Source organism: Mycobacterium sp. ACS4054, from assembly GCF_001667275.1.
In the GTDB taxonomy this organism is placed as follows: domain Bacteria; phylum Actinomycetota; class Actinomycetes; order Mycobacteriales; family Mycobacteriaceae; genus Mycobacterium.
On the sequence record NZ_LZHV01000055.1, the window covers coordinates 1 to 57,671 of the forward strand.

The 57,671-nt window shown below is 70.7% G+C and carries 41 protein-coding genes and 2 pseudogenes (1 of these 43 running past the window's edge); 28 read left to right on the forward strand and 15 right to left on the reverse strand.

Annotation, left to right across the window (positions count from 1 at the left end; translation table 11 throughout):
• Nucleotides 1-78: 78 nt before the first annotated feature.
• Together A5730_RS15380 and A5730_RS15385 are read right to left on the reverse strand one after the other, a co-directional pair.
• Entirely contained in the window at nt 79-1,275 is a 1,197-nt protein-coding gene (locus A5730_RS15380; RefSeq protein ID WP_067902162.1) for a lipid-transfer protein, read from the reverse strand.
• Complete coding sequence (locus A5730_RS15385) at nt 1,275-1,715, reverse strand: Zn-ribbon domain-containing OB-fold protein (RefSeq protein WP_067901895.1); 441 nt, start codon at nt 1,713-1,715, stop codon at nt 1,275-1,277. Before A5730_RS15385 ends, A5730_RS15380 begins: the two co-directional genes overlap by 1 nt.
• A gap of 146 nt (nt 1,716-1,861) precedes the next feature.
• Between A5730_RS15385 and polA the strand changes: the two genes are divergently transcribed.
• The 4 genes from polA (at nt 1,862) to A5730_RS15405 (ending at nt 8,327) form a co-directional block, all read left to right on the forward strand.
• A complete protein-coding gene (gene polA / locus A5730_RS15390; RefSeq protein ID WP_082946859.1) occupies nt 1,862-4,522 on the forward strand; it encodes a DNA polymerase I in 2,661 nt (886 codons plus the stop codon).
• Nucleotides 4,523-4,682: 160 nt separating this feature from the next.
• Nucleotides 4,683-6,128 (forward strand): 30S ribosomal protein S1, encoded by a 1,446-nt coding sequence (rpsA, locus tag A5730_RS15395; protein ID WP_067815002.1) that lies wholly within the window; start codon nt 4,683-4,685, stop codon nt 6,126-6,128.
• A gap of 12 nt (nt 6,129-6,140) precedes the next feature.
• Nucleotides 6,141-7,355, forward strand: coding sequence for a dephospho-CoA kinase (gene coaE, locus A5730_RS15400; protein WP_067901900.1), 1,215 nt, complete (start codon nt 6,141-6,143; stop codon nt 7,353-7,355).
• A gap of 6 nt (nt 7,356-7,361) precedes the next feature.
• A complete protein-coding gene (locus A5730_RS15405; protein WP_067901903.1) occupies nt 7,362-8,327 on the forward strand; it encodes a DUF2889 domain-containing protein in 966 nt (321 codons plus the stop codon).
• A 28-nt stretch (nt 8,328-8,355) separates the two neighbouring features.
• On the opposite strand, the gene A5730_RS15410 is transcribed toward A5730_RS15405, so the two are convergent.
• The 3 genes and pseudogenes from A5730_RS15410 to A5730_RS15420 all read right to left on the reverse strand — a co-directional run bounded on the left by A5730_RS15410 (nt 8,356) and on the right by A5730_RS15420 (nt 10,206).
• A complete protein-coding gene (locus A5730_RS15410; protein WP_067901906.1) occupies nt 8,356-8,766 on the reverse strand; it encodes a hypothetical protein in 411 nt (136 codons plus the stop codon).
• A gap of 11 nt (nt 8,767-8,777) precedes the next feature.
• Nucleotides 8,778-9,781, reverse strand: a pseudogene (gene ligD, locus A5730_RS15415) (non-homologous end-joining DNA ligase).
• A complete protein-coding gene (locus tag A5730_RS15420; RefSeq protein ID WP_067901909.1) occupies nt 9,766-10,206 on the reverse strand; it encodes a DUF402 domain-containing protein in 441 nt (146 codons plus the stop codon). The pseudogene ligD and the gene A5730_RS15420 overlap by 16 nt, the downstream one beginning before the upstream one ends.
• 84 nt (nt 10,207-10,290) lie before the next feature.
• Here A5730_RS15420 and A5730_RS15425 point away from each other — a divergent pair, with 84 nt between their 5' ends.
• Nucleotides 10,291-11,037: an SDR family oxidoreductase gene (locus A5730_RS15425; RefSeq protein ID WP_156745822.1), complete on the forward strand. Its 747-nt coding sequence runs from the start codon at nt 10,291-10,293 to the stop codon at nt 11,035-11,037.
• 12 nt (nt 11,038-11,049) lie between these two features.
• Here the strand turns inward: A5730_RS15425 and A5730_RS15430 are convergent, their stop codons facing one another.
• A complete protein-coding gene (locus A5730_RS15430; RefSeq protein WP_197506269.1) occupies nt 11,050-13,641 on the reverse strand; it encodes an FHA domain-containing protein in 2,592 nt (863 codons plus the stop codon).
• 231 nt (nt 13,642-13,872) lie between these two features.
• On the opposite strand from A5730_RS15430, the gene A5730_RS15435 reads away from it, so the two are divergent.
• The 3 genes from A5730_RS15435 to A5730_RS15445 are packed head-to-tail and all read left to right on the forward strand — an operon-like array spanning nt 13,873 to nt 19,599.
• Nucleotides 13,873-15,918 carry a serine/threonine-protein kinase gene (locus A5730_RS15435; RefSeq protein WP_067901918.1) on the forward strand — a complete coding sequence of 682 codons (2,046 nt, stop codon included), beginning with the start codon at nt 13,873-13,875 and terminating at the stop codon, nt 15,916-15,918.
• Nucleotides 15,919-15,975: 57 nt separating this feature from the next.
• Nucleotides 15,976-18,132, forward strand: coding sequence for an excinuclease ABC subunit UvrB (gene uvrB / locus A5730_RS15440; RefSeq protein WP_067901921.1), 2,157 nt, complete (start codon nt 15,976-15,978; stop codon nt 18,130-18,132).
• A 57-nt stretch (nt 18,133-18,189) separates the two neighbouring features.
• Nucleotides 18,190-19,599 (forward strand): MFS transporter, encoded by a 1,410-nt coding sequence (locus tag A5730_RS15445; RefSeq protein WP_067901924.1) that lies wholly within the window; start codon nt 18,190-18,192, stop codon nt 19,597-19,599.
• 8 nt (nt 19,600-19,607) lie between these two features.
• On the opposite strand, the gene A5730_RS15450 is transcribed toward A5730_RS15445, so the two are convergent.
• Complete coding sequence (locus A5730_RS15450) at nt 19,608-20,327, reverse strand: MgtC/SapB family protein (protein ID WP_067901928.1); 720 nt, start codon at nt 20,325-20,327, stop codon at nt 19,608-19,610.
• Between the two features lie 54 nt (nt 20,328-20,381).
• Nucleotides 20,382-21,953, reverse strand: a complete 1,572-nt coding sequence (locus A5730_RS15455; RefSeq protein WP_067902165.1) for a glycosyltransferase family 39 protein — start codon at nt 21,951-21,953, stop codon at nt 20,382-20,384.
• 283 nt (nt 21,954-22,236) lie between these two features.
• Here A5730_RS15455 and A5730_RS15460 point away from each other — a divergent pair, with 283 nt between their 5' ends.
• Nucleotides 22,237-22,680 (forward strand): universal stress protein, encoded by a 444-nt coding sequence (locus A5730_RS15460; protein WP_055402815.1) that lies wholly within the window; start codon nt 22,237-22,239, stop codon nt 22,678-22,680.
• Nucleotides 22,681-22,693: 13 nt separating this feature from the next.
• Here the strand turns inward: A5730_RS15460 and A5730_RS15465 are convergent, their stop codons facing one another.
• Nucleotides 22,694-23,380, reverse strand: a complete 687-nt coding sequence (locus A5730_RS15465) for an MBL fold metallo-hydrolase (RefSeq protein ID WP_067901930.1) — start codon at nt 23,378-23,380, stop codon at nt 22,694-22,696.
• A 110-nt stretch (nt 23,381-23,490) separates the two neighbouring features.
• Between A5730_RS15465 and uvrA the strand changes: the two genes are divergently transcribed.
• Nucleotides 23,491-26,394 carry an excinuclease ABC subunit UvrA gene (gene uvrA / locus A5730_RS15470; protein ID WP_067901933.1) on the forward strand — a complete coding sequence of 968 codons (2,904 nt, stop codon included), beginning with the start codon at nt 23,491-23,493 and terminating at the stop codon, nt 26,392-26,394.
• 7 nt (nt 26,395-26,401) lie between these two features.
• On the opposite strand, the gene A5730_RS15475 is transcribed toward uvrA, so the two are convergent.
• From A5730_RS15475 to lysX, 5 genes are all read right to left on the reverse strand, one after another.
• Nucleotides 26,402-28,099: a serine/threonine-protein kinase PknH/PknJ gene (locus tag A5730_RS15475; protein WP_067901936.1), complete on the reverse strand. Its 1,698-nt coding sequence runs from the start codon at nt 28,097-28,099 to the stop codon at nt 26,402-26,404.
• A gap of 29 nt (nt 28,100-28,128) precedes the next feature.
• Complete coding sequence (locus A5730_RS15480; protein ID WP_067901939.1) at nt 28,129-28,377, reverse strand: hypothetical protein; 249 nt, start codon at nt 28,375-28,377, stop codon at nt 28,129-28,131.
• A gap of 5 nt (nt 28,378-28,382) precedes the next feature.
• Nucleotides 28,383-28,814 (reverse strand): DUF6653 family protein, encoded by a 432-nt coding sequence (locus A5730_RS15485; protein ID WP_197506270.1) that lies wholly within the window; start codon nt 28,812-28,814, stop codon nt 28,383-28,385.
• 6 nt (nt 28,815-28,820) lie between these two features.
• Nucleotides 28,821-30,305, reverse strand: a complete 1,485-nt coding sequence (locus A5730_RS15490; RefSeq protein ID WP_197506271.1) for an alpha/beta hydrolase family protein — start codon at nt 30,303-30,305, stop codon at nt 28,821-28,823.
• A 76-nt stretch (nt 30,306-30,381) separates the two neighbouring features.
• Nucleotides 30,382-33,735 (reverse strand): bifunctional lysylphosphatidylglycerol synthetase/lysine--tRNA ligase LysX, encoded by a 3,354-nt coding sequence (lysX, locus tag A5730_RS15495; RefSeq protein WP_082946860.1) that lies wholly within the window; start codon nt 33,733-33,735, stop codon nt 30,382-30,384.
• Between the two features lie 407 nt (nt 33,736-34,142).
• On the opposite strand from lysX, the gene infC reads away from it, so the two are divergent.
• The 4 genes from infC (at nt 34,143) to A5730_RS15515 (ending at nt 36,233) form a co-directional block, all read left to right on the forward strand.
• Complete coding sequence (gene infC / locus A5730_RS15500; protein ID WP_082459830.1) at nt 34,143-34,748, forward strand: translation initiation factor IF-3; 606 nt, start codon at nt 34,143-34,145, stop codon at nt 34,746-34,748.
• A gap of 32 nt (nt 34,749-34,780) precedes the next feature.
• Nucleotides 34,781-34,975 (forward strand): 50S ribosomal protein L35, encoded by a 195-nt coding sequence (gene rpmI, locus A5730_RS15505; protein WP_055402798.1) that lies wholly within the window; start codon nt 34,781-34,783, stop codon nt 34,973-34,975.
• A 67-nt stretch (nt 34,976-35,042) separates the two neighbouring features.
• Complete coding sequence (rplT, locus tag A5730_RS15510; protein ID WP_046184507.1) at nt 35,043-35,438, forward strand: 50S ribosomal protein L20; 396 nt, start codon at nt 35,043-35,045, stop codon at nt 35,436-35,438.
• A 3-nt stretch (nt 35,439-35,441) separates the two neighbouring features.
• Complete coding sequence (locus A5730_RS15515; protein WP_067901948.1) at nt 35,442-36,233, forward strand: RNA methyltransferase; 792 nt, start codon at nt 35,442-35,444, stop codon at nt 36,231-36,233.
• Here A5730_RS15515 and A5730_RS15520 read toward each other — a convergent pair.
• On the reverse strand, nt 36,220-37,263 hold the full coding sequence (locus A5730_RS15520) for an oxygenase MpaB family protein (protein WP_055402793.1): 1,044 nt from the start codon (nt 37,261-37,263) through the stop codon (nt 36,220-36,222). The two genes, A5730_RS15515 and A5730_RS15520, sit on opposite strands and share 14 nt — an antisense overlap.
• Nucleotides 37,264-37,454: 191 nt before the next feature.
• Between A5730_RS15520 and A5730_RS15525 the strand changes: the two genes are divergently transcribed.
• The 14 genes and pseudogenes from A5730_RS15525 to A5730_RS15590 all read left to right on the forward strand — a co-directional run.
• Nucleotides 37,455-38,345: an adenylate/guanylate cyclase domain-containing protein gene (locus tag A5730_RS15525; protein ID WP_067901950.1), complete on the forward strand. Its 891-nt coding sequence runs from the start codon at nt 37,455-37,457 to the stop codon at nt 38,343-38,345.
• 17 nt (nt 38,346-38,362) lie between these two features.
• Nucleotides 38,363-39,169, forward strand: coding sequence for a rhomboid-like protein (locus A5730_RS15530; RefSeq protein ID WP_067901952.1), 807 nt, complete (start codon nt 38,363-38,365; stop codon nt 39,167-39,169).
• Between the two features lie 120 nt (nt 39,170-39,289).
• Nucleotides 39,290-40,333 carry a phenylalanine--tRNA ligase subunit alpha gene (pheS, locus tag A5730_RS15535; protein ID WP_067901954.1) on the forward strand — a complete coding sequence of 348 codons (1,044 nt, stop codon included), beginning with the start codon at nt 39,290-39,292 and terminating at the stop codon, nt 40,331-40,333.
• The gene (gene pheT, locus A5730_RS15540) at nt 40,333-42,819 is read left to right on the forward strand and encodes a phenylalanine--tRNA ligase subunit beta (protein ID WP_067901956.1); all 2,487 of its coding nucleotides are present in this window, start codon (nt 40,333-40,335) and stop codon (nt 42,817-42,819) included. Before pheS ends, pheT begins: the two co-directional genes overlap by 1 nt.
• A 39-nt stretch (nt 42,820-42,858) precedes the next feature.
• A pseudogene (gene argC, locus A5730_RS15545) lies at nt 42,859-43,918 on the forward strand (N-acetyl-gamma-glutamyl-phosphate reductase).
• Nucleotides 43,915-45,126 (forward strand): bifunctional glutamate N-acetyltransferase/amino-acid acetyltransferase ArgJ, encoded by a 1,212-nt coding sequence (gene argJ / locus A5730_RS15550; protein ID WP_067901960.1) that lies wholly within the window; start codon nt 43,915-43,917, stop codon nt 45,124-45,126. The pseudogene argC and the gene argJ overlap by 4 nt, the downstream one beginning before the upstream one ends.
• Nucleotides 45,123-46,010, forward strand: a complete 888-nt coding sequence (gene argB / locus A5730_RS15555; protein WP_067901961.1) for an acetylglutamate kinase — start codon at nt 45,123-45,125, stop codon at nt 46,008-46,010. The genes argJ and argB overlap by 4 nt, the downstream gene beginning before the upstream one ends.
• Nucleotides 46,007-47,200, forward strand: coding sequence for an acetylornithine transaminase (locus A5730_RS15560; RefSeq protein WP_067901963.1), 1,194 nt, complete (start codon nt 46,007-46,009; stop codon nt 47,198-47,200). The genes argB and A5730_RS15560 overlap by 4 nt, the downstream gene beginning before the upstream one ends.
• Complete coding sequence (gene argF / locus A5730_RS15565; RefSeq protein WP_067901965.1) at nt 47,197-48,126, forward strand: ornithine carbamoyltransferase; 930 nt, start codon at nt 47,197-47,199, stop codon at nt 48,124-48,126. The genes A5730_RS15560 and argF overlap by 4 nt, the downstream gene beginning before the upstream one ends.
• Nucleotides 48,123-48,617: an arginine repressor gene (locus tag A5730_RS15570; protein ID WP_067901968.1), complete on the forward strand. Its 495-nt coding sequence runs from the start codon at nt 48,123-48,125 to the stop codon at nt 48,615-48,617. The genes argF and A5730_RS15570 overlap by 4 nt, the downstream gene beginning before the upstream one ends.
• 18 nt (nt 48,618-48,635) lie before the next feature.
• Nucleotides 48,636-49,856, forward strand: a complete 1,221-nt coding sequence (locus A5730_RS15575; RefSeq protein ID WP_055402771.1) for an argininosuccinate synthase — start codon at nt 48,636-48,638, stop codon at nt 49,854-49,856.
• Nucleotides 49,853-51,271 carry an argininosuccinate lyase gene (gene argH, locus A5730_RS15580; protein WP_067901970.1) on the forward strand — a complete coding sequence of 473 codons (1,419 nt, stop codon included), beginning with the start codon at nt 49,853-49,855 and terminating at the stop codon, nt 51,269-51,271. Before A5730_RS15575 ends, argH begins: the two co-directional genes overlap by 4 nt.
• Nucleotides 51,272-51,380: 109 nt before the next feature.
• Complete coding sequence (locus A5730_RS15585; protein ID WP_067901972.1) at nt 51,381-52,442, forward strand: type III polyketide synthase; 1,062 nt, start codon at nt 51,381-51,383, stop codon at nt 52,440-52,442.
• A gap of 79 nt (nt 52,443-52,521) precedes the next feature.
• Nucleotides 52,522-57,671 carry the 5' portion of a type I polyketide synthase gene (locus A5730_RS15590; protein ID WP_067901974.1) on the forward strand. Its footprint extends 1,210 nt past the window's final position, so only the first 5,150 of its 6,360 coding nucleotides appear in the window; its start codon is at nt 52,522-52,524; its stop codon lies beyond the right edge, outside the window.

The following is a 57,671-nucleotide window of genomic DNA, read 5'->3' on the forward strand; positions in this document are numbered from 1 at the left end:
AGACAAGCCACACCCCACCCGGGGGTTCTCCTCACATCAAGCCGACACGCCTGCTACCAACGTCCTGGCTGAGTACAGCTAGCGCGCCACGATCACCGACGAGCCGTGACCGAACAGGCCCTGGTTGGCGGTGACGCCGACCGTGGCGTTCTCCACCTGCCGGCCCGTCGCCTGTCCGCGCAGCTGCCAGGTGAGCTCGCAGACCTGCGCGATGGCCTGCGCGGGGATGGCCTCCCCGAAGCACGCCAGCCCGCCCGAGGGGTTGACCGGGACCTTGCCGCCGATGGTGGTCGCGCCGCTGCGCAGCAGCGCCTCGGCCTCACCCTTGGGGCACAGCCCAAGGTGCTCGTACCAGTCGAGCTCCAGCGCGGTGGACAGGTCGTACACCTCGGCCAGGCTGACGTCCTCGGGCCCGATGCCCGCCTCGGCGTAGGCCGCGTCCAGGATCTGATCCTTGAACACCCGGTCGGGTGCGGGCACCGCGGCGGTGGAATCCGTTGCGATGTCGGGCAATTCGGGCAGGTGCTGGGGGTAGCGGGGGGTGACCGTGCTGACCGCGCGCACCGAAGGGACGCCGTCGAGCGAGCCGAGGTGCTTGCGGGCGAATTCGGCGCTGGCCACGATCAGGGCCGCGGCGCCGTCGGAGGTGGCGCAGATGTCGAGCTGGCGCAGCGGGTCGGCCACCACCGGGCTGGCGAACACGTCGTCGGCCGAGGCCTCCTTGCGGTAGCGGGCATTCGGGTTCTGCAGCCCGTGCCGGGAGTTCTTCACCTTCACCTGGGCGAAGTCCTCGGGCGTCGCGCCGTAGAGGTCCATCCGCCGGCGCGCCAGCAGCGCGAAGTACACCGGGTTCATCGCGCCGATGAGGTGGAACCGCTGCCAGTCGGGGTCGTTCTTGCGCTCCCCGCCGACGGGGGCGAACGCGCCCTTGGGCGTGGTGTCGGCGCCGATCACCAGCGCGACGTCGCAGAAGCCCGCCAGGATCTGGGCCCGGGCGCTCTGCAGCGCCTGCGAACCGCTGGCGCACGCGGCGTAGCTGGAACTCACGGGCACGCCGTTCCACCCGAGCTTCTGGGCGAACGTGGACCCCGCGATGAAGCCCGGGTAGCCGTTCCGGATGGTGTCGGCGCCGGCGACCAGCTGGATCTGGCGCCAGTCCAGGCCGGCCTCGGCCAGCGCGGCGCGCGCGGCGACGACGCCGTATTCGGTGAAGTCGCGGCCCCACTTGCCCCACGGGTGCATGCCGGCGCCGAGGATGTACAGCGGTTCGGGCATCAGGCGATCCTCCATGCGTGCACGATGCGCTGCACCCCGTCGTCGTCGGTGTAGAGCGGCATCGTGGTCAGCTCCATCTCCATGCCGACCTTCAGGTCGGCGGCCAGGGTGCCCTCGACCACCTTGCCCAGCACGATGAGTCCCTCGTCGGCGAGCTCGACGGCGGCAATCGCGAACGGCTCGAACGGATCCGGGGCGGGATAGGGCGCCGGCGGCGGGTACCGGTTTTCGGTGTAGCTCCACAGCGTCCCGCGGTTCGACAACGCGACGGCCTCCAGTGTGTCGCTGGCGCAGCCCGGGTTGGGGCAGTTGTTCTCCCGCGGCGGGAACACGTAGGTGCCGCACTCGGGGCACTTCCCGCCGATCAGGTGGGGGCGACCGGCGTCATCGGTGGCGAACCATCCGTCGATCGCGGGTTGTTGGCTGGTGACCTCTGGCACTCGGCCAGACTACCCAGCGCCAATCCAAAACTGAAACGTGTTGCAGTTCTGCGGCAGCGGCCGGCGCGTCGGTCGGGGTGCCTAGAGTGATAGCCGTGCCCGCTCCGCCCGCTCAGCAGACCGAGGAAAACACCAAGCCGACACTGATGTTGCTCGACGGCAATTCGCTGGCGTTTCGGGCGTTCTACGCGCTGCCCGCCGAGAACTTCAAGACCCGCGGCGGCCTGACCACCAACGCGGTGTACGGCTTCACCGCGATGCTGATCAACCTGTTGCGCGACGAGGCCCCGACGCACGTCGCCGCGGCGTTCGACGTGTCCCGGCAGACCTTCCGCTCCGAGCGGTACCCCGAGTACAAGGCGAACCGCTCGTCGACGCCGGACGAGTTTCACGGCCAGATCGACATCACCAAGGAAGTCTTGAACGCGCTGGGCATCACGGTGCTCGCCGAGCAGGGCTTCGAGGCCGACGACCTCATCGCGACGCTGGCCACCCAGGCCGAGAATCAGGGTTACCGCGTGCTGGTGGTCACCGGGGACCGGGACTCGCTGCAGCTGGTCAGCGACGACGTGACGGTGCTCTACCCCCGCAAGGGCGTCAGCGAACTCACCCGGTTCACGCCCGAGGCCGTCGTCGAGAAGTACGGGCTGACCCCCACGCAGTACCCCGACTTCGCCGCCCTGCGTGGCGATCCCAGCGACAACCTGCCCGGCATCCCGGGCGTGGGGGAGAAGACCGCGTCCAAGTGGATCGCCGAATACGGCTCGCTGCAGGGGTTGGTGGACAACGTCGACTCGGTGCGCGGCAAGGTCGGCGACGCGCTGCGGGCCAACCTGGCCGGCGTGATTCGCAACCGCGAGCTCACCGACCTCGTCAAGGACGTGCCGCTGGCGCAGACCCCGGACACGCTGCGCATGCTGCCGTGGGACCGCGACCACATCCACCGGCTGTTCGACGACCTGGAATTCCGGGTGCTGCGCGACCGGCTGTTCGACACGCTGGCCGCGGTGGAACCCGAGGTCGACGCGGGCTTCGACGTGCGCGGCAGCGCGCTGCAGCCGGGCGAGCTGGCGGTGTGGTTGGCCGAGCACAGCTCGGGCAAGCGCTTCGGCCTGGCCGTCGTCGGCACCCACCTGGCGTACGACGCCGACGCCACCGCGCTGGCCATCGTCTCCGCCGACGGTGAGGGCCGCTACATCGACACCTCCGCGCTGGATCCCGACGACGAGGCCGCGCTGGCGTCCTGGCTGGCCGACCCGGGCCCGCCCAAGGCGCTGCACGAGGCCAAGCTGGCGATGCACGACCTGGCCGGGCGCGGCTGGACCCTGGCCGGCGTCAGCTCCGACACCGCGCTGGCTGCCTACCTGGTGCGGCCCGGGCAGCGCAGCTTTTCGCTCGAGGACCTGTCGCTGCGCTACCTGCGCCGCGAACTGCGCGCGGAAACCGCTGAGCAACAACAGCTTTCGCTGCTCGACGACACCGAGGGCACCGACGACCAGGCGGTCCAGACCCTGATCCTGCGGGCCGTGGCGGTGCTGGACCTGGCCGACGCGCTCGACGAGGAGCTGGCCCGCATCAACTCCACGTCGCTGTTGGGCGGCATGGAGCTGCCCGTGCAGCGGGTGCTCGCCGGCATGGAACACACAGGCATCGCAGTCGATTTGGATCTGCTCGGCGAACTGCAAAGCGATTTCGCCCACCAGATCCGCGACGCGGCCGAGGCGGCCTACGCGGTGATCGGCAAGCAGATCAACCTGGGCTCGCCCAAGCAGTTGCAGACGGTGCTGTTCGACGAGCTGGAGATGCCGAAGACCAAGCGCACCAAGACCGGCTACACCACCGACGCCGACGCCCTGCAGTCGCTGTACGACAAAACCGGCCACCCGTTCCTGCAACACCTGCTCGCCCACCGCGACGTCACCCGGCTCAAGGTGACCGTCGACGGGCTGCTGAACTCGGTGGCCTCCGACGGGCGCATCCACACCACGTTCAACCAGACCATCGCCGCCACCGGCCGGCTGTCGTCGACGGAGCCGAACCTGCAGAACATCCCGATCCGCACCGAGGCGGGCCGGCGGATCCGCGACGCCTTCGTGGTCGGCGACGGCTATGCCGAGCTGATGACCGCCGACTACAGCCAGATCGAGATGCGGATCATGGCCCACCTGTCCCGCGACGAGGGCCTGATCGAGGCCTTCAACACGGGGGAGGATCTGCATTCGTTCGTCGCCTCGCGGGCGTTCGGCGTGCCGATCGAGGAGGTCACCGCCGAGCTGCGCCGCCGCGTCAAGGCGATGTCGTACGGCCTGGCCTACGGGTTGAGCGCCTACGGGCTCGCGGCCCAGCTGAAGATCTCCACCGAGGAGGCGAAGGTCCAGATGGACGCCTACTTCGCCCGGTTCGGCGGCGTGCGCGACTACCTGATGAACATCGTCGAGCAGGCCCGCAAGGACGGCTACACCTCCACGGTGCTGGGCCGCCGCCGCTACCTGCCCGAGCTGGACAGCAGCAACCGCCAGGTGCGCGAGGCCGCCGAGCGGGCGGCGCTCAACGCCCCCATCCAGGGCAGCGCGGCCGACATCATCAAGGTCGCGATGATCGAGGTCGACAAGGCGATCACCGAGGCCGGGCTGAAATCCCGCATGCTGCTGCAGGTGCACGACGAACTCCTGTTCGAAATCGCGCCCGGCGAGCGGGACCAGCTCGAGGCGCTGGCGCGGGAGAAGATGGGCGGCGCCTACCCGCTCGACGTGCCGCTCGAGGTCTCCGTGGGTTACGGCCGCTCATGGGACGCCGCCGCGCATTAACGAAACTTCGCCCCGGAATTTCGCCGACACGACATGTTCTCGTCAGAAACACACAGGCTGCGGCGGCCGAGTTTGGCCAGCGTGTACGCAGTCGAGTAGCCTCAGTAGGTAAATCCCAATTTTGTCCCTACGACCCAACCTGTCCGGAGCAACCCACCACATGCCGAGTCCCACCGTCACCTCGCCCCAAGTAGCCGTCAACGACATTGGCTCCAGCGAGGACTTTCTTGCCGCAATAGACAAAACGATCAAGTACTTCAACGATGGCGACATCGTGGAGGGGACGATCGTCAAAGTGGACCGGGACGAGGTGCTCCTCGACATCGGCTACAAGACCGAAGGGGTCATCCCCGCCCGCGAGCTCTCCATCAAGCACGATGTCGACCCCAGCGAGGTCGTTTCCGTCGGTGATGAGGTCGAGGCCCTGGTTCTCACCAAGGAGGACAAAGAGGGCCGGCTGATCCTGTCCAAGAAGCGCGCGCAGTACGAGCGCGCCTGGGGCACCATCGAGGCGCTCAAGGAGAAGGACGAGGCCGTCAAGGGCACCGTCATCGAGGTGGTCAAGGGTGGCCTGATCCTCGACATCGGCCTGCGTGGCTTCCTGCCCGCGTCGCTCGTGGAGATGCGGCGCGTCCGCGATCTGCAGCCGTACATCGGCAAGGAGATCGAGGCCAAGATCATCGAGCTGGACAAGAACCGCAACAACGTGGTGCTGTCGCGGCGCGCGTGGCTCGAGCAGACCCAGTCCGAGGTGCGCAGCGAGTTCCTCAACCAGCTGCAGAAGGGCGCCATCCGCAAGGGTGTGGTGTCCTCGATCGTCAACTTCGGCGCGTTCGTCGACCTCGGCGGGGTCGACGGTCTGGTGCACGTCTCCGAGCTGTCCTGGAAGCACATCGACCACCCGTCCGAGGTGGTTCAGGTTGGCGACGAGGTCACCGTCGAGGTGCTAGACGTCGACATGGACCGCGAGCGGGTGTCGTTGTCGCTCAAGGCGACTCAGGAAGATCCGTGGCGGCACTTCGCCCGCACGCACGCCATCGGCCAGATCGTGCCCGGCAAGGTCACCAAGCTGGTGCCGTTCGGCGCGTTCGTCCGCGTCGAGGAGGGCATCGAGGGCCTGGTGCACATCTCCGAGCTCGCCGAGCGCCACGTCGAGGTGCCCGACCAGGTGGTCGCCGTCGGCGACGACGCCATGGTCAAGGTCATCGACATCGACCTGGAGCGCCGCCGGATCTCGTTGTCGCTCAAGCAGGCCAACGAGGACTACACCGAGGAGTTCGACCCGGCGAAGTACGGCATGGCCGACAGCTACGACGAGCAGGGCAACTACATCTTCCCTGAGGGCTTCGACGCCGAGACCAACGAATGGCTCGAGGGTTTCGACGCCCAGCGCGCCGAGTGGGAGGCCCGCTACGCCGAGGCCGAGCGCCGGCACAAGATGCACACCGCGCAGATGGAGAAGTTCGCCGCGGCCGAGGCGGCCGGGCACGGCGCCGAGCAGTCGTCCGCCAACGGCGGTGCGCGCGAGGAGAAGGCGGCCGGCGGATCGCTGGCCAGCGACGCCCAGTTGGCCGCTCTGCGGGAGAAGCTCGCCGGCAACGCGTAATAGCGTTCACCCATGCTGCGTATCGGGTTGACCGGCGGCATCGGCGCCGGCAAGTCGGCCCTGTCGGCCACCTTCGCGAAATGCGGGGCCGTGATCGTCGACGGCGACGTGATCTCGCGCGAGGTGGTCCAGCCGGGCACCGAGGGCCTCCAGGCGCTCGTGGCGGCGTTCGGCGACGACATTCTGCTTCCCGACGGGTCACTGGACCGTCCAGCCTTGGCGGCCAAGGCCTTCCGGGATGACGAGGCGCGGCAGCGGCTGAACGGCATCGTCCACCCGCTGGTCGGCAAGCGCCGCGCCGAGATCATCGCCTCGGTGCCCGAGGACTCGGTTGTCGTCGAGGACATTCCGCTGCTGGTGGAATCCGGGATGGCGCCGCTGTTCCCGCTCGTGGTCATCGTGTACGCCGACGTCGAGGTGCGGCTGCGGCGGCTCATCGAGCAGCGCGGCATGCCCGAATCCGACGCCCGCGCCCGGATCGCCGCGCAGGCCAGCGACGAGCAGCGCCGTGCCGTCGCCGACATCTGGGTGGACAACTCCGGCAGCCCGGACGACCTGGTGCAACGCGCCCACGACGTGTGGGACAACCGCATACTGCCCTTCGCGCACAACCTGAGCCGTCGTCAGATCGCCCGGGCGCCGGTGCGGCTGGTGCCGCCGGATCCGAGCTGGCGCGACGAGGCGCAGCGCATCGTCAACCGGCTCAAGACCGCCTGCGGTCACCGGGCCATCCGGGTGGACCACATCGGTTCGACCGCCGTGCCGGACCTGCCCGCCAAGGACGTCATCGACGTGCAGGTCACGGTCGAGTCATTGGCCGGCGCCGACGAACTCGCCGAGTCGCTGTTGTCGGTGGGTTATCCGCGCCTGGAACACATCACCGCCGACGCCGCCAAGCCCGACGCCCGCAGCACCGTGCAGGATTTCGACCATAGTGACGATACCGAATTGTGGCACAAGCGAATTCACGCCTCGGCCGATCCTGGACGGCCGACCAACGTACACATTCGGGTCGCGGGCTGGCCCAATCAGCAGTTCGCTCTGCTCTTCGTCGACTGGCTCACTGCGAATGCCGATGTGCGCGAGCGGTATTCGCGGATAAAACGGGAAGCCGAGGCAGCCGCCGGCGGCGACATCATGCGCTATATCACCGCCAAAGAACCGTGGTTTCGTGACGCCTACCGGCAAGCCTGGGAATGGGCCGACACCACGGGCTGGAAGCCCTGAGCCGCCATGCCGTTCGTCGACGACATCCTGGGCCCGCGACGGCCCTTCGGGAACGAGGCGCCGCGGCTGGTGGCGGGCCGGCGGCGGCGCACCAGCACCATCGACACCCATCCGGATGGGGCGCGCGGCTCACTGGCGGACCTACGGGCGCGCGACGTGGTGGGTGCCGAGGACGGACGTGTCGAGGTGCTCGGCGAGGTCCGAGTGCGGGCACACCTCACCGATCAGGTCGTCGACGACATCACGTCGACCGCTTGTCTTGACGCGCTGCTGGGCTGTCGGGTCGGCGCCGGATTCCGGGCGACGGTTGGCCGGCTGTTCCCGCAGGAGGCAGAGCAGGCCACCCTGCTGCACCTGCTGCTCGACGACTGGGTCGGTGCGACCTTGGTGTCCGGATACGCCACCCAATACGCGGCGATCATCGAGGGTGTCGAAGAGAAGATGCCGCTGGGCATCGCGGATCGGATGGCTGGGATCTGCGCCGGCTTCGCACCGGACGCGTCACTGATCGCATACACCCGGCGGCACGATGTCATCCCGACGGGCCGCGGCCCGGTGGCGCCGCCGCTGAGCGGACTACACGAGGTGGAGCCGCTGCGAGCGCGTGGGATGCGCAGGTACCGGCGGCTGGATCTGGCGGACGCCGACTCCGCGTCGGCACAGTTCCAGGCCCACTTCCGCGACTCTCACGTGGATGACGACTTGGTGGAGACGATTGTGCATGAGTACACCGTCGCCGGCACGGTCGACACCTCGGCGCGGGTCATCACCGGGGTGAGCGCCGAGGTGCGGGTGTTGCCGTGGCAGGAATGCCCCGGGGCGATCGGTAGTGCGTCCCGCATCCGCGGTATGCCCCTCAGCGATTTGCGCGACCGCGTCCGCGGCGAATTCGTCGGCACCAGCACCTGCACCCACCTCAACGACACGTTGCGCGCCATCGCGGATCTGGACGCCTTGATGGATAGCCGGTGAGCAGAGGTGAGGAGTCGGGCAATCGACCCTAGCCGGGTAGCGGTGCGCCGCAGGCCAGCGCGCCGTTGTTCGGATCGGCGTTGCCCGGTGCGGGCTTGACCAGTTGGTCGGCCTGGGTGAAAACGTTGTCGTCGACGTCGATCTCGCAGTGCACGTTCGCCGAGTACGGGAAATGCAGCACTATCCGCATGCCGGCCTGCGCCGGGTCGGGCAACACGGTGTTGGCCTCGAATGCGTTGCCAGGCATGGACGGAAGGTTGGTGGTGTTCGTCTGGCCGCCGTTGATGATGAACGTGGCCTGGCTGCCGGTGGTCAGCGCGTCGATCCGCGCGCGGTAGGTGATGTTGTGCAGGTCCGCCCGCGCGATCGCCGGACTCAGCTGGGCGCCAACGGCAATGATCGCGACGATCGGCAGCAACCTGCGGCCGGTGCTACTCATAGCTGCTGACATTACCCGCTCTCGCGCACCACGTCGCCGGCGTCCTTGTCGGTGCGGATGCCGAGGTAGCGCGGGTGGCGCAGCTTCCCGTCGCGGGTCCATTCGGTGAAGCCGATCTGGACCACCAATTCGGGGCGGGCCCACCGGGCGCCGGCCTCGCGCACCAGGCCGCGGGTGAAGGGCGGCGTGTCCCGCGCGATGGCCGACAGCCGCTGGTGCAGGCGGCGCAGTGTGGCTTCGTCGAAGCCGGTGCCCACCTTGCCGCGTACACCAGGTCGCGGCCGTCGTAATAGCCCAGCAGCAACGCGCCCAGCTCGACCCGGCTGCCCCTGGGGCTGGTGTAGCCGCCGACCACGAATTCCTGGTCGCGCACGCACTTGAACTTCAGCCAATTCTTCGAGCGGCCGCCGTCATACGTCGACTCGGCCAGCTTCGCGATAACGCCCTCGTCGCCGCGCTCGCAGGCCGCGCGGTAGGCGGCGAGACCGTCCTCGATGCGGTGCGGGGTGTAGCGCAGCGGGCCGCCGAATTGAATCGCGTTGCGCAGCAACCGCTTACGCCACACCAGCGGTGCGTCGACCGTCGACTTGCCGTCCAGGTGCAGCAGGTCGAAGACGTAATAGGAGACGCGGATCGGCGAGGCGCGGGCCACGTCGGGGTCGGTGATGCCCAGGCGGCCCTGCAACCGGGCGAAGCTGGTGCGGCGGCCCTGGAACGCCACCACCTCGCCGTCCAGCACGAAGCGGGTCGCGGGCTGGGCGGCCAGCGCATCGACCAGTTCCGGATAGGTCCCGTTGAGCGGCTGGCGGTTTCGGGACAACAGCCGCACCCGGTCGCCGTCCCGAAACGCCAGGCACCGCATGCCGTCGAACTTGCGCTCGAAGATCCATCGCGGATCGGAGAACCGCTTGTCGGTCAGGGTCGCCAGCGTCGGGGATCGCCAGTCGGGCACCGGCTCGTCGCGCAGCGCCGCGCGCACCGCGTCGGGCAGGCCCGCCGCTACTCCTGGCGCCACGTCAGCTCCATCCCGTAGCCGGCCAGCCAGCGGGAGAGGTCATAGCCGTTGCGGGCCAACCCCGCTACCGCGTTCACGGCGCGCCGCACCGCCCGCTCGGCGGCCTCCGGGGTCAGCAGGCCGTGCCGGACGGCGTCCAGCAACTCGTCGACGTCGGCCAGCTCCGCGCCGTCGCCGGTGCGCACGACGATGTCGAGGTAGTGATCCTCCGAACGCCACACCTCGGGTCCGGGCGTGTACTCGCCGACGTCGAGGTAGTAGTCCTGATCGCGCTCATGGCCGGGGTTGAAGTGAAAGACCGTGGCGCGCAAGCCGAGTGACGGCAGCAGCCACGACTCGAGGTAATGGAACTGGGCGCGGCCGGGGGTGGGCCGGGCCACGTAGAGCCCCCACGGGTGGACCGCGTAGTCGTCCACGTCCCGCACGATGCCCTTGGGATCGGTGTTGGTGCGGGCGATCAGGTCGAACGTCTCGTGCTTCGGCGGATGGATGCCCCTACTCTAGTCACCGTGAGCGACCTCAGCGGAAAGACGGCCCTTGTCACCGGCGGGAATTCGGGCATCGGGTTGGCGGCCGCGCGGCGGCTGGCCGACGCGGGCGCCCACGTCATCCTGACCGGTCGCAATCAGGACACCATCGACGCCGCGGTGGCCTCGATCGGCGAACGCGCGACGGGCATCCGCGCCGACGTGGCCGACCCCGACGACCTGGCGGCGGTCGCCGGCGTAATCGCATCCCGGGGAGCGGGCCTCGACGTGCTCTTCGCCAACGCGGGCGGCGGGGAATTCGCGGCGCTGGGCGAGATTTCGGTCGAACACTTCACCACCACGTTCATGACCAACGTGGGCGGCACGCTGTTCACCGTGCAAGCCGTGTTGCCGCTGCTCAACCGCGGGGCGTCGATCGTGTTGACCGGCTCGACCGCCGCCTACAACGGCACCCCGGCGTTCAGCGTGTACGCGGCCACCAAGGCGGCGATCCGCTCGTTCGGCCGGACGTGGGCCGCCGAACTCGTGGATCGGGGGATTCGGGTCAACACGATCGTCCCCGGACCGGTCGAGACGCCGGGGCTGCTGGGGCTGGCGCCGGCCGGACGCGAGCACGAGATACGCGAGGGCGAGGCGGCCAAGGTCCCGATGGGCCGCCTGGGCCGGCCCGAGGAGGTCGCCGCGGCGGTGCTGTTCCTGGCGTCGGACGACAGCAGCTTCATGACCGGCAGCGAGGTCTTCGTCGACGGTGGTGCCGAGCAGATCTAGGGTCGCCCCGGACTATCGGCGCAGGCGGATCCGCCACCGCACGAAACCGGCGTAGAACACCGATAAGGCGGCGAGCATGCCCATGTCCAGCAGCCACACCTTCGGCGTGTGCCGCCAGAACCGGTCCTGGGACAGCAGCGAATCCGGCACCAGGTGCCGCAGGTCGACCGTCGACGCGGCCGCGGCGTAGCCCCAGCGCGCGGGCATCGCGAACGAAAGCTGGTCCAGCCCGAGCCGGCCGGTCACCGGGACCATGCCACCGCAGAGCACCAGCTGCGCCATCACCGTCACCACGAACAGGGGCATGATCTGCTCGCTGGAGCGGACCAGCGACGAAATCGCCAGGCCCAGAATGGCCGACGCCACACAGGTGGCCGCGACGGTCGCGAACAATTCGGCCGTCGCCCCGGCGGTCGAATGGCCGAGCAGGATGGCGCCCCGCGTCGGCGCGCTCTTGCCGATCACCACGATCGCGGTGATGATCGCCGATTGCAGGACGGCGAACCCGCAGAACACCGCGGTTTTGGCGAGCAGGTAGGCCGTCGTGGACAGCCCCACCGCTTGCTCGCGCTGGAAGATGGCGCGTTCGCCGACCAGGTCGCGGATGGTCAGGGCGGTGCCCATGAACGCGGCGGCGGGCATCAGCAGGGCCAGTATCTGCGCCGCCTCGTCGGGCGTCCCCGCGTTCGCGCCCGGCGGATGGAACCCGTTGGCCCCCGGCACCGTCAGCGAGAGCGAACCCAGGATGAACGGCAACAGCGCCAGGAAGACGAAGTAGGCGCGGTCGGCGACCACCAGGCGGATCTGCCGCCGGGCGACCGTCGAAATCTGGCGCCGCACACTGGTGTGCACCGGCTCGCCCAGCGCGGCCGGCTCGTCGGCCTTGTCCGGCAACAGCTTTGGCGGCCGCTTCGCGGCGTCGCGCTGCTCCACGAACCGCCGGTTGGCCTCCTCGGGGTCCGCACCCACCTGGGTGAAGATCTTCGCCCAGTTGGTGGTGCCCATCGCCGCGCCGATCCGATCGGGCGGACCGCAATAGGCGGTCTTGCCGCCCGGGGCCACCAACAGCAACTGGTCGCAGGTGTCGAGGTAGGACAGCATGTGCGTCACCACGATCACCACCCGGCCGGCGTCGGCCAGCTGCCGCAGCATCATCATCACCTGGTGGTCGAGCGCCGGGTCGAGGCCGGAGGTCGGCTCGTCGAGGATCAACAGCGACGGCCCGGTGAGGAGCTCGAGCGCCACCGAGGCCCGCTTGCGCTGGCCGCCGGACAGCTTGTCCACCCGGGTGTCGGCGTGTTTGGTCAGGTCGAGCTCGTCGAGGACCTGGGCGACGACCTTGGCCCGGTCGGCTTTGCTGGTGTCGGGCGGCAGGCGCAGCTCGGCTGCGTAGCCGAGCGCCTGGTTGATGGTCAGCTGGCGGTGCACGACGTCGTCCTGCGGGACCATGCCGATGCGGCTGCGCAACGACGCGTATTCGGCGTGAATGTCGTGGCCCTCGAAGGTGACCGAGCCCGAGCTGGGGGTGGTGTAGCCGGCGATGAGCCTCGCCAGGGTGCTCTTTCCGGCGCCCGACCCGCCGATGACCGCGGTCAGGGTTCCGGGCCGCGCGATCAGCGAGATGTCGTCCAGCAGTTGTTTGCCGTTGTCGACGACGTATTCGACGTTGCGCACCTCGAGACCGCCGGTGCGGGTTGCGGTTTCGCTGCGCGGGGTCAGGGTGCCGTCGCGGCAGACGAGGTCGACGTTGCCGATGGTGACGACGTCGTCGTCGGACAGGATCGCGGAGCCGACCCGGGTCCCGTTGACGAAGGTTCCGTTGATGCTGTTGTCCCGGATCTCGGTGCCCAGCGGCGTCTGCACCAGCGTCGCGTGCCGGCGCGACGCCAGCACGTCGGAGACGACGATGTCGTTCTCCGCGGCGCGGCCGATCGTCAGGGCGCCCGGGCTGCCCGCGGCCGCCGACGAGCGCGGTGAGAGCAACTTCACAAAGCGCGTGGCGAGGTTCGACACGTCGGCCGTCTTGGCGTCGACCACGGTGAGTTCGGCGGGCGGCGTCGGCGCGTGGACGACGGTCCGCTCGGCGGGCGCGACGCCACGCAGCGGGACGGCGGGGGCCGGCGCCTGACGGGGCCGCGAAATCGACTGCCGGGGCAGTGGATTCGGTGGCGCTCCGGGCGGCCGGGGTGCCCGGGTGGGGTTGGTTTGCTCGGGAAGCGCGGACCAGGCCAGCGTCGGCGGCCCGGCCGCCGGATTCGGCTGGGCCCGGCCCGGCCGGTCGGCGTAGCCCTGGCGCGGTCCGATCGCGAAGGTCAGCAGCGGTCCGCGCGGATTGCCGACGTGAATGCTCTGGCCGTCGTGGATGTCGATGACCGGCATCCGGTAGCCGTTGAGATAGGTCCCGTTCAGCGAACCGTTGTCGATTGCCAGCCACCGGCCTTGGTCGAACCGCAGGATCAGGTGGGCGCGCGAAATCCGGGGATCGGCGATGCGCACGTCGGCCTCGGTGTCGCGGCCGACGACCACCTCGTGGCCGGCCGCGAAGGATCGTAGGGACCCGTCGTGCCGAATCGTCAGGACGGGCGGGGCGGGGCGGGTCACCACACAAGTATCTGTGCGCCCGCCGGGGGTTCTATTGGGAGCGGCTGTGATTTCGCTATGTGTCGGTCCGCTCACTCATAACGGTTTCATAGCTTGCCGAGGCGGACTCCCCAGCGGAATCCGGCATCATCTGAACGTAAGGGGTTGCGCTGAGGCCTTTTCCGGGCGCGCCGCGCACATCGTCGTGCCGGCCGGGGCGCCGAGGGGGATCGGAACGAGGGGGTGAGGCAACAGATGGACGAAGGCAGGGGCACCACCCGGCGCATCGGCGCCGGGCGGCGGCTGTTGGGTAATCGCGCGGCGCTGCGCGCGGGTTTTCAGTCGCTGCCGGCGGTGACCATCGCCCATCTGTTCCGCCGCGTCCCGCCGGTCACTTCCACCCCGGCCGGGGCCGCCCCGGCGCCAGGGAAGGCCGACGGGTCGCACCCGTCGATCACCGGCGGCGCGCCGTTCGCGGGCTACACGATCCTGCGGCAGCTGGGTGCCGGGGGCATGGCCGAGGTGTATTTGGCGCTGCATCCCCGGCTGCCACGCCGCGACGTGATCAAGGTGCTGGCGGAGGCGGTCACGGCCGATCCCGAGTTCCGGGAAAGGTTCAACCGCGAGGCCGACCTCGCCGCGACGCTGTGGCATCCCCACATCGTCGGCGTCCACGACCGCGGCGAATTCAACGGCCACCTCTGGATTTCCATGGACTACGTCGAGGGCACCGACGCCGCCCGGCTGGTCAAGGAGCTCCACCCGGAGGGCATGCCGGTCGGTGAGGTGTGCGACATCGTCCGGGCCGTCGCGGGGGCGCTGGACTACGCCCACGACCGCGGGCTGCTGCACCGCGACGTCAAGCCGGCCAACATCCTGCTCACCCATCCCGAAGCCGGCGAGCGCCGAATCCTGTTGGCGGACTTCGGGGTCGCGCGGCACCTGGGTGACATCAGCGGGATCACCGAGACCAACGTCGCGGTGGGAACGGTGGCCTACGCGGCGCCGGAACAGTTGACGGGATCCAACATCGACGGGCGCGCGGACCAATATGCCCTGGCCGCAACGGCTTTCCACTTGCTCACCGGCGCACCCCCGTTTCAGCACTCGAACCCGATCGCGGTGATCAGCCAGCACCTGCACGAACAGCCGCCCCGGCTCAGCGACTTCCGCCCGGAGCTGGCGCATCTCGACGACGTGTTCCGCACGGCGCTGGCCAAACGCCCCGAGGACCGGTTCGAGCGGTGCCGCGCGTTCGCCGAGGCGGTCGGCGAGCGGTGCGACGAGGCCGCCGCGCCCGTCCCGCGTCCCGGGCCCCGCGCCGTCACGACGACGCCGGCGCGGCGCGGACCGCGCGCCGTCGTGGCGGCGATGAACCATCGCTTCTCGGCGCGGACCCGGTGGGCGGTCGGGTTGGTGTGCGCGATGCTCGTCGCCGTCGCGGCCACCGGGTCGACCCTGTACTCGTTCGAGCCGGACACCCCGCCGGCGAACCCGGCGCTCGCGTCGAAACCGTCCGTCCCGGCGCCGAGTGCCGCGCCGGCCCGGTCCGGTGGACCGGCGCTCAACGGGGCCTACAAGCTGGACTACGACGAGAGCAAGCGGACCACCAACGGCGTCGCGATCCGCCACGACGGCCCCGCCACCGGCTGGTGGGCGTTCCGTTCGGTGTGCACCACCAACGGCTGCGCGGCCACCGGGGCCCGGCTGGACAACGCCACCCACCAAACGGCCGACGGCGGCAAGACGGACACGCTGCACTTCGTCGCCGGCTATTGGCAGGGCGCCCCGCAGCAGGACCGGATGGCGTGCACCCCGCCCGACGGCCAGGGCGCGGCCACCCAGCAGGAGACGCTCGCGTGGTCGCTGGCGCCCCAGGCCGACGGCACGCTGCGCGGCACCGTGACCGAGACCGTGCTCAGCAACGAGTGCGGCGCGCAGGGCGCGGTGGTGCGGGTGCCGGTGGTCGCCACCCGCGTCGGTGACGTGCCGGCCGGCGTCGACCTGGGTGACCCCGCCCAGGCCGTCAGCACGTCGACCGCCGCGGCGGCCCCTTCGCCGCCCGTGCTCGGCGGGGTCTGCGCCGACGTCGGCAAGCTGGCCTACGACCCGACCAACAGCGAGCAGATCGTCTGCGAGGGCAACAGCTGGGCCAAGGCCCCGATCACGATGGGCGTGCACGCCGCGGGCAGCTCGTGTGACCGGCCCGGGACCTCGGTGTTCGCCATGACCACGTCGAACGACGGGCACCTGTTGCAGTGCGATCCCGTCACCCGAACCTGGAGCCGGCCCGGGGGATAGCGGGGCGGCCAGACCGGCTCGGCGACACTTGTCGGTGCGCGGTTCTACCCTGGTGGCATGGCTTTCGCCACGGAACATCCGGTAGTCGCACATTCGGAATACCGCGCGGTCGACGAGGTCGTGCGCGTCGGCGGCCACTTCGAGGTGGTCAGCCCGCACGCGCCCGCCGGCGACCAGCCCGCCGCCATCGACGAGCTCGAACGCCGGATCAGGTCGGGGGAGCGCGACGTGGTGCTGCTGGGCGCCACCGGCACGGGGAAGTCGGCCACCACCGCCTGGCTCATCGAGCGGCTGCAGCGGCCCACTCTCGTCATGGCGCCGAACAAGACGCTGGCCGCCCAGCTGGCCAACGAACTGCGAGAGATGTTGCCGCACAACGCGGTTGAGTACTTCGTGTCGTACTACGACTATTACCAGCCGGAGGCGTACATCGCGCAGACCGACACCTACATCGAGAAGGACAGCTCGATCAACGACGATGTGGAGCGGCTGCGGCACTCCGCCACGTCTTCCCTGCTCTCGCGGCGCGACGTGGTCGTGGTGGCGTCGGTGTCCTGCATCTACGGCCTGGGCACGCCGCAGTCGTACCTGGACCGCTCGGTGGAACTCGGCGTCGGCACCGAGGTGCCCCGCGACGCGCTGCTGCGGCTGCTGGTCGACGTGCAGTACACCCGCAACGACCTGTCCTTCACCCGCGGTTCGTTCCGGGTGCGGGGCGACACCGTGGAGATCATCCCGTCCTACGAAGAGCTGGCGGTGCGCATCGAGTTCTTCGGGGACGAGATCGAGGCGCTGTACTACCTGCACCCGCTGACCGGCGACGTGATCCGCCAGGTCGACTCGCTGCGGATCTTCCCGGCCACCCACTACGTCGCCGGCCCGGAGCGGATGGCGCACGCCATCTCGACGATCGAGCAGGAGCTGGCCGAGCGGCTGGCCGAGCTGGAAGGCCAGGGCAAGCTCTTGGAGGCCCAGCGGCTGCGCATGCGCACCAACTACGACATCGAGATGATGCGCCAGGTCGGCTTCTGCTCGGGCATCGAGAACTACTCCCGCCACATCGACGGCCGCGGCCCGGGCTCGCCGCCGGCGACGCTGCTCGACTACTTCCCCGAGGACTTCCTGCTCGTCATCGACGAGTCGCACGTCACCGTGCCGCAGATCGGCGGCATGTACGAGGGCGACATGTCCCGCAAACGCAACCTGGTCGAATACGGGTTCCGGCTGCCGTCGGCGTGCGACAACCGCCCGCTGACCTGGGAGGAGTTCGCCGACCGGATCGGCCAGACGGTGTACCTGTCGGCCACCCCGGGCCCCTACGAGCTCAGCCAGGCGGGCGGGGAGTTCGTCGAGCAGGTGATCCGGCCGACCGGCCTGGTGGACCCGAAGGTCGTGGTCAAGCCCACCAAGGGGCAGATCGACGACCTGATCGGCGAGATTCGCAAGCGCACCGAGGCCGACGAGCGGGTGCTGGTGACGACGCTGACCAAGAAGATGGCCGAGGACCTCACCGATTACCTGCTGGAGATGGGCATCCGGGTGCGCTACCTGCACTCCGAGGTCGACACGCTGCGCCGGGTGGAACTGCTGCGCCAGCTGCGGCTGGGCGACTACGACGTGCTGGTGGGCATCAACCTGCTCCGGGAGGGTCTCGACCTGCCCGAGGTGTCGCTGGTGGCGATCCTGGACGCGGATAAGGAGGGTTTCCTGCGGTCCTCGCGCAGCCTGATCCAGACCATCGGCCGCGCCGCCCGCAACGTCTCCGGCGAAGTGCACATGTACGCGGACTCGATCACCGACTCGATGAAGGAGGCGATCGACGAGACCGAACGGCGGCGGGCCAAGCAGGTCGCCTACAACGAGGCCCACGGCATCGATCCGCAGCCGCTGCGCAAGAAGATCGCCGACATCCTGGACCAGGTCTATCGCGAGGCCGACGACAGCGAGACAGTCGAAATCGGGTCCGGGCGCAGCATGTCCCGCGGCCGGCGCGCCCAGGGCGAGCCGGGCCGCGCCGTCAGCGCCGGCGTCTTCGAGGGACGGGACACGACCAGCATGCCGCGCGCCGAGCTGGCCGACCTGATCAAGGACCTCACCGAGCAGATGATGGCCGCCGCGCGCGACTTGCAGTTCGAGCTGGCCGCGCGGTTCCGGGACGAGATCGCCGACCTGAAGAAGGAACTGCGGGGGATGGACGCCGCCGGCCTGAAATGAGTTTGCTGGCACCGGAATTCAGTTTTCCCACTCCGGACCGCCCCATACGGTAGAAGGGTGACCGACACCGCGACCGGTACCGGCGGCTGGCGCCAGCTGCTGGGGGCCAGGTACCTGAGGACGTCCGTCCTGCTGGCCGGCGGGGTGGCGCTCTACGCCACGAACGAGTTCCTGACCACCAGCTTGTTGCCCAACACCATCGCCGAAATCGGTGGCAGCCGGCTCTACGCCTGGGTGACGACCCTGTACCTGGTCGGCTCCGTGGTGGCCGCGGCGATGGTCAATCCGATGCTGCTGCGCGCCGGGCCGCGCTCGTCCTACCTGACCGGGCTCGCCGTGTTCGGTGTGTCCAGCCTCATTTGCGCGGCGGCGCCCAACATGCAGGTTTTGATAGCTGGGCGCGCCCTGCAGGGCGTGGCCGGCGGGCTGCTCGCGGGCCTGGGATACGCGGTGATCAACACGGCCTTGCCGCGCGAGCTGTGGACGCGCAGCTCGGCGCTGGTGTCGGCGATGTGGGGCGTGGCGACGGTGGTCGGCCCCACCACGGGCGGCCTGTTCGCCCAGCTGGGTTTGTGGCGGTGGGCCTTCGTCGTGATGGCGGTGCTGACCGGCCTGATGGCCATGTTGGTGCCGGTCGCGTTGGCCCGCGTGGGGGGCGGCGCCGCCGTGGCGCCGATGAACGTGCCGGTGCGGTCGCTGCTGCTGATCGGCGCCGCCGCAATGGCGGTCAGCGTCGCCCAGATCCCGCACAACGCGTGGGCGACGTTCGCGCTGCTCGGCGCCGGCGTCGCGCTGGTGGGCCTGTTCGTGCTCGTCGACTGGCGGACGCACGCGGCGATCCTGCCGCCCAGCGTGTTCGGGCCCGGCCCGCTGAAGTGGATCTACCTGACCATGGGCGTGCTGATGGGCACCGCGATGGTCAACACCTACGTGCCGCTGTTCGGTCAGCGGTTGGCGCACCTGACGCCGATAGCGGCGGGGTTCCTGGGGGCGGCGCTGGCGCTCGGCTGGACGGTCAGCGAGATCCTCAGCGCGTCGCTGGATCACCCCCGCACGGTCGCGCAGGTAATCGTTGCGGCGCCGATCGTGGCCGCGTCCGGGATGGCCCTGGCCGCGGTCGCCCGCCGCGGCGACGGGTCCCCCGGGACCGCCGCGCTGTGGGCGGTGGCGCTCCTGGTGGCGGGCATCGGGATCGGGATGGCCTGGCCGCACCTGTCGGCGCGCGCGATGGCCTCGGTCGACGACCCGGCCGAAGGCGGCGCCGCATCGGCCGCGATCAACACCGTCCAGCTAGTCTCCGCGGCGATCGCCGCCGGCCTGGCCGGGGTGGTGGTCAACACCGCCAAGGGCGGCGACGGGATGGCGGCGCACTGGCTGTTCACGGTGTTCACCGCGTTGAGCGCCGCCGGCGTCGCGGTGGCCTACGGCGCGACGCGCGGGGCCCGCCGGCCGCAGCCGGTCGGCTAGCCACTGGCTCAGTCGGGGTCGTCCTCGGTTTTCAGCACCGCCACCACCCCGTCGACCTCGCCGAACACCTGCTGGGCGTTCGCGATCTTGGCGCCCGACAGGGTCATCGTCACCCGCACCTCGCCGTCGTCGATGTCGTGCGCGTCCGCGTCCAGCTCGGTGAGCTGCCAGTTCTGCTGCCCGCAGATCCGCAGCACCTCCCGCAGCATGCCGCGGCCGTTCTCGTAGATGATCTGCACCCGGACGGTGCCCCGCAGCTGCGCCGTCAGGCGACCCTCGATGGCCTTGAAGACGAGCGCGCTGACGAAGTGCAGCGCCACGACGGCGATGGCCAGCAACAGCAACCCGGCGCCCACCGCCATGCCGACGGCGGCCGATTCCCACACCGCGGCCGCCGTGGTGAGCCCGTGCACCGCCCCGCGCCGGGTGATGATGATGCCGGCGCCCAAAAAGCCGATGCCGGAAACGATTTGGGCCGCGATGCGGGACGGGTCAAGCGCGACCGTGCCGTTCGACAGCACGTCGGCGAAGCCGTACTTGCTGACCAGCATGATCAGCGCCGCGGAGGTCCCCACGATCGTCTGGGTGCGCAGCCCGGCGCTCTTGCCCTGAACGGTGCGCTCCAGGCCGATGAGGGTGGTCAACCCGAACGCGGCGAAGAGCTCGATGAGGTGCCGAAGCCCCTGGACGTTGCCGCCCAGCAACGGCGCGGCCGGCCAACTGTGCATGGCTAGTCAACTACCCAACAAATAGCGGTTCACGCCGCCCGGAAAGCGCCGAAATCAGCGCGTCGACTTGACCACCTGCGAGTAATGGAATTGCCATCGTTCGACAATGCGGAACCCGAGGTAACTCGGGAATCGATACGCCGGCGCGCGGCCGAATGCGGGCCCCGGCGGCAATGCCGGTCCGGATTGATGGTCGGGCAGCGAAGGTTCCTTATTGGTAATGGTCCAGATCGCCGGGCATTTGTCGATTTTGGCCGTCGTCAGCCACACGGCGACGTGGCCGTCCCACAGCGTGCCCACCTTCGGCCCGTAAGCGCCCCGTTCGACGTCGATCAGCGACCGGAAGGCGGCCGGCCGGGTGGCCAGCAGCGCGCGGATCGGCCCGGGCCGCCACGGCACGGTGTTGTCCACCATCAGGCAGTCGCCCGGCGCGGCGTGCGAGCCGATCAAGTCGGCGACCTGGCTGTAGTCCCAGCCCTCCTTGGCGTACGGCCAGCGCTGGACGAACAGGTAGTTCGGCACCGCGGCGACGGCGCAGACCAGCAGCACACCGGCGATGGGCCAGGGTCTGCGGGCGATCGTGACGACGCAGACCGCCAACACGGCGGCCATCGCGGGCGCGGTGAAGATCAGGTAGCGCGGGTAGTAGATCGGTTCGTTGACGGCCGAATAGACGACCACCAGCGCGGTGGGGATGACCAGCCACGCCGAGCACACGATCAGCAGCCGGCGGATGTCCCCGGCCGGCGGCCGCACCCCCGCCAGCCGGGCCGCGACCGCCGCCAGGATGAGGACGGCGGACACAATGGCGAACGCGACGCTGTGGTCGAAATACTGACGCAGGATGATGTCGAACGCGTAATGCCAACTGACCGGGTAAATCCAGTTGACCTGCCAAACCTGCGCGTGGGCGAACAGCATGAACGGCGTCATCGCCGCGACCGCGACCGCCGAGCTGATCGCCCACCGAATGACCGTGGATTTGCGCGCTTTTTCGGGCGCCAACAGCGGCACCATTACGGCATAAACGGCCACCAGCAGAACCATGTTCAGATTGAGCAGAATCGAAAGCATCAACGCCAGCCCATAGCCGACCCACCAGCGCGGCCCGTTGCGCCGGACGGCGGCGACGAGCAAGACCGTGAGCCAGACCCCGGCGGCCGCGACGAAGGCGTAGGGCCGCGCCTCCATCCCCGCCCAGGTGGTGCGCGGCAGGATGGCGAAGATCACGCCCGCGCACACGGCGGTCGGCCGCGTCGCGAACTGGCGGGTGAACACCGTGACCCCGGCGGTGGCGGCGCCGACCGCCAGGGCGCTGGGCGCCCGCGAGAAGAATTCGGTCGGTCCGAACAGCGCGAACCAGCCGTGCATCAGCAGGTAGTACAGCCCGTGAACGGCGTCGATGTGGCCCAGCAGCCGCCACAGCTCCGCCAGGGTGCGGCTCGCGGCGGCCGAGATGGTCGCCCCCTCGTCGAACCACAGCGAGGGCCGGCAGGCCCACGCGCCGCTGACGACGGCCGCCAACACGGCGATCGCCCACGGATCGAGCAACCTGCCGGCCGGACGCGCGGGCGCGGGCTCCTCGACTTCGTCCGCGGCGCGCCGCTCGACGGTGGGCATGGACATGATGCTTGTCACCCTAAAGGGGAATCGTCAGGACGGCTCACAAATCGGCCCCCCGCCAATTTCGCGGCACCGGCATTGGGCGAAAAGCGGCGTTATGCAACGCTTTACGCTCCGGGCCTGAGCATTTGATTGATTCGCCATCGCCGATATTGTCGGATGACGCGGCGCGAGGCCGCAAATTGCCGACACGCCGTGGCATGCGGTGTCGCTAATCTGTTCCCTGTCCAACGGGCAAACGCGATACTGTCTTGGGTTGGCTGACCAACCGAAACTGGGAGGGTAAATGGGCGCCTATCGGACTGTAGTGGTGGGAACCGACGGCTCGGACTCGTCAATGCGTGCGGTAGACAAGGCAGCGCAGATCGCCGGGCCGGACGCCAAGCTGATCGTCGCGTCGGCGTACCTGCCCCAGCATGAGGACGGCCGGGCCGCCGACGCCCTGCGCAACGAGAGCTACAAGGTGTCCGGCACCGCGCCGATTTACGCGATCCTGCAGGACGCCAAGGAGCGGGCGCACAAGGCCGGCGCCAAGAACGTCGAGGAGCGCCCGATCGAGGGCGCCCCGGTGGACGCGCTGGTCAAGCTGGCCGAAGACGAGAAGGCCGACCTGCTGGTCGTCGGAAACGTCGGCCTGAGCACGATCGCGGGCCGGCTGCTCGGCTCGGTGCCGGCCAACGTGTCGCGGCGCGCCAAGGTCGACGTGCTGATCGTGCACACCACGAACTAGCGCAGGGCCCGCCTCACCAGCCCCGCTCGCGCCATTCGGCCAGGTTGGGGCGCTCGGCGCCGAGTGTCGTGTCGTCCCCGTGGCCGGGGTAGACGACGGTGGAGTCGTCGTACACGTCGAACACCCGGGCGGTGACGTCGTCGAGCAGCTGGGTGAAGTCGCCCGGCTGCCAGGTCTTGCCGACGCCGCCGGGGAACAGGCAGTCGCCGGTGAACAGCTGAGTGACCCCGCCCGTCGCGGGCCCGTCGAGGGCGAGCGCGATCGAGCCGGGCGTGTGCCCGCGCAGGTGGATGACGTCGAAGCGCAGCTCGCCGATCGCCACGGTGTCGCCGCCCGCCAGCAAACGGTCCGGTTTGACGGGCAGCGGCTCGGCGTCGATCTCGTTGGCGGCGGTGGGTGCCCCGGTGGCCGCGGCGACGGCCTGCAGGGCCTGCCAGTGGTCGAAGTGCTGGTGGCTGGTCACGATCAGCGAGACCTTGGGTGCGTGCTCCCGGATCAGGCCGATCAGCGCGTCCGCGTCGTTGGCGGCGTCGATCAACAGGGTTTCGCCGGTAGCGGAACAGGTCACCAGATACGCGTTGTTGTCCATGGGGCCCACCGAGGCCTTTAGGATCGTGGCGCCGGGTAGGGTCCGGCGGGCCGCGGTACCGGGGTCGACGTGTCCGGTGTAGTCGTCGCTAGGCACAACCGAGGCAGTCATAGCGGCCACGTTACTGGTCAAACGTTGCTTGTCGGTATGGGCACATAGCATGGAATGCGCCGTGCGCATACCCGCCGCAGTACGTAGAGGATTCACCGAGAGAGGGCAGCGTGGCTGACCGCCTGATCATCAAGGGCGCCCGCGAACACAACCTGCGTGGCGTCGACCTCGACCTGCCCCGCGACGCGCTGATCGTCTTCACCGGGCTGTCGGGTTCGGGCAAATCGTCGCTGGCGTTCGACACCATCTTCGCCGAGGGCCAGCGCCGGTACGTGGAGTCGCTGTCGGCCTATGCGCGGCAGTTCCTGGGGCAGATGGACAAGCCGGACGTCGATTTCATCGAGGGCCTGTCCCCGGCGGTGTCGATCGACCAGAAGTCGACCAACCGCAACCCGAGGTCGACCGTCGGGACCATCACCGAGGTGTATGACTACCTGCGGCTGCTCTACGCGCGCGCCGGCACCCCGCACTGCCCGGTCTGCGGTGAGCGGATCGCCCGCCAGACGCCCCAGCAAATCGTGGACCAGGTGCTGGCGATGCCGGAGGGCACCCGTTTCCTGGTGCTCGCCCCGGTGGTGCGCACCCGCAAGGGCGAGTTCGCCGACCTGTTCGAGAAGCTGAACGCGCAGGGCTACAGCCGGGTGCGGGTCGACGGCGTGGTGCATCCGCTGACCGATCCGCCCAAGCTCAAGAAGCAGGAGAAGCACGACATCGAGGTGGTGGTGGACCGCCTCACCGTCAAGCCCAGCGCCAAGCAGCGGCTCACCGACTCGGTGGAGACCGCGCTCAACCTGGCCGACGGCATCGTGGTGCTGGAGTTCGTCGACCACGAGCACGACGCGCACAACCGCGAGCAGCGGTTCTCCGAGAAGCTGGCCTGCCCCAACGGCCACGCGCTGGCGGTCGACGACCTGGAGCCGCGGTCGTTCTCGTTCAACTCGCCCTACGGCGCCTGCCCCGAGTGCACCGGCCTGGGCATCCGCAAGGAGGTCGACCCCGACCTGGTGGTGCCCGACCCCGAGCGCACGCTGGCCGAGGGCGCGGTGGCGCCGTGGTCCACCGGCCACACCGCCGAGTACTTCACCCGGATGATGGCCGGCCTCGGCGAGGAGATGGGCTTCGACGTCGACACGCCGTGGCGCAAGCTGCCGCCCAAGGCGCGCAAGGCGATTCTCGAGGGCTGCGACCACCAGGTACACGTGCGCTACCGCAACCGGTATGGCCGAACCCGTTCCTACTACGCCGATTTCGAGGGTGTGCTGGCGTTCCTGCAACGCAAGATGGCCCAGACCGAATCCGAGCAGATGAAGGAACGCTACGAGGGCTTCATGCGTGACGTGCCCTGCCCGGAGTGCGAGGGGACCCGGCTCAAGCCGGAGATCCTGGCGGTGACGCTGGCCGCGGGCGGCCGGGGCAAGAAGTCCATCGCCGAGGTGTCCGAGCTGTCGATCTCGGACTGCTCGGACTTCCTGAACGCGCTCACCCTGGGCCCCCGCGAACAGGCGATCGCGGGCCAGGTGCTCAAGGAGATCCAGTCGCGGCTGGGCTTTCTGCTCGACGTCGGGCTGGACTACCTGTCGCTGTCGCGCGCCGCGGCCACGCTCTCCGGCGGTGAGGCGCAACGCATCCGGCTGGCCACCCAGATCGGGTCCGGCCTGGTGGGCGTGCTCTACGTGCTCGACGAGCCGTCCATCGGCCTGCACCAGCGCGACAACCGTCGCCTCATCGAAACCCTCACGCGGCTAAGGGATTTGGGCAATACCCTGATCGTCGTCGAGCACGACGAGGACACCATCGCGCACGCGGACTGGATCGTCGACATCGGCCCCCGCGCCGGCGAGCACGGCGGCCAGATCGTGCACAGCGGCACCTACGCCGAGCTGCTGGCCAACAAGGACTCGATCACCGGCGCCTTCCTGTCGGGCAAGGAGGCCATCGAGATGCCGGCGATCCGGCGTCCGATAGACCGCAAGCGCCAGCTCACCGTCGTCGGCGCCCGCGAGCACAACCTGCGCGGCATCGACGTCTCGTTCCCGCTCGGCATGCTCACCTCGGTGACGGGCGTGTCCGGCTCCGGCAAGTCCACGCTGGTGAACGACATTCTGGCCACGGTGCTGGCCAACCGGCTCAACGGCGCCCGGCTGGTGCCGGGGCGGCACACCCGGGTGACGGGCCTGGACCACCTGGACAAGCTGGTGCGGGTGGACCAGTCGCCGATCGGGCGCACGCCGCGGTCCAACCCGGCTACCTATACCGGGGTGTTCGACAAGATCCGCACCCTGTTCGCGGCCACCACCGAGGCGAAAGTCCGCGGCTACCAACCGGGCCGGTTCTCGTTCAACGTCAAGGGCGGCCGCTGCGAGGCGTGCACGGGCGACGGCACCATCAAGATCGAGATGAACTTCCTGCCCGACGTCTACGTGCCGTGCGAGGTGTGCCACGGCGCACGCTACAACCGCGAAACGCTCGAGGTGCACTACAAGGGCAAGACCATCTCCGAGGTGCTGGACATGTCGATCGAGGAGGCGGCGGAGTTCTTCGAGCCGATCACCGGCATCCACCGCTACCTGCGCACGCTGGTCGACGTCGGCCTGGGCTACGTCCGGCTGGGCCAGCCCGCGCCGACGCTGTCCGGGGGTGAGGCTCAGCGCGTCAAGCTGGCCGCCGAACTGCAGAAGCGCTCGACCGGGCGGACCATCTACATCCTCGACGAGCCCACCACCGGGCTGCATTTCGACGACATCCGCAAGCTGCTCAGCGTCATCAACGGCCTGGTGGACAAGGGCAACACCGTGATCGTGATCGAGCACAACCTGGACGTCATCAAGACGTCGGACTGGATAGTCGACATGGGGCCCGAGGGCGGCGCCGAGGGCGGAACCGTGGTGGCCGAGGGCACCCCGGAGGACATCGCCGCCGTGCCGGAGAGCTACACCGGCAAGTTCCTCGCCGAGGTCATCGGCCGCGCCGCGCCGCCGCGGCGGTCGAGCCGGCGACGCAAGGTGACCGCCTGATCGGCCCTCAGCCCGGGATTTTCGCCGCCATCTGGTTGGCGATCTGCCTGCCCTGGTTGATGATTCCGGGCGCGCAGGCGTTGACATCGAGTACGACGTTCGACACCGCCGACAGTACGTGCTGGCACACCACCGGGCTGTTGGCCAACGTGTGCTGCAGGGCGATGTTGGGCGGATTGCCGCTGATCTGACCGAAGGTCCATTCGAGCGGGGCCTTGTCGGCGGGCTGAGTCACCGTCTTGCCCCCGCAGTCCCGCCATTGGGGCCACTGGTCGGTCACGAATTTGCGGGCCTGGTCGGCGGTTGCGAAGATCACCGCGCCCTGGACCACGACGTAGGCCGGTTTGCTCTGCGGCTTCTTCATCAGCTGGGCCAGCGTCGCGGTGTAGCCGCTGCTCTTGTACGTCCGGGTCTGGAACCCCATCAGCGCGCCGAGGCACTTCTCGTCCGACAGGGTGTTGTCGGGGCCGGGGTCGGTCATCTCCGTCACGCTGTGGTCGACGACGATGCCGGTGGTGCCGATCAGGACGTTGACCTGGTCGACCGGCAGCAGCAGCGAATCCAGTTGTGCGGGACCAACTGTGGGCGTGGTGCTGGTGGTCACCGCGCTCGCGGTCGAGGTCGCCTCGGTCGGGCTCGTCGTGGTGGGGTTGTCGGGTTGCGTGGCTGAGGACCTGTCGACCGCCAACCACACCCCGGTGCCCGCGATGACCGCGACGACGAGCGCGAGGGCACCGATGACCAGGCCCAGCCTGCGCCTGGGTGGCGCGGGTGGCGCCCAGGGTGGCGGGGTGGGGAACCACGTCGGGGGCGGCGGCGCGAAATGCCGGCTGTGCTGGATCAATTCGGTCGCCTCGCGTTGATCCGGCGTGCTGAGCGCGTGCAGGGCCGCCTTCGCCAGATCGCCCGCGGTGAGGTAGCGGGCGCCCGGGTCTTTGGCCATCCCGCGGGCGATCACCTCGTCGAACGCCGCGGGGACGGCGGGGTTTCGCTCGCTCGGGCGGGGGACCGGCTGCGCCAGGTGTGCGGCCATCAGGCTGCTGAGGCTGGCCGTCTGGAACGGCCTTGTGCCCGTGAGGCATTCGAAAAGCAGGCAGGCGAGGGCGTAGATGTCGACGCGGTAGGTGGGGTCGTCGCTGCCGAATCGCTCGGGCGCCATGTAGTTCCAGCTGCCGATGGCGGCGCCGGTCTTGGTCACCCGTTCGTCGGTGGCCGCCGCGGCGATGCCGAAGTCGACCAGGTAGGCGAAGTCACCCTCGGCGAGCAGGATGTTCTCGGGTTTGATGTCGCGGTGAATGACCCCGGCGCGGTGCGCGGCATCCAGGGCGGCGGCGACCTGTTCGACGATCGCGACGGCGCGCGGTGGCGGCAGCGGCCCCGTGCGGCTCAGCACCGTGCCCAGGTCACGCCCCTCGATGAGGCGCATGTCGATGAACACCTGGCCGTTGACCTCGCCGAAATCGTGGATCGGCACGATGTGCGGTTCCTGCAACCGGCCCGCGGTCCGGGCCTCGCGCTGCATGCGCCGGCGGAAGGAGTCGTCCGAGCTCACCTGCTCGGACATCAGCTTGAGCGCCACCACCCGGTCCTTAACCGTGTCGTAGGCCTCGTAGACCTCGCCCATCCCGCCGCGGCCCAGCAGCCGCCGCAACTGGTAGGGCCCGAACCGGCTCCCGATCCGCGAACTCGGCCGCGCTTCACTCATCGACGTCCCCCCGACGCCAAGCCGACTTCCTAGCCCTCGTCCGCGTGCATCGACTCGCGGATCTGGGCCAACCGTTCCGCGGCGGCGCGCTCCCGCTCGTCGTATTGCTCGGCGACGGAACGGCCCTCGGGGGATTCGGCGTCCAATTCCGCGTCGCCCACCGACGTCGCGTAGCGGTTCTCGATCTTCTCGCGCACGGACTCGAAGGTCGGTACGCCCGCACTGTCGTACCCGGGATCGGGTGGGGTGGCGCCGGGCGTTGCTGGTTCGTCGGGCATGGTCGCTACGCTACTGAAGCCCGTCGCTCGCGCTGCAGATACCGCACCATTTGCTGCCAGTACACCAGCGTCAGTGCCATCTGGATCGCGATGGCCGTCGCCGCCGGCAGTGCCCGCCGGCGCCAAGCGGCGAGGACGGCGCCCAGCGCGGCCACCGACGTCAGCGCGCTGACCGCCATGGCCGCGTCGCGGGGGCGGCGGCTGATCCATAGCTCCTCGCCCAGCATCGCCCGCGTCGACCACGCCCGCCGGTGCGCCGGCTTGCCGAACACGAACGGATTCACGGCCAGCCACAAGGCAATCCACGCCGCGTCGCGCCGGCGCCGCGTCCACACCGGCACCACGATCAACGGGGTGCTCGCCCAACGGGTCCAGGCGCTCCACGGGTTGCAGTGCCGCGCGAAGACGGCACGCCGAACGCGCGCGACGACAGGCACCGGCGGCTACCGCCGGGCGGGGTTGGACCGGTCGGCCGGGACGACGACCGGGGTGGTGAGTGCGGGCGGGGCGGTGCCGGACAACGCGGTCCGCCCAATGCCCGGCGTGCCCAGCCGGCCGGCCAGCCACGGCAGCGCGGCGGCGAAGGCCCGGTCCGCGAAGGGCCAGTCGTGCTTGCCGGGCTGCGCCAGCACCGCGCAGTCGATGCCGTTGGCGCGCCCGAGCGCACACAGCGAGTAGGCGGCCGCCGTCTGGTTGCCGGGGTCGGCGGGGGCCTCCCGGCCGGCCAGCCGGATCGCGCCGCTGTCGGTCATCATCGGGTCGTGGCGCGCCGCCGGCGGCCCGTCCGCGGAGATCGCGAACCAGCCCGCCACGTCGCTGTACGGCCCGTGCCGGCTGATCACCGTGGTCGGGTCGAAAGCCGCCCAGGCGTCGGCGTTTCCGCCGAACAGCCGGGCGATGGTCTGCGCCTTGTTGCCGGCGTTGGGGAAGAAATCGCCGGCGACGTCGACGAACGCGCTGAACATGTCGGGGTGCATGACCGTCAGGTCGACGGCGCAGGTCCCGCCCATCGACCAGCCGGCGACGCCCCAGTTGGATCGGTCGCGGCTGACGCCGAACTTGGAAACCATATACGGCACAACGTCTTTGGTCAGGTGGTCGGCGGCATTGCCGCGGGCGCCATTGACGCATTCGGTGTCGTTGTTGAACGCGCCGCCGGAGTCGACGAACACCAGCACCGGCGCCTTGCCGTCGTGGGCGGCCGCGAAGTCGTCGATCGTCTTGACCGCGTTGCCCGCGCGGGTCCAGTCCGCGGGGGTGTTGAACTGGCCCCCGATCATCATGACCGTCGGCAGGGCCGGCGGCGGGCTGCTGGTGAACCATTCGGGCGGCAGGTAAACCAGCTCACCGCGATGCTTGAAATGCGATGCGTCCGAGGGGATCACCACCGGCACCACGCTGCCGTGCGGCGGACGCGCCCGCTTGGCGGCCATCGCGATCACGGTCGCCGGGTCGGTCTGGTCGGGCAGGGGACCGGAGGTGAGCTGGTTCCACGCCGCCTGCACGGTCGGGAAGTAGCCGACCCACAGGTTGAGCACCAGTGCGGCGCACAGCGCGCACAACGGCACGGCCACCAGCCCGGCCCCGCGCCGCCAGCGGCGGGCGCCGCGCCAGCCCAGCACCAGCACCGCCCCCGCCGTCCCGGTCAACGCGATCCAGACCCACAGCGCGGCCGGCGCGGGGTCGTCGGACAGCCCACGGTCGACGATGTACCAGTGCGTCAGGTAGGCCGCGGCGGCACCGGTCAGCGCAGCTCCCGGCAACCACACCGTCCGCCACCGACGCGACCGCCAGCCGACGGCGAGCGCGAGCACCAGCGCGGTGACCACCTGGATCGTGGTGGGCAGCCAGCCGTGCATCAGCGACGTGTGACTACTTGCCAGCAACTGCGTCGTGGCGTTGGTCGTCGACGCGGTCACGGCATTCATTGTGATCTATTGTTAACCGCCCTGGAACATATTCACCGAATGTTCGCCCTGCGACTCCCCGCGCGTCGGGGGCCGATCAGTGCGGCTTGGCCAGCGGAAATGGCAGCGTCTCGCGGATGCTGCGGCCGGTTATGAGCATGACGAGCCGATCGATTCCCATGCCGAGCCCGCCGGTGGGCGGCATCGCGTACTCCATGGCCTGCAGGAAGTCCTCGTCGAGCTCCATCGCCTCCGGGTCGCCGCCGGCGGCCAGCAGCGACTGCTCCTGCAGGCGGCGCCGCTGTTCCACCGGATCGGTGAGCTCGCTGTAGGCGGTCCCCAGCTCGACCCCCCACGCCACCAGGTCCCACCGCTCGGCGACGCCGCGCCGGCTGCGGTGCGGGCGGGTCAGGGGCGAGACGGACGTGGGGAAGTCGATGTAGAACGTCGGCCCTTCGGTGCGGTCCTCGACCAGGTGCTCGTAGAGCTCCAGCACCACGGCGCCGGCGTCCCAGTGCGCCCGGTACGGAATGTGGGCGGCGTCGGAGAGCTTGCGCAACATGGACAACGGGGTGTCGGGATCGATGCGTTCCCCGAGCGCCTCGGACACCGCGTCGTGCACGGTTTTGACCGGCCAGGTTCCGGAGATGTCGACCGGCTGCAGGCGGCCGTCGGCGCCGTCGGTGCGCAGCACGGTCTGCTCCCCGTTGGCGGCCTGCGCCGCGTTCTGGATCAGCTCGCGGCAGCCGTCGATCCAGACCAGGTAGTCGGCGTGCGCCTGGTAGGCCTCGAGCAGGGTGAACTCCGGGTTGTGGCTGAAGTCGACCCCCTCGTTGCGGAAGGCCCGGCCCAGCTCGAACACCCGCTCCACCCCGCCGACGCACAGCCGCTTGAGGTAGAGCTCCGGCGCGATGCGCAGGAACAGGTTCATGTCGTAGGTGTTGATGTGGGTGACGAACGGCCGGGCGGTGGCCCCGCCGTGGATCTGCTGCAGGATCGGCGTCTCGACCTCGATGAACCCCTTGGCGAACAACGTCTCCCGGACCGAGCGCAGGACGCTGCCGCGCGCCGTGATCAGCTCGCGCGACTCGGGATTGACCGCCAGGTCCACATAGCGGGTGCGCACCCGCGCCTCGGGATCGGTCAGCCCGTTCCACTTGTTCGGCAGCGGCCGCAGGCACTTGCCGATCATCCGCCAGTCGCGCACGATCAACGAGCGGGTGCCGTTCTTGGAAAACCCCATGTGCCCGGTCACCTCGACCAGGTCGCCGAGATCGATGGCCGCGGTGAAATCCGCGTTGCGGCCGCGCTCCAGGCGTGAATTGTCCAGCAGCACTTGCAATTCGCCCGACCAGTCCCGCAGCTGGGCGAACAGCACCCCGCCGTAGTCGCGGATCCGCAGTATCCGGCCCGACACCGACACGGGCTCCTGGTCGTCCGCGTCCAGCGCCCTGGCGACGGTGTGGCTGGGCGGCGAGCCCACCGGGTAGGCGTCAATGCCGTTGCGCCGCAATATCTTCAGCTTGGCCAGCCGCACCCGCACCTGCTCGGGCAGCCGGGCCCAGGACTCCTCTTGCTCCGCGTCGTCGCGGCGTTGCTGCAACTCGCTGACGTCGGGGGCGGAGCCGTCGTGGTGCAGCAGGCCCGACTCCGCCAGTCGTTGGGGCACGGCGGGGTGGTGCCCGGTGTGCACCCGCTCACGCCGGGTGAACGGCAGCACCAGGAAGCCCTCGGCGATCACCGACGCGACGCCGACCCGGGGGATCAGCCGGGCGTCCTCGTAGCAGGCGTAGCGCGGAACCCAATCGGGTTGGTACTTCATGTTCGAGCGGTACAGCGTCTCCAGCTGCCACCACCGCGAGAAGAACAGCAGCAGCCCCCGCCACAACCGGGCGACCGGGCCCGCGCCGAGCTGGGCGCCCTGCTCGAACGCCGAGCGGAACATCGCGAAGTTCAGCGAAATGCGGCTGATGCCAAGGTTTTCGGCGGTCAGGGCGAGCTCGCTGACCATCAGCTCGATGGTGCCGTTGGGCGACTGCGGGGAGCGGCGCATGAGGTCCAGGGAGACACCGGTGGTGCCCCATGGCACCAGCGACAGCATCGCCACCACGGCGCCGTCGCGGTCCATCGCCTCGACCAGCAGGCAGTCCCCGTCGGCGGGGTCGCCGAGCCGGCCCAGCGCCATGGAGAAGCCGCGCTCGGTCTGGGTGTCGCGCCAGGCGTCGGCGCGGGTGATGGTCTGCGTCATCTCCTCGGCGGAGATGTCGCGGTGCCGCCGGATCCGCACCGTCAGCCCGGCGCGGCGGGCCCGGGTGACGGCCTGGCGCACCCCGCGCATGTCGGGGCCGGACAGCTTGAAGTCGGCGGTCCGCAGGATCGCCTCGTCGCCCAGCTCGAGCGCGTTCAGCCCGGCTTCCCGATAGACCCGCGCCCCCTGCGTGCTGGCGCCCATGACCCCCGGCGCCCAGCCGTACGTCTGGCACAGCCCCAGCCACGCGTCGATGGCCTGCGGCCAGGCCCGCGGGTCGCCGATCGGGTCGCCGCTGGCCAGGCACACGCCCACCTCGACGCGGTAGGTGATGGCGGCGCGGCCGCTCTGGGCGAACACCACCGACTTGTCCCGGCGGGTCGCGAAGTAGCCGAGCGAGTCGTTCTTGCCCCACAGCTCGAGCAGGCCGCGGATGGCGGACTCGTCCTCGCCCGTCAGCGCGTTCTCGGCGCGCTGGGACTGGAAGAGCACGATGGTCGCCATGATCAGCGCCAGCGCGCCGGTCAGGCCGAAGATCGCGTTGAGGAACACGTGCGGCTTGCCGGTGAACAGGTCCGGGTCGGCCAGCGCGAAGCCGACCACCCGGTTGGCGACGTAGGGCAGGCGGTCCTGGCGCGCCAGCGTTCCCGGCCACAGCTCCACCAGCCCCCAGGACACCAGGATCCCGATCACGTCGCCGGCCACCAGCACCGCGGCGGCTTTGACCAGCGCGCCCTTGCGGACCTTGGCCCAGAACTCCCGGTAGGCCAGCACCAGCAGCACGATCGCGATGATGTGCACCGCGAACCCGAGGTTCTCGCCGAAGGTCTCGGCCGCGGTGTTGTCGCCCGCGGCGATGTCGGCGGCGTTCAGCCCCGCGGCCAGGATCATCTGGCCGAGCAGCACCAGCCAGGCGATCCGTTTGCGCGCGGTCAGGGCCGCGGCGAGCAGGGCGAGGACGAACGACCACGCGATGCTGGTGTCGGGAAAGTTGAACAGGTAGTCGTTGATGAACTCGCGAGGGACCTTGATGACCCACCGGATCAACGGGGACACGCTGGCCAGCAGCGACACGGTGGCGATGACGCCCACGATCCACCCGGCCGCCGCCGGTACCCAGCGATACCGGGAATGCGACCGGCCGCGGGGCCCCGAACGGGAGCCCGAACGAGATGAAGCGAGAGTCACAGACCGCGAGGATATGCCCTCAAACCGTGAAAAGCTTGGCGAAGCGCTAAGACTGGCCAGCAATAGTTCGCCCGGTTGCCCGAGCGGCGGGCGGGGTCGAGGGCGAAGTGCGGAAAGTGGCCCCGTGGCTGCTAAACTGGCGTTCGCGACCATCCCGGCGAAGGCCAGGAACAGTTAAGTGGAGTCCCACTCCCACCGCGGGCCACGAGAATTTCAAGGCCTGGCGGTCCGGTCACAGACATCGCGCATGTCTGTTCCGCGAGCAACGCGGGCGGCTTGACTTCAGGCCGCGATCGGTCGGCATTGGGCCCTGCGATTGCAGGGCTTTTCTGCTGGTGGTGTGGTGTTTCCGCCGCTGAATCCCCCGGAGCCGGGCCCGGCCGCGATGCTAGGACACGTATCGGCCCAACAAGGGAGGCCCCATCAGCACTGAGACCCGCGTCAACGAGCGCATCCGCGTACCTGAAGTCAGATTGATCGGCCCCGGGGGAGAGCAGGTAGGCATAGTGCGCATCGAAGACGCACTGCGCGTCGCTGCGGACGCCGATCTCGACCTTGTCGAAGTCGCCCCGAACGCCAGACCCCCGGTCTGCAAGATCATGGACTACGGCAAGTTCAAATACGAGGCGGCGCAAAAGGCGCGCGAATCCCGCCGGAACCAGCAGCAGACCGTCGTCAAAGAGCAGAAGCTGCGACCCAAGATCGACGATCACGATTACGAGACCAAAAAGGGCCACGTGATCCGCTTTCTGGAGGCGGGTTCGAAGGTGAAGGTCACCATCATGTTCCGCGGACGCGAGCAGTCCCGGCCCGAGCTGGGCTACCGCCTGCTGCAGCGGCTGGGCGCGGACGTGGCCGAATACGGCTTCGTCGAGACGTCCGCCAAGCAGGACGGCCGGAACATGACGATGGTGCTGGCCCCGCACCGGGGCGCGAAGACTCGCGCCAGGGCGCGGCACCCCGAGGGACCCGGGGACGTCGCGGCGCCGGACGGCGATGCGGCCACCGACGCCCCTTCGCCCAACTGATCAGAGACGAATAGCGAGAACGAAGAGGAAACATGCCAAAAGCCAAAACCCACAGCGGGGCTTCGAAGCGGTTCCGGCGCACCGGAACCGGCAAGATCCTTCGCGAGAAAGCCAACCGCCGGCACCTGTTCGAGCACAAGCCGTCCACCCGGACCCGCCGCCTGGAGGGCCGCACCACCGTGGCGGCCAACGACACCAAGCGCGTCAAGAAGCTGCTGAACGGCTGACAGTTCGACAAGCCGAGCGCCGGCGCCGCTGCCGGCCCCGACCATTACTTAGAGAGTAGGAACACCCATGGCACGCGTGAAGCGGGCGGTCAACGCCCACAAGAAGAGGCGCAGCATTCTCAAAGCCTCGAAGGGCTATCGCGGCCAGCGTTCGCGGCTGTACCGCAAAGCCAAAGAGCAGCAGCTGCATTCGCTCAACTACGCCTACCGCGACCGCCGCGCGCGCAAGGGCGAGTTCCGCAAGTTGTGGATCTCGCGGATCAACGCCGCCGCCCGCGCCAATGACATCACCTACAACCGCCTGATCCAGGGCCTCAAGGCCGCGGGCGTCGAGGTGGACCGCAAGAACCTCGCCGACATCGCGATCACCGATCCCGCGGCGTTCACCGCGCTGGTCGACGTCGCCCGGGCCGCGCTGCCCGAGGACGTCAACGCGCCCTCGGACTCCGGAGAGGCCGCCTAGCCCCTGCTGACCGAACGTTCGGCCCGGGTCGCCGCGGCGGTCAAACTGCATCGCCACGTCGGGCGCCGGCGGGCGGGGCGATTCCTGGCCGAGGGCCCCAACCTGGTCGAGGCCGCGGCCGCCCGCGGCCTGGTCCGCGACGTCTTCGTCGTCGAGGCCGCCGCGCAGCGGTATGCGTCTTTGCTTGGCGCGCAGCGGTTTCCGGTTCATCCGGTCACCGAGCGGGCCGCCAAGGCGCTGTCCGACACGGTCACCCCCACCGGGTTGGTGGCCGTCTGCGAGATGCCGGCGACCCAACCGGCGGACGTGCTGGCCGGTTCGCCGCGGCTGATCGCGGTCGCCGTCGAAATCGGCGAGCCGGGCAACGCCGGCACGCTCATTCGCATCGCCGACGCCATGGGCGCCGACGGCGTGCTCCTCGGTGGGCACGGCGTCGACCCGTACAACGGCAAGTGCCTGCGCGCCTCGACGGGCAGCATCTTCTCGATTCCGGTCGCCTCGGCGCCCGACGTCCCGGCCGCGCTGGGCGGCCTGCGCGACGCGGGGCTGCAGGTGCTGGCGACGACGGTGGACGGCGAGAGGCGCCTCGACGAGGCCGCCGAGCTGCTCGGCCGGCCGACGGCGTGGCTGTTCGGCCCCGAATCACAGGGCCTGCCAACCGAAGTCGCGCAGGCGGCCGATCATCGCATGCGCATCCCGATGTCCGGGGGAGCCGAGAGCCTGAACGTGGCCTCGGCGGCGGCCATCTGTCTCTACCAGAGCGCGCAGGCGCTGGGCACCCTCAAGCGGCCCTGACGCGTCCCCGGGCCGGCCGCAGGCCCGCCAGCGACAGCGTCCCGTGCACCAGCGAGCCGGCGCGTTCCATCAGCGCCTTGGCGGGGTCCAGCGCGGAGCGGGGCCGCGGGGGAAAGTAGTGCATGGGCAGCCCGCGGCGGTCGCGGGGCGGGGCCATGAACGGCGGTGCCTCCACCAACGGCGCGTCGCTGGGCAGCCGCCCCTCGGCGCGGCGGTAGGCGGCCAGCGCGCGCGGGTGCAGCCGGATCTCGTCGGGCACCGCCAAGAAGGCCAGTTCGACCAGCTTGCCGAACAGGCGCAGCAGCACCTCGTCGCCCGGTGTCCAGCGCATGCCCGCCTTCTCGCGGACCGCGGGCTCGAACAGGCCCGCCGCGATCCAGCGCTGGCCGGCGACCAGCGGCTTGAACATCTGGTCCCAGATCGGCGTGGGCATCAGGACGAACTTCGGCTTGGGGATCCGGATCTGGAAGATGTCCAGCGTCGCCTGGTTGACCTCGAGCTCCTCGCGGCACACCCGGTCCCAGTACTCGCAGAACGCCTCCCACGACGTGGGCACCGGGCGCATGCTCATCCCGTACATCCGGTACCACCGCACGTGCTCGTCGAACAGCTGCCGCTTCTCGGCCTCCGTCAGGCCCCCGCAGAAGTACTCGGCCACCTTGATCACCAACATGAAGAACGTGGCGTGCGCCCAGTAGAACGTCTCCGGATTCAGGGCGTGATAACGGCGGCCCGAGGCGTCAACGCCCTTGATGGTGTGGTGGTAGCTCTTGATCTGCCGCCCGGTCGCCGCGGCGCGTTCACCGTCGTAGACGACGCCCATGATCGGGTACACCGAGCGCGCCACCCGCTGCAGCGGCTCGCGCAACAGGATCGAATGCTCCTCGACGCCGGCCCCCAGCTCCGGGTACATGTTCTGGATCGCCCCGATCCAGACGCCCATCATTCCCGTCCGCAGATCGCCAAAGTACTTCCAGGTCAGGGAGTCTGGCCCGAGCGGATCGTCGGATTTCCTTGGAATGGCAGTCATCTCGGCCTCCTGCGCTCACGATAACTTTGACAACGCACGTTGTCTACGATTTCGCCTCCGCGCGCCCGCAGGTGTTATCGACCTTCGACAGCGGTGTGGCGCCGCCGTGATCAGCCGATACGTTGCGAGCTGTGACACAACGGGCGTGGCCTTCGTTGCCCGCCCGCGGCGCGAGGAAATAACCTGGCCCAGTGGAACTCGCGCATCGCGATTCGGACTCGGGCGAGTCCGAAGATGTGACGGCTTCCGATCCTTCGGTGCGCGGCGCCGTGCGGTGGTGGCAGAGCCGAAACCACAGCCCCGGCGCGGTGGCCTTCATCCGCCGGGCCCGACGGCTGCTGCCGGGCGATCCCGAGTTCGGCGATCCGCTGTCGACGGCCGGCGAGGGCGGGCCGCGCGCCGCCGCCCGGGCCGCGGATCGGCTGCTGGGGGACCGCGAGGCGGTGTCGCGCGAAGTGGGCTTGGGGCTGCTGCAGGTGTGGCAGGCGCTGACCGAGTCGGTGTCTCGGCGGCCGGCCAATCCCGAGGTGACGTTGGTGTTCACCGACCTGGTCGGCTTCTCGTCGTGGTCCTTGCAGGCCGGCGACGAGGCGGCGCTGGCCCTGCTGCGTCAGGTGGCGCGGGCCATCGAGCCGCCGCTGCTGGACGCCGGCGGCCACATCGTCAAGCGGATGGGCGACGGCCTGATGGCCGTCTTCGGCGACCCCACCGTCGCGGTGCGGGCCGTGCTGGCCGCCAAGGAGGCGTTGAAGTCGGTCGAGGTGGCCGGTCACACGCCGCGGATGCGGGTCGGGATCCACACCGGGCGGCCGCAGCGGCTGGCCTCGGACTGGCTCGGTGTCGACGTCAACATCGCCGCGCGGGTGATGGAACGGGCCACCAAGGGCGGGGTGATGGTGTCAGGTTCGACACTCGATCTGATCCCGCAGAGCGAACTGGACGCGATGGGCGTCGTCGCCAAACGCGCACGTAAATCGGTTTTTGCGGGCAAAACCACCGGCGTTCCGAACGACTTGGCGATATATCGTTTGAGGACTCATAGGGAGTTGACAGCGCCCGATCACACTTCCGAAACAAATTAGCCGACATAATGGATGCAATGTTTGGGGGCATCTTCGCCCGGCTCGCCCGGGTCCAGTTCACGGTGGGATACGTGGCGGTGCTGCTCGCCATCAGTTGCGCCATCCTGGCGCTCGGGCCGCACGCGCATGACGTGCTGGTCGAGCGGGCCAGCACCAACCTGCACAACCTGGCCCACGGCCACGTGGGCACGCTGCTGGGCAGCGCGCTCGTCGTCGACGCCGGTCCGCTGTACTTCTGGTTGCCCTTCCTGACCTGCCTGCTCGCGCTCGGCGAGCTGCACCTGCGCACCATCAGGCTGGTGGTGGCGTTCCTCGTCGGGCACATCGGCGCGACGCTGCTGGTGGCCGCCGCCCTGGCCGCGGCCGTCGAGTTCGGCTGGATGCCGGTGTCGATCACCCGGGCCAGCGACGTCGGGATGAGCTACGGCGCCCTGGCGGTGCTCGGCGCGATGACCGCGGTCATTCCCCAGCGCTGGCGCGCCGCCTGGGTCGGCTGGTGGGTGTCGGCCGGGCTCGCCTCGGCGATCATCGGCGGCGATTTCACCGACGCCGGCCACACCGCCGCCGTCGTCCTCGGCGTGCTGGTGTCCGCCCGATTCCGCCAGCCCATCCATTGGACGCCGCTGCGGCTCGGGATGCTGGTGGCCTCGTCGGGCTTCGGCTTCCTGATCCTGGCCCATCACTGGGGCACGATGGCCGCCGCGCCCGCGTTCGGCGTCCTCGGCGCGCTGGCCGCGCACAAACTGGTTCAGATCGTCACCGGCCGCGCCGCCGTGGTGGGTGACCCCGCGCTGAGGGGCCCGCAGCCCGTCACGACCGGCTAGGCGACCCGCCGCCCTTAGGGCGAAGCGCCCGCCGGGCCGCACGCACCGCATCACTATGATCGGCACTTGCCGCTGGGCAACTTCGAGCCCGCCCCTCATCAGCAAGGAGAGTGTCGCCGCGTGGGTGCTCAGCCCGTCGACCTGTCACCGGACGCCTTGGCCGAGGCGGTCGGCGCCGCCCGGGAGGCGATCGCGCTCGCCGGCGACCTGGACGCCCTGGGGCGGGTGAAGACCGAGCACCTCGGTGACCGTTCCCCGCTGGCGCTGGCGCGCCAGGCGCTGGGCGGCGTCCCCAAGGAGGAGCGCGCCGACGCCGGGAAGCGCGTCAACTCCGCGCGAACCGAGGTGCAGCGCGACTACGACGCGCGGCTGGCGGCCCTGCGCGAAGAACGCGACGCGGCGGTGCTGGCCGCCGAGGGCATCGACGTCACACTGCCGTCGAGCCGGCAACCGGTCGGCGCCCGGCACCCGATCACCATCCTGGCCGAGCACATCGCCGACACCTTCATCGCGATGGGGTGGGAGCTGGCGGAGGGCCCCGAGGTGGAAACCGAGCAGTTCAACTTCGACGCCCTGAACTTCCCCGCGGACCACCCCGCGCGCAGCGAGCAGGACACCTTCTACATCGCGCCGGAGGATTCCCGGCAGCTGCTGCGCACCCACACGTCGCCGGTGCAGGTGCGCACGCTGCTGGCCCACGAGCTGCCGGTCTACATCATCTCGATCGGGCGCACCTTCCGCACCGACGAGCTGGACGCCACCCACACGCCGGTCTTCCATCAGGTCGAGGGGCTGGCGGTGGACCGGGGCCTGTCCATGGCGCACCTGCGCGGCACCCTGGACGCGTTCGCCCGCGCCGAGTTCGGTCCCGAGGCGCGCACCCGGATCCGGCCGCACTTCTTCCCGTTCACCGAACCCTCCGCCGAGGTCGACGTGTGGTTCGTCGGCAAGAAGGGCGGGCCCGGCTGGGTGGAGTGGGGCGGCTGCGGCATGGTGCATCCGAACGTGTTGCGGGCCGCGGGGATCGACCCGGAGGTGTACTCCGGGTTCGCCTTCGGGATGGGCCTCGAGCGCACGCTGCAGTTCCGCAACGGGATCCCGGACATGCGCGACATGGTCGAGGGCGACGTCCGGTTCTCGCTGCCGTTCGGGGTGGGGGCCTGATGCGCATCCCCTACAGCTGGTTGCGCGACGTCGTGGCCGCGGGCGCGTCCGGCTGGGACGTCGCCCCGGCGGAGCTCGAGCAGGCGTTGGTGCGGATCGGCCACGAGGTCGAGGAGGTGGTCACCCTCGGCCCGGTCGAGGGCCCGCTGACCGTGGGCCGGGTCGCCGGCATCGAGGAGCTCACCGGGTTCAAGAAGCCGATCCGCGCCTGCCGGGTCGATGTCGGTGAGCCCGAGCCCCGCGACATTGTTTGCGGCGCAACCAATTTCGTCGTCGGCGACCTGGTGGTGTTGGCGCTGCCCGGCACCACGTTGCCCGGCGGCTTCGCGATCACCGCGCGCAAGACCTACGGCCGCGACTCCGACGGCATGATCTGCTCGGCGGCCGAACTCGGCTTGGGCGCGGACCATTCCGGGATCCTGGTGCTGCCGCCCGGCACCGCCGAGCCGGGCGCCGACGGCGCCGCGGTGCTGGGGTTGGACGACGTGGTCTTCCACCTGGCGATCACCCCCGATCGCGGCTACGGCATGTCGGTGCGCGGGCTGGCCCGCGAGATCGCCTGCGCCTACGACCTCGACTTCGTCGACCCGGCGGACGTCAAGCCGCTGCCGGTCGAGGGGGAGGCGTGGCCGCTGACGGTGGACGCCGAGACGGGGGTGCGCCGGTTCGCCCTGCGGCCGGTGACCGGTATCGACCCGGCCGCCGTGTCGCCGTGGTGGCTGCAACGGCGGCTGCTGCTGGCCGGCATCCGCGCGACCTCGCCGGCGGTGGACGTCACCAACTACGTGATGCTCGAACTCGGCCACCCCATGCACGCCCACGACCGCGACCGCATCTCCGGGGGCTTGGCCGTGCGGTTCGCCCGGCCCGGCGAGACCGTGGTCACCCTCGACGACATCGAGCGCCGGCTCGACCCGACCGATGTCCTCATCGTCGACGACCGCGCGACCGCGGCGATCGGCGGCGTGATGGGCGCGGCCAGCACCGAGGTGCGCGCCGAATCCACCGACGTGCTGCTGGAGGCCGCGGTCTGGGACCCCGCCGCCGTTTCGCGCACCCAGCGCCGACTGCACCTGCCCAGCGAGGCCGCCCGGCGTTACGAGCGCGGGGTGGACCCGGCGATCTCGGTGGCCGCGCTGGACCGGTGCGCCACCCTGCTCGTCGAGATCGCCGGGGGAGCGGTGTCGGAGACGCTGACCGATTGGCGCGGCGAGCCGCCGACCGACGACTGGTCGCTTCCGCCGATCCACCTTCCCGCCGACCTGCCCGACCGCGTCGCCGGGGTGGCCTACCCCGCCGGGACCACCGCGCGGCGCCTGGCGCAGATCGGCGCGCTGGTGGTCGATTCCGGCGCGGCGCTCACGGTGACGCCGCCGAGCTGGCGGCCCGACCTGTTGCAGCCCGCCGACCTCGTCGAGGAGGTGCTGCGCCTCGAGGGCCTGGAGGTCATCCCGTCGGTGCTGCCCGCGGCCCCCGCGGGCCGTGGCCTCACCGCGGGGCAGAAGAGGCGCCGCGCGATCGGCAAATCGCTGGCCCAACACGGTTACGTCGAAATCCTGCCCACGCCGTTCTTGCCCGCGGGCGTGTTCGACCTGTGGGGGCTGCCGGCCGACGATCCGCGCCGCGCCACCACGCAGGTGCTCAACCCGCTGGAGGCCGACCGCCCGCATCTGGCCACCACGCTGCTGCCCGCGCTGCTGGAGGGGTTGGTGCGCAACGTGTCCCGCGGTCTGGTGGACGTCGCGCTGTACGCGCTGGCGCAGGTGGTGCAGCCGACCGACGAGACGCGCGGCGTGCAGCCCATCCCCGTGCACCGGCGACCGACGGACACCGAGATCGCCCTGCTGGACGCCTCGTTGCCCCGCCAGCCCCAGCACGTCGCCGCGGTGCTGGCCGGGCTGCGCGAACGCCGCGGCCCGTGGGGTCCCGGCCGCCGGGCCGAGGCCGCCGACGCGTTCGAGGCGGTGCGCATCGTCGCCCGCGCCAGCGGGGTCGAGGTGCGCCTGCGGGCGGCGCAGCAGCTGCCCTGGCATCCGGGCCGGTGCGCCGAGGTGCTGGTCGGGGAGACCATCGTCGGTCACGCCGGGCAGTTGCACCCGGCGGTGATCGAACGCTCCGGGCTGCCGAAGGGCACCTGCGCCGTCGAGCTCAACCTCGACGCCATTCCCATCGCCGAGGCGTTGCCGGCGCCGAGGGTGTCGCCGTTCCCGGCGGTCTTCCAGGACGTCAGCCTGGTGGTGCCCGCGCACGTGCCGGCGCAGGCGGTGGCCGACGCCGTGCGGGAGGGCGCCGGCGAGCTGCTGGAAGACCTGCAACTGTTCGACGTGTTCACCGGCCCGCAGGTCGGGCAGGACCGCAAATCGCTGACCTTCGCCCTACGTTTCCGCGCCCCGGACCGCACGCTGACCGAGGACGACGCCAGCGCGGCGCGCGACGCCGCGGTGCGCGCCGCCGCCGAGGCGGTCGGCGCCGAACTGCGGGCCTGAGCGCCGCTCTGGCATGGATTTGCAAAGCATTGCATAACCATGCAGAATCGGCGGAATGGCCGACGTATTGAGGGTGGCGGTTGCCGGGGCCAGCGGCTATGCGGGCGGTGAGATCCTGCGCCTGTTGCTCGGGCATCCCGCCTACGCCGACGGCCGGCTGGCCATCGGGTCGCTGACCGCCGCGACGAGCGCCGGCAGCACACTCGGCGAACACCACCCGCACCTGACGCCGCTGGCCTCCCGCGTGGTCGAGCCCACCGAACTCGCCGTGCTGGCCGGCCACGACGTGGTGTTTCTGGGCCTGCCGCACGGGCATTCGGCCGCGCTGGCCGACCAGCTGGGTCCCGACACCCTGATCATCGACTGCGGCGCCGACTTCCGGCTCACCGACGCCGCGGCGTGGGAGCGGTTCTACGGCTCCCCGCACGCCGGGAGCTGGCCCTACGGGCTGCCGGAACTGCCCGGCGCGCGGGAGCGGCTGCGCGGCGCGCGCCGCATCGCCGTGCCGGGCTGCTACCCGACCGCGGCGCTGCTGGCGTTAATGCCCGCGATGGCCGAGGACCTGATCGAGCCCGCCGTCACCGTGGTCGCCGTCAGCGGCACCTCCGGGGCCGGCCGCGCGGCCAAAACCGACCTGCTCGGCTCCGAGGTGATCGGGTCCGCCCGGGCCTACAACATCGCCGGGGCGCATCGCCACACGCCCGAGATCGCCCAGGGGCTGCGGGCGGTCACCGACCGCGACGTCACGGTGTCGTTCACCCCGGTGCTTATCCCGACCTCGCGGGGCATCCTGGCCACCTGCACGGCGCGCACCCGCGCGCCGCTCTCGCAACTGCGGGCCGCCTACGAAAAGGCTTACGACGCGGAACCTTTCGTGTACCTGCTGCCCGAGGGCCAACTGCCCCGCACCGGATCGGTGATCGGCAGCAACGCGGCACACGTCGCCGTCGCGGTGGACGAGGCCGCGGAGACTTTCGTGGCCATCGCCGCCATCGACAACCTGGTCAAGGGCACCGGCGGCGCGGCGGTGCAGGCGATGAACCTGGCGCTGGGTTGGCCTGAAGCGGAAGGTCTTTCGGTGGTCGGGGTTGCCCCGTGACCCATCTTGCCGAGGCGCGCCTGGTGCGCGAACAGGGCGTCACCGCGCCCGCCGGATTCCGGGCCGCCGGGATCGCCGCCGGCATCAAGGCGTCGGGCAACCCCGACCTGGCCCTGGTGTTCAACGAGGGACCCGACTACGCGGCGGCGGGCGTCTTCACCCGCAACAAGGTCAAGGCCGCGCCCGTGCTGTGGAGCCAGCAGGTCCTGACCACCGGCGCGCTGCGCGCGGTGATCCTCAACTCCGGCGGCGCCAACGCCTGCACCGGGCCCGGCGGTTTCCAGGACACCCACGCGACCGCGGAGGCCGTCGCCGCCGCGCTGTCGGACTGGGGGACGCAAACCGGGGCCATCGAGGTCGCGGTGTGCTCCACCGGGCTGATCGGCGACCGGCTGCCGATGGACAAGGTGCTCGCCGGGGTGCGCGCGATCGTGCAGGACATGGCCGGCGGCCTGGGCGGCGGTGACGAGGCCGCGCGCGCGATCATGACCACCGACACGGTGCCGAAACAGGTTGCGCTGCACCACCGGAGCAACTGGACGGTCGGCGGGATGGCCAAGGGCGCGGGCATGCTGGCGCCGTCGCTGGCCACCATGCTGTGCGTGCTGACCACCGACGCGAACGTCGAGGCCGCGGCGCTCGACACCGCGCTGCGGCGCGCCACCGCCCGCACCTTCGACCGGCTCGACATCGACGGCGCCTGTTCGACCAACGACACCGTGCTGCTGCTGGCGTCCGGGGCCAGCGGGATCACGCCCGCGCAGGCCGATCTCGACGACGCCGTGCTGCGGGTGTGCGACGACCTGTGCGCGCAGCTGCAGGCCGACGCCGAGGGCGTCACCAAGCGCGTCACCGTGACGGTGACCGGGGCAGCTTCCGAGGACGACGCGCTGACCGCCGCGCGGGTGATCGCCCGCGACAGCCTGGTCAAGACCGCGGTGTTCGGGTCGGACCCCAACTGGGGCCGGGTGCTGGCCGCCGTCGGAATGGCGCCGGTGACTCTGGATCCGGACCGAATCACGGTGTCGTTCAACGGCTTCGCCGTGTGCGTCGACGGCGTCGGGGCGCCGGGCGCGCGCGAGGTGGACCTGTCCGGCGCCGATATCGACATCACCGTCGACCTGCGGGTGGGTGACCGCACCGCGGCCGTCCGCACCACCGACCTGTCGCATGGCTACGTCGAAGAGAACTCGGCCTACAGCTCATGACGGTCAACACTCAAGAACTCTCCACCGCGGTCAAGGCGCAGGTGCTCGCCGAAGCCCTGCCCTGGCTCAAGCAGCTGTACGGCAAGGTCGTCGTCATCAAGTACGGCGGCAACGCCATGACCGACGACACGCTGCGGCACGCCTTCGCCGCCGACATGGCCTTTCTGCGCAACTGCGGCATCCTGCCCGTCGTCGTGCACGGGGGCGGCCCGCAGATCACCGCCATGCTGCGCCGGCTGGGCATCGAGGGCGACTTCAAGGGTGGCTTCCGGGTCACCACGCCCGAAGTGCTCGACGTGGCGCGGATGGTGTTGTTCGGTCAGGTGGGCCGCGAACTGGTCAACCTGATCAACGCGCACGGGCCCTACGCCGTCGGCATCACCGGCGAGGACGCGCAGCTGTTCACCGCCGTGCGGCGCAGCGTGAACGTGGACGGCGTGGCCACCGACATCGGCCTGGTGGGTGACGTCGAACGGGTCAACACCGCCGCGGTGCTGGATCTGATTGCGGCGGGCCGCATTCCGGTGGTGTCCACGCTGGCACCGGACGCCGAGGGCGTGGTGCACAACATCAACGCCGACACCGCCGCCGCGGCCCTCGCCGAGGCGCTGCGGGCCGAAAAGCTGTTGATGCTGACCGACGTCGAGGGCCTCTACACCAGCTGGCCCGACCGCGGCTCGCTGGTGAGCGAGATCGACACCGGCACACTCGCGCAACTACTACCCACGCTGGAGGCGGGCATGATCCCCAAGGTCGAGGCGTGCCTGCGGGCGGTCACCGCCGGCGTGCCGAGCGCGCACGTCATCGACGGGCGGGTCGAACACTGCGTGCTGGTCGAGCTTTTCACCGATGCGGGGACCGGCACCAAGGTGGTGCCCACATGAGCCAAGGGGACACCGTGAAGCAGCGCTGGGAAGCCGTGATGATGAACAACTACGGCACCCCGCCGCTGGGCCTGGCCCGCGGCGACGGCGCCGTGGTCACCGACGTGGACGGCAACAGCTACGTGGACCTGCTCGGCGGCATCGCGGTCAACGTTCTCGGGCATCGCCACCCCGCGGTCATCGAGGCCGTCACCCACCAGATGGCCACGCTCGGCCACACCTCCAACCTGTACGCCAGCGAACCGGGCATCGCGCTGGCCGAGGAGCTGGTGGCGCTGCTGGGCGCGGACGCGCCCGCGCGGGTGTTCTTCTGCAACTCGGGAACCGAGGCCAACGAGGTCGCGTTCAAGCTGTCGCGGCTCACCGGGCGCACGAAACTGGTTGCGGCGCAGGGCGGTTTCCACGGCCGCACGATGGGCTCGCTGGCGTTGACCGGCCAGCCCAGCAAGCAGGCGCCGTTCGAGCCGCTGCCCGGATACGTCACGCACGTGCCCTACGGGGACGCCGACGCGCTGGCCGCGGCCGTCGACGACGCCACCGCGGCGGTGTTCCTGGAACCGATCATGGGGGAGGGCGGCGTCGTCGTCCCGCCGGAGGGTTATCTGCGCGCCGCGCGCGACATCACCTCGCGGCACGGCACGCTGCTGGTGCTCGACGAGGTGCAGACCGGGATGGGCCGCACCGGAGCGTTTTTCGCCCACCAGCACGACGGCATCACCCCGGACGTCGTGACCATGGCCAAGGGGCTGGGCGGCGGGCTGCCCATCGGCGCGTGCCTGGCCGTCGGGCGGGCCGCCGAGCTGCTGACCCCCGGCCTGCACGGCAGCACCTTCGGCGGCAACCCGATCTGCGCCGCGGCCGCGCGGGCGGTGCTGCGGGTGATCACCGACGAGGACCTGATCCGGCACGCGGAGGTGCTGGGCAAGTCGGTGCGGCACGGCATCGAGTTTCTGAACCACCCGCTGATCGACCACGTGCGCGGGCGGGGGCTGCTGCAGGGCCTGGTGCTGACCGCGCCGCGGGCCAAGGAAGCCGAAAGTGCCGCGCGCGCAGCCGGATTCCTGGTCAACGCCGCCGCGCCCGAGGTCGTCCGGCTGGCCCCGCCGCTGATCATCACCGAGGCCCAGCTGGACACCTTCGTCGGCGCGCTGCCGGGCATCCTGGACACGGCAATGGGAGCCGCGGCATGACCCCCCGCCATTTCCTGCGCGACGACGACCTGTCGCCCTCCGAGCAGGCCGAGGTGCTGCAGCTGGCCGCCGAACTGAAGAAGGATCCGTTCTGCTGCCGGCCGCTGGACGGCCCGCGCGGCGTCGCGGTGCTCTTCGACAAGAACTCCACCCGCACCCGGTTCTCCTTCGAGGTGGGCATCGCGCAGCTCGGCGGGCACGCCGTCGTCGTCGACGCCCGCAGCACGCAGCTCGGTCGCGACGAGACGCTGGCCGACACCGCGCGGGTGCTGTCCCGCTACGTCGAGGCCATCGTGTGGCGCACCTTCGGGCAGGACCGGCTCGAGGCCATGGCCGAGGCGGCGACGGTGCCGGTGGTCAACGCGCTCTCCGACGAGTTCCACCCCTGCCAGGTGCTCGCCGACCTGCAGACCATCGCCGAACGCAAGGGATCGCTTGCGGGGCTGCGGATGTCCTACTTCGGCGACGGCGCCAACAACATGGCCCACTCGCTGCTGCTCGGCGGGGTGACCGCCGGCATCCACGTCACGATCGCCGCGCCCGACGGCTTCGCCCCCGCCCCGGCCTTCGTCGCGGCGGCCAGGGAACGCGCGGAGACGACCGGCGGCTCGGTCACCCTCAGCGCCGAGCCCGACGCGGCCGCGCACGGCGCCGGCGTGCTGGTGACCGACACCTGGACGTCGATGGGCCAGGAGGCCGACGGGCTCGACCGCCGCACCCCGTTCCGTCCGTTCCAGGTCAACGAGCGCCTGCTGGGCCTCGCCGACCCGGAAGCGATTGTGCTGCACTGCCTTCCGGCCCACCGCGGCGACGAGATCACCGACGCGGTGATGGACGGGCCGGCCAGCGTGGTGTGGGACGAGGCCGAGAACCGGCTGCACGCCCAGAAGGCGCTGCTGGTGTGGCTGCTGGAGCGACGCTCATGACCCGCTCGAAGACTTCCGCCGAAATCACCCGCGCCGGCCGGCAGGACCGCATCGTGGCCATCCTGTCGTCGGCGCCGATCAGCAGCCAAAGCGAACTGGCGGCCCGGCTGGCCGACGAGGGCATCGAGGTCACGCAGGCCACCCTGTCGCGCGACCTCGAGGAGCTCGGCGCGGTGAAGCTGCGCGGCGCCGACGGCGGCGTCGGCGTCTACATCGTTCCCGAGGACGGCAGCCCGGTGCGCGGGGTGTCCGGCGGCACCGCGCGGCTGTCCCGGCTGCTGGGCGAGCTGCTGGTGTCGGCCGACGCCAGCGCCAACCTCGCGGTGCTGCGCACCCCGCCCGGCGGCGCCAACTATTTGGCCAGCGCCATCGACCGGGCGGCGCTACCGTACGTCGTCGGCACCATCGCCGGCGATGACACCGTCTTCGTGGCCGCCCGGGAGCCGATGACCGGCGCCGAGCTGGCCCGCACCCTAGAAGAGCTCACCTAAAACTAAGGAGATTGGTTCATGTCGGATCGCGTCATCCTGGCGTATTCGGGCGGTCTGGACACCTCGGTCGCGATCAGCTGGATCGGCAAGGAAACCGGCCGCGAGGTCGTCGCGGTGGCCATCGACCTCGGCCAGGGCGGCGAGGACATGGAGGTCGTCCGCCAGCGGGCCCTGGACTGCGGGGCGGTGGAGGCCGTCGTCGTCGACGCCCGCGACGAGTTCGCCGAGGGCTACTGCCTGCCCACCATTCTCAACAACGCCCTCTACATGGACCGCTACCCGCTGGTGTCGGCCATCAGCCGGCCGCTGATCGCCAAGCATCTGGTGGCGGCCGCCCGCGAGCACGGCGGCACCACCGTCGCGCACGGCTGCACCGGCAAGGGCAACGACCAGGTGCGGTTCGAGGTCGGATTCGCTTCGCTGGCACCGGATTTGGAGGTTTTGGCGCCCGTCCGCGACTACGCCTGGACGCGGGAGAAGGCGATCGCGTTCGCCGAGGAGAACGCCATCCCGATCAACGTGACCAAGCGCTCGCCGTTCTCCATCGACCAGAACGTGTGGGGCCGCGCGGTGGAAACCGGCTTCCTGGAACACCTTTGGAACGCGCCCACCAAGGACATCTACTCCTACACCGAAGACCCCACCATCAACTGGAACACGCCCGACGAGGTGATCGTCGGGTTCGAGCGCGGGGTCCCGGTGTCCATCGACGGCAAACCGGTGTCCGTGCTACAGGCCATCGAGGAGCTCAACCGCCGCGCCGGCTGCCAGGGCGTGGGCCGCCTCGACGTGGTCGAGGACCGGTTGGTGGGCATCAAGAGCCGCGAGATCTACGAGGCCCCCGGCGCGATGGTGCTGATCACCGCCCACACCGAGCTCGAACACGTCACGCTCGAGCGCGAACTGGGCCGCTTCAAGCGGCACACCGACCAGCGCTGGGCGGAGCTGGTCTACGACGGGCTCTGGTACTCGCCGCTGAAGACCGCGCTGGAAGCCTTCGTCGCGAAAACCCAGGAGCACGTCACGGGCGAGATCCGGATGGTGTTGCACGGCGGGCACATCGCCGTCAACGGCCGGCGCAGCGCGGAGTCGCTCTACGACTTCAACCTGGCCACCTACGACGAGGGCGACAGCTTCGACCAGTCGGCCGCCAAGGGCTTCGTCTACGTGCACGGGCTGTCGTCGAAGATCGCGTCCCGCCGCGACCTGGCGGCCGACGAAGGTCCGACCGCGACGTGAGCACGCGCGAGGGCTCGCTGTGGGGCGGGCGGTTCGCCGACGGCCCGTCGGACGCGCTGGCCGCCCTGAGCAAGTCCACCCACTTCGACTGGGTGCTGGCCCCCTACGACATCGTCGCCTCGCGCGCCCACACCGTGATCCTGTTCCACGCCGGGCTGCTCACCTCCGAGCAGCGCGACGGGCTGCTGGCCGGGCTGGACAGCCTGGCGCAGGACGTGGCCGACGGCAGCTTCACGCCCCTGGTGACCGACGAGGACGTGCACGCCGCGCTGGAGCGGGGGCTGATCGACCGGGTCGGCCCCGACCTGGGCGGCCGGCTGCGGGCCGGGCGGTCGCGCAACGACCAGGTCGCCACGTTGTTCCGGATGTGGCTGCGTGACGCGGTGCGCCGGGTCGCCGACGCGGCCCTGGAGGTGGTGGCCGCGCTGGCCGCCCAGGCCGCCGCGCATCCGAGCGCCATCATGCCGGGCAAGACGCACCTGCAGTCCGCCCAGCCGGTGCTGCTGGCCCACCACCTGCTCGCCCACGCGCACCCGCTGCTGCGCGACGTCGACCGCATCGTCGACTTCGACAAGCGGGCGGCGGTGTCCCCGTACGGCTCGGGGGCGCTGGCCGGATCGTCGCTGGGCCTGGATCCGGACGCGATCGCCGCGGAGCTCGGCTTCGAGGCCGCCGCGGCCAACTCCATCGACGCGACCGCCGCCCGCGACTTCGCCGCCGAGGCGGCGTTCGTGTTCGCGATGATCGCCGTGGACCTCTCGCGGCTGGCCGAGGACCTCATCCTGTGGAGTTCGACGGAGTTCGGCTACGTCAGGTTGCACGATTCGTGGTCCACCGGCAGCTCGATCATGCCGCAGAAGAAGAACCCCGACATCGCCGAGCTGGCCCGCGGCAAGTCCGGGCGGCTGATCGGCAACCTGACCGGCCTGCTGGCGACGCTCAAGGCCCAGCCGCTGGCCTACAACCGCGACCTGCAGGAGGACAAGGAGCCGGTGTTCGACTCGGTGGCCCAGCTGGAGCTGGTGCTGCCGGCGATGGCCGGCCTGGTGGCCAGCCTGACGTTCGACGTCGAGCGGATGGCGGCCCTGGCGCCGGCCGGATACACGCTGGCCACCGACATCGCCGAATGGCTGGTGCGCCGGGGGGTACCGTTCCGGTCCGCGCACGAGGCGGCCGGGGCCGCCGTGCGCACGGCCGAGGGGCGCGCGGTCGGGCTCGACGAGCTGACCGACGACGAGCTGGCCGCCATCAGCGGTGAGCTGACGCCCGAGGTGCGGGACGTGTTGACCATCGAGGGCTCGGTGTCGTCGCGCGACGGGCGGGGCGGAACCGCGCCGGCCAGGGTCGCCGAGCAGCTCGAAGGCGTCCTGGCCGAGTGCGAACGGCTCAAAACACGGCTGGGCGGTGGCCGATGAGAGGACCTTGGTTTCTGTGCCGGGCGCTGCCGGGCCGATTAAACTTCCCGCAGGAAGCGATCCGGGTGAACAATTCGGCCCTGATCTTCGTCGTCAGGGGGTGGGAGCAATGAGCGTCGTCGCCGGCGTGTTCGGTGCCTTGCCGCCGTACCGCTACTCCCAGCGCGAGCTCACCGACTTCTTCGTCGGCATCCCGGACTTCGAAGGCTACGAGGACATCGTCCGGCAGCTGCACGTCAGCGCCAAGGTCAACAGCCGCCACCTGGTGCTTCCCCTGGAGCGGTACCCCACCCTGACCGACTTCGGCGTGGCCAACCGGATCTTCATCGACAACGCCGTCGACCTCGGCTGCGAGGCGCTGTCGGGCGCCCTGGACGAGGCCGGCCTGCGGCCCCAGGACCTCGACGTGCTGATCACCACGACGGTCACCGGCCTGGCGGTGCCCTCCCTGGACGCGCGGATCGCGGGCCGGCTGGGCCTGCGCGACGACGTGCGCCGGGTGCCGCTGTTCGGGCTGGGCTGCGTGGCCGGGGCCGCGGGCGTGGCCCGGCTGAACGACTACCTGCGGGGGGCGCGGGCCGCCGCCGCGGCCCTGATCTCGGTCGAGCTCTGCTCGCTGACCTACCCGGGATACAAGCCGTCGCTGCCGGGCCTGGTCGGCAGCGCGCTGTTCGCCGACGGGGCGGGCGCGGTGGTGGCGGTCGGCGAGCGCCGCGCCGAGAAGGTCGCCGCCCGCGGGCCCGCCATCCTGGACTCGCGTAGCACCCTGTACCCCGATTCGCTGCGGACCATGGGCTACGACGTCGGCGCCGCCGGGTTCGAACTCGTCCTGGCCAAGGACCTGGCCGAGGTGGTCGAGGAGCACATCGAGCGCGACGTCACCGGGTTCCTCGGCGCACACGGGCTGACGACGACCGACATCGGCGCCTGGGTCAGCCACCCCGGCGGCCCGAAGATCATCGACGCGATCAACGCGAGCCTGAGCCTGTCGCCGGATGCGCTCGAACTGACCTGGCGCTCGCTCGGCGAGATCGGCAACCTGTCCTCGGCCTCGGTGTTGCACGTGCTGCGGGACACCCTGGCCAAGCCGCCGCCCAGCGACAGCCCCGGCCTGATGATCGCGATGGGTCCCGGATTCTGCTCCGAGCTCGTATTGTTGCGCTGGCACTGACAGGGGCGTATCTGCTTGTGCCTGCCCAAGATTCACCGATGGAACCGATGACCCCGCTTTCTCGCCCAGGCCGCGTCTCATGACCGGCGACTCCGACGAGCTCGTCAGGGCCCTGCGCGCATCGCTGAAGGAAAACGAGCGGCTCAGGCGCGAGGCCCGCGAATACCTCGCCGCCGCAACGGAACCCGTCGCGGTGGTCGGGATGGGCTGCCGGTACCCCGGCGGGGTGGATTCCCCGGAGGCGCTGTGGCAGATGGTCGTCGAGGGCCGCGACGTGGTCTCGGAGTTCCCGACCGACCGGGGCTGGAACCTGGCGGGCCTGTTCGATCCGGACCCCGACGCGGTCGGAAAGTCCTACGCCCGGTGCGGCGGGTTCCTGGCCGACGCGGCCGACTTCGACGCCGCGTTCTTCTCCATCGGCCCCAGCGAGGCGCTGGCGATGGACCCGCAGCAACGCCTGTTGCTGGAGGTGTCCTGGGAGGCGTTGGAGCGGGCCGGGATTGACCCCGCCGCGCTGCGCGGCTCGCCGACGGGGGTGTTCGCCGGGATCTTCCACGGGTCCTATGGCGGGCAGGGGCGGGTGCCCGGACACCTGGAGCGCTACGGGCTGCGCGGTTCGACGCTGAGCGTGGCCTCGGGCCGGGTGGCCTACGCGCTGGGCCTGGAGGGCCCGGCCGTGTCGGTGGACACCGCCTGCTCGTCGTCGTTGGTGGCCCTGCACCTGGCGGCCCGGTCGCTGCGCGCCGGCGAGTGTGACCTGGCGCTGGCCGGCGGGGTGACGGTGATGGCGACGCCGGCGATGTTCATCGAGTTCAGCCGGCAGCGCGCGCTGGCCTCCGACGGCCGGTGCAAGGCGTACGCGGCGGCCGCCGATGGGACCGGTTTTTCCGAGGGCGTCGGGGTGCTGGTGCTGGAAAGGCTGTCCGACGCACGGCGGTTGGGGCACCCGGTGCTGGCGCTGCTGCGCGGGTCGGCGGTGAATCAGGACGGCGCCTCGAACGGATTGGCCACGCCCAACGGGCCGTCGCAGCAGCGGGTGATCCGCGCCGCGCTGGCCAACGCGCGCCTGGCCGCGGCGGACGTGGACCTGGTCGAGGGGCACGGGACGGGCACCACGCTCGGGGATCCGATCGAGGCGCAGGCGGTCCTGGCGACCTACGGCCAGGACCGGCCGGCCGACCGGCCGCTGTGGCTCGGATCGATCAAGTCGAACATGGGCCACACCTCGGCGGCGGCCGGCGCCGGCGGGGTGATCAAGATGGTGCAGGCCATCCGGCACGGGGTGATGCCCAAGACGTTGCACGTGGATGTGCCCACGCCGCACGTGGATTGGTCGGCGGGGGCGGTGTCGCTGCTGACCGAGGCGCGGGAATGGCCGGCGCCTGACGACGCGCCGCGTCGGGCTGGGGTGTCGTCCTTCGGCATCAGCGGCACCAACGCGCACGTCATCGTCGAGCAGGCGCCGCAAGAGGTTTCCGCGCCCCCGGCCGGCGACGACGCGGCCGCGCCGTGGGTGCTGTCGGCCCGCTCGCCCGACGCGCTGGCCAACCAGGCGGCGCGGCTGTTGGCGCGGGTGACCGACGACCCGGGGTTGCGGGTGGTCGACGTGGCCTGGTCGTTGGTCTGTACGCGGTCGCTGTTCGAGCACCGCGCGGTGCTGGTGGGCGCCGACCGCGCGCGCCTGGTCGCGGAGCTGGCCGACGTGGCCGCCGGCACCCCGGGCGCGGGCGCGGTGGTGGGTCGGGCTCGGCCGGTGGGCAAGACGGTGTTCGTGTTCCCCGGCCAGGGCTCGCAGTGGGTCGGCATGGGCGCCGAATTGCTGGACACCTCAACGGTTTTCGCCGATCACCTGCAGCGGTGCGAGAAGGCGCTCGCCGAGCACGTGGACTGGTCGCTGATCGACGTGCTTCGCGGCGCGCCCGGTGCGCCCGGGTTGGACCGGGTGGACGTGGTGCAGCCTGCGCTGTGGGCGGTGATGGTGTCGCTGGCCGAGCTGTGGCGCTCGGTCGGCGTGGTCCCCGACGCGGTGATCGGTCATTCGCAGGGCGAGATCGCGGCGGCGTATGTGGCCGGCGCGCTGTCGCTGGAAGACGCCGCCCGGGTGGTGGCGCTGCGCAGCCGGCTGCTGGTCCAGCTGTCGGGTGCGGGCGGCATGGTGTCGCTGGCGTGCGGCCTGGCCCGCGCCGAGGAGCTGATCGGCCCGTGCGGCGATCGGTTGAATGTCGCTGCGGTCAACGGTGTTTCGGCGGTGGTGGTGTCCGGCGCGGTGGGCGCCCTCGACGAGTTGATCGCCCGCTGCGAGACCGACGGCGTGCGGGCCCGCCGGATCGACGTGGACTACGCCTCCCACTCGGGCCACGTCGACGCCATCCGCGCCGCGCTGGCCGAGGCGCTGGCGGGCATCGAGCCGCGGTCATCCTCGGTCGCGCTGTTCTCGACCGTCACGGGTGACCTGCTGGACACCGCGGGCCTGGACGCCGACTACTGGTACCGCAGCATCCGGCAGACCGTCCAATTCGAACGCGCGGTGCGCCGCGCGGGCGAGGCGGGCTACGGGGCGTTCGTCGAGTGCAGCCCGCACCCGGTGCTGCTCGCCGCCGTCGAGGACACGCTGACCGACGGCGGACACGATGCCGCGGTGATCCCGTCGCTGGGCCGCGATGACGGCTCGCTGCAACGGTTCTGGCTTTCGGCGGGCCAGGCCCACGTCGCCGGCGTGCCGGTGGACTGGCGGGCCGCCCTCGCGGGCCTGGGCGGGCGGCGCGTGGACTTGCCGACGTACGGCTTTGTGCGGCAGCGCTTTTGGTTGCCGGGCGGATCGACCGGAACGGGTGACGTGGCCACCCTGGGGCTGGCGGGCGCGCGGCACGCGCTGCTGGGCGCGGTGGTGCAGCGCCCGGATTCCGGCGGCGTGGTGCTGACGGGCCGGCTGTCGACCGCCGCCCAGCCGTGGCTGGCCGACCACGCGGTCGGCGGCACGGTGTTGTTCCCCGGCGCGGGGTTTGTGGAGCTGGCCATCCGGGCCGGCGACGAGGTCGGCGCGGCGGTCCTCGAGGAGCTCACGGTGTCGGCCCCGCTGCTGCTGCCGTCCGCCGAGGGCGTGCAGGTGCAGGTGGTGGTCGGCGCGGCCGCCGAATCCGGGCGGCGCGAGCTGTCCGTGTATTCGGCGGGCGTCTCCTCGGAGTGGGTGTTGCACGCGCAGGGCGTGCTGGGCGGGGCCGCGGCGGCGCCGGCGGCGGACCTGTCGGTGTGGCCGCCGGCGGGGGCGACGCCGGTGGAGGTGGGCGACGCCTACGCGCGGCTGGCCGAGCGGGGCTACGAGTACGGCCGGGCCTTCCGCGGCCTGCGGGCGATGTGGCGGCGCGGCGACGAGATCTTCGCCGAGGTCGCCATCCCGGACGAGGCCGGCGCGGCCGACGGCGGGTTCGGCATCCATCCGGTGTTGCTCGACGCGGCGTTGCACGCGATCGGCGTCGACGGCGAGGGCCAGACCGTGTTGCCCTTCTCGTGGCAAGGGATTTCGTTGCACGCGGCCGGCGCGTCGCGGGCGCGGGTCCGGATTGCGCCGTCCGGCGCCGGGGCGGTGTCGGTGGAACTGGCCGACGGCTCCGGATTGCCGGTGTTGTCGGTGCGCTCGTTGGCGATGCGCCCGGTCGCGGCCGGTCAGTTGTCGGCAGCGGCCGCGGGCCCCGAGGGACTGTTCGAGGTGGCGTGGTCGCCGATACCCTTGAGCGGCAAGGACTCCGACGCGACGCTGTGGGAGCCGGCCCCGCACGGCGCCGAGGTGGTGCGCTCGGTGCACGCCGCCGCCGCCGAGGCGCTGGGCGTGCTCCAATCCTGGTTGGGCGGTGCGGAGTCCGGGACGCTGGCCGTGCAGACCCGCGGGGCGGTCGCGCTCGCCGGCGAGGACGTCACGGACCTGGCCGGCGCGGCGGTGTGGGGGATGGTGCGCTCGGCGCAGGCCGAGCAGCCGGGCCGGCTGGTGTTGATCGACACCGATGGATCCCTGGACGCGCGCGCGGTGATCGGTTGTGGGGAACCGCAATTGGTGGTCCGCTCCGGGGTGGCCTATGCGGCGCGGATGCGGCCGGTGCGGCGGGGGTCGGTGTTGCGCCTGCCCCCGGGCGGCTGGCGGCTGGACGCCGGCGGCGGCGGCACGCTGGAGGACCTGGCGCTCAGCGCCTGCCCCAAGGCGGAACTGGCGGCCGGCGAGGTGCGGGTCGCGGTGGCCGCGGTCGGGGTGAACTTCCGGGATGTGCTGGTGGCGCTGGGCATGTACCCGGGCGGCGGCCAGTTGGGCGCCGAGGGCGCCGGGGTGATCGTCGAGGTCGGCCCCGACGTGACCGGGCTGGCGGTCGGCGACGCGGTGATGGGGCTGCTGGGCGTGGTCGGTTCCGAGGCGGTGGTGGATCAGCGGCTGGTGACCCCGGTGCCCCAGGGCTGGTCGCTGGTGACGGCCGCGGGCGTGCCGGTGGTGTTCCTGACCGCGCTCTACGGGTTGTCGGTGCTGGCGGGCCTGCGCGCCGGCGAGCGGGTGCTGGTGCACGCCGCCACCGGGGGAGTCGGCATGGCGGCGGTTCAGTTGGCCCGGCACTGGGGCGCGGAGGTGTTCGCGACCGCGAGCCGGGGCAAGTGGGACACGTTGCGCGCAATGGGGTTTGACGACGACCACATCGGCGACTCGCGGACGCTCGACTTCGAGCGGAAGTTCTCGTCGGCGACCGGCGGGGCCGGGGTCGACGTGGTGCTCAATTCGCTGGCCGGCGAGTTCACCGACGCGTCGCTGCGGTTGCTGGCACCCGGCGGCCGGTTCATCGAGATGGGCAAGACGGACATCCGCGATCCGCAGGTCGTCGCCGAGGCGCACCGCGGCGCGCAATATCGCGCCTTCGATCTGCTGGAGGCCGGCGCCGACCGCACCGCGGCGATGCTGGCCCAGATCGTCGAGCTGATGCGCGAGGGCGCCCTGACGCCGTTGCCGCTCAAGGCCTTCGACGTCCGCTGCGCCTCGGCGGCGTACCGGTTCGTCAGCCAGGCCCGCCACATCGGCAAGGTCGTGTTGACCATGCCGTCCGGGCCCGGCGCGGTGCTCAGCGGCTGCGGTGGGCTGGCCGGCGGCAGCGTGGTGATCACCGGCGGCACCGGCATGGCCGGCTCCGCGCTGGCCCGTCACCTCGTCGACCGGTATCGCGTGGCGCACGTGATGCTCGCCAGCCGCGCCGGCGCCGG

Coding starts and splice junctions, on each gene's coding strand:
- A5730_RS15380 (WP_067902162.1), bottom strand. CDS start 1,275: ATGCCCGAACCGCTGTACATCCTCGGCGCCGGCATGCACCCGTGGGGC.
- polA (WP_082946859.1), top strand. CDS start 1,862: ATGTTGCTCGACGGCAATTCGCTGGCGTTTCGGGCGTTCTACGCGCTG.
- rpsA (WP_067815002.1), top strand. CDS start 4,683: ATGCCGAGTCCCACCGTCACCTCGCCCCAAGTAGCCGTCAACGACATT.
- coaE (WP_067901900.1), top strand. CDS start 6,141: ATGCTGCGTATCGGGTTGACCGGCGGCATCGGCGCCGGCAAGTCGGCC.
- A5730_RS15405 (WP_067901903.1), top strand. CDS start 7,362: ATGCCGTTCGTCGACGACATCCTGGGCCCGCGACGGCCCTTCGGGAAC.
- A5730_RS15410 (WP_067901906.1), bottom strand. CDS start 8,766: ATGAGTAGCACCGGCCGCAGGTTGCTGCCGATCGTCGCGATCATTGCC.
- A5730_RS15435 (WP_067901918.1), top strand. CDS start 13,873: ATGGACGAAGGCAGGGGCACCACCCGGCGCATCGGCGCCGGGCGGCGG.
- uvrB (WP_067901921.1), top strand. CDS start 15,976: ATGGCTTTCGCCACGGAACATCCGGTAGTCGCACATTCGGAATACCGC.
- A5730_RS15450 (WP_067901928.1), bottom strand. CDS start 20,327: ATGCACAGTTGGCCGGCCGCGCCGTTGCTGGGCGGCAACGTCCAGGGG.
- A5730_RS15455 (WP_067902165.1), bottom strand. CDS start 21,953: ATGTCCATGCCCACCGTCGAGCGGCGCGCCGCGGACGAAGTCGAGGAG.
- A5730_RS15460 (WP_055402815.1), top strand. CDS start 22,237: ATGGGCGCCTATCGGACTGTAGTGGTGGGAACCGACGGCTCGGACTCG.
- A5730_RS15465 (WP_067901930.1), bottom strand. CDS start 23,380: ATGACTGCCTCGGTTGTGCCTAGCGACGACTACACCGGACACGTCGAC.
- A5730_RS15475 (WP_067901936.1), bottom strand. CDS start 28,099: ATGAGTGAAGCGCGGCCGAGTTCGCGGATCGGGAGCCGGTTCGGGCCC.
- A5730_RS15480 (WP_067901939.1), bottom strand. CDS start 28,377: ATGCCCGACGAACCAGCAACGCCCGGCGCCACCCCACCCGATCCCGGG.
- A5730_RS15490 (WP_197506271.1), bottom strand. CDS start 30,305: ATGAATGCCGTGACCGCGTCGACGACCAACGCCACGACGCAGTTGCTG.
- rpmI (WP_055402798.1), top strand. CDS start 34,781: ATGCCAAAAGCCAAAACCCACAGCGGGGCTTCGAAGCGGTTCCGGCGC.
- rplT (WP_046184507.1), top strand. CDS start 35,043: ATGGCACGCGTGAAGCGGGCGGTCAACGCCCACAAGAAGAGGCGCAGC.
- A5730_RS15520 (WP_055402793.1), bottom strand. CDS start 37,263: ATGACTGCCATTCCAAGGAAATCCGACGATCCGCTCGGGCCAGACTCC.
- A5730_RS15530 (WP_067901952.1), top strand. CDS start 38,363: ATGTTTGGGGGCATCTTCGCCCGGCTCGCCCGGGTCCAGTTCACGGTG.
- pheT (WP_067901956.1), top strand. CDS start 40,333: ATGCGCATCCCCTACAGCTGGTTGCGCGACGTCGTGGCCGCGGGCGCG.
- argB (WP_067901961.1), top strand. CDS start 45,123: ATGACGGTCAACACTCAAGAACTCTCCACCGCGGTCAAGGCGCAGGTG.
- A5730_RS15560 (WP_067901963.1), top strand. CDS start 46,007: ATGAGCCAAGGGGACACCGTGAAGCAGCGCTGGGAAGCCGTGATGATG.
- argF (WP_067901965.1), top strand. CDS start 47,197: ATGACCCCCCGCCATTTCCTGCGCGACGACGACCTGTCGCCCTCCGAG.
- A5730_RS15570 (WP_067901968.1), top strand. CDS start 48,123: ATGACCCGCTCGAAGACTTCCGCCGAAATCACCCGCGCCGGCCGGCAG.
- A5730_RS15575 (WP_055402771.1), top strand. CDS start 48,636: ATGTCGGATCGCGTCATCCTGGCGTATTCGGGCGGTCTGGACACCTCG.
- A5730_RS15585 (WP_067901972.1), top strand. CDS start 51,381: ATGAGCGTCGTCGCCGGCGTGTTCGGTGCCTTGCCGCCGTACCGCTAC.